A 44646-nucleotide genomic window follows, 5' to 3' on the forward strand; every position below is an offset into this window, starting at 1 on the left:
GTCACAGGTTCAAATCCTGTCCCCGCAACCAACATCACAGACCATCTCCAGGCACCCCATACCCAAAGCCCGCAGCGCACAACGCCGCGGGCTTTGTCGTGTCCGTCACAATAGAAATACTCAGCGCATACGCAGCAAGGGTATTTTGGGTTGCACTGCTCAAAGAGGACAAGATCCGATCATGAGAGTTTCGACCCTACGACGCATCTTTCTCGGAATGTGGCTTCCGTTACTCCTGACCTCGGTGCTGCCCGGATCGGCGCAGACCGCCGGCGATGCGCGCATCACCGGTCTGTGGAAGCTCGTTTCCTACGAGGTTGAGGTTCGCTCCACCGGCAAGACAATTCCGGTCATGGGTGCCCATCCCACAGGTTTCGCGTATTTCACGCCCGAGGGGAGGGTGTTCTTCAACCTCACCGGCGAGGACCGCAAGCCTGCAGTCAGCGACAAGGAGCGCGCCGCTCTTCTCGACACCATGGTTTCCTATACAGGCCGGTTCACCGTCACGGGAAACCAGTGGACTGCCAAGCTCGACGCGGCGTGGAACCCTGCCTGGGTCGGCACGGAACAGACGCGGTCTTTCGAGATCGATGGGGTACGCCTCCGTGTCCTGACTCCGTGGCGCGTCATGCCGAACTGGGCCGAGGAGGGTGAGACCCGCAGCATTGTCACCTTCAAGCGCGCGACCGACAGTTAAAGTCAGCGCTCACGCCGCCTGAACGGCAGTTCTTTCGAGATTCTCTCTGGAGACCTGAGCCACCGCCTCGCGCAGGGTCGAAAGATCGGCGTCTGCGCGGGTGCCGAACGTCGACAGGTGTCGCCGATAGGCACGCGCCCCAGGCCGGCCGTTGAACAGTCCGAGCATATGGCGCGTGAGCGTGTGCAAGCGAATACCTTGTCCCAAAGCCTCAGCGATGGTCGGCGCGAAAGCCTCCACCGCTTCGAAGGCATCGGCGACAGGGGCTGTCTCGCCAAACACCAAGCTGTCCACATCGAGCAGAAGCGCCGGGTCGTTATAGGCCGCGCGCCCCATCATCACGCCGTCGACGGACACCAGTTGTGTCAAAGTGTCTTCGATAGTAGCGATGCCGCCGTTAATGGCGATCGGTAGTGAAGGCCGCTTCTGCTTCAACCGCGCCACGCGCTCATAATCGAGGGGCGGGACATCGCGGTTTTCCTTGGGGGACAGACCCTGCAGCCAAGCCTTGCGGGCATGGACGATGAGCCCGTCGACTCCCGCCGGCTCCAGGGCATCGACCAGTGAATCCAGGGCGAGCTCCGTATCCTGATCGTCGACCCCGATGCGGCACTTCACCGTTACTGGCACCAAGACGGCGGTCTTCATGGCCGCCACGCACTCGCCGACGAGGCTCGGGTCGCGCATGAGGCAGGCACCGAAGCGGCCATCCTGGACCCGGTCCGAGGGACAGCCGACGTTCAGGTTGACCTCGTCGTAGCCGAACCCCTCCGCGATGCGCGCCGCCTCGGCGAGATCGCCCGGCACCGAACCGCCGAGTTGGACTGCAACCGGATGTTCTGCCTCCGAAAACCCAAGCAGACGCGCCCTGTCGCCGTGAAGGACCGCATTGCTGGTCACCATCTCGGTATAGAGCCGTGCACGGCGCGACAGAACGCGATGGAACGACCGGCAATAGCGGTCGGTCCAATCCATCATCGGCGCAACCGAAAAGCGGTACGGACTGAATTCGTTGGATTTTTTAACGGCGTCAGACACTTCGCTGCCATTTCATGCTGTACCCGGTCCCACTGAAACGGGCTCGATACGCCTAAATCGTTGTCCACTTTACAGCATTGCTGTAGGAGTTCGACCCATGCTGTAACCGGCTGTGGGGCGCCATGGGGACCATTCTTGAGCGGAAGCGGCGGAACGGTTCCACCGGATACCACGCGCAGATCGCCGTCCAAAGAGATGGGGTCAGCCACAGGGAGACCAAGACCTTCGACAGGCGCCCGGCCGCCGCTGCCTGGATTACCAAGCGCGAGCATGAGCTATCGCAGCCAGGTGCTCTCGATGCCGCTAAGGGCAACGATCCGACCTTAGGGGAGGTGATTGACCGCTACACCGCCGAGTCGCGACGCGTTCCGGGAAAGACGAAGGTCCAGGTGCTGCGCACCATCAAGACGTTCGACATTGCCGGGATCTCCTGTTCCGCCGTGACGAGCGCCGACGTGGTGAAGTTCGCTCATGATCTGTCAGTGGGGAGGAAGCCACAGACCGTGGGCAACTATCTGGCCCATCTCAGCAGCGTGTTCGCAATCGCCAAGCCCGCGTGGGGCTACCCGCTCGACGCATCGCAGATGGAGGCGGCCCAGAAGGTCGCGAAGCGGCTGGGCCTCACGGCTGGGTCGGAGAAGCGGGATCGCCGACCTACGCTTGCCGAGCTCGATCAGCTCATGAAACATTTCGGCGAGGTGCGGGACCGTCGACCCAGCGCCATGCCGATGCAGCGCGTCATTGCTTTCGCGCTGTTCTCGACGCGCCGGCAGGAAGAGATCACACGGATCACCTGGGCGGACCTTGACGAGGCTGGCTCACGGGTTCTGGTGCGGGACATGAAGAATCCCGGTCAGAAGATCGGGAACGACGTGTGGTGCGAACTGCCGCCGGAAGCCTTGCGCATCGCTCTGGCAATGCCTCGCACCCATTCCAGCATCTTTCCCTATACGACGGATGCGATTTCAGCCGCGTTCACGCGGGCTTGCGCCTTTCTTGGCATTGAGGATCTGCATTTTCACGATCTACGCCACGAGGGCGTCTCTCGGCTGTTCGAGATGGGGCGGACCGTGCCGCTGGCTGCTTCAGTGTCGGGTCACCGGTCTTGGCAAAGCCTACAGCGCTATACTCATATTAGGATAGCAGGTGACAAGTATTCAGGGTGGACGTGGCTTACATCTACAACTATACAAATGTAATTTTTGTTAAACAAGTGCTTTATCGAATTTATTTCGTTTGTAATACTTTTTTTATTTCTTCTACCGATTTTAACGCTCTCAGCACAGAGCTTCTCCTAATAAATCCATTGAGTTGATGCCGAATAACATTGTATGATCCCAATCTTATTGATAGTGCAACTATCAATCTCTCTTTTCCCGGGGGGAACACAAACCTCATGATTTCTGCGATAATAGAGGCAACTTGGAATGCGCCGTCGGAATGATTACGTATCATGCTAGGTTTTTTATTCCGAAGTAAAGCAATTGCCCGATTAGCAAATCCGGACTTGTCTTCGTAGTGATCAATGACATAGCTATAGATATCAGGTTTATTAATGTACATCTCTAAGAGGTATGCAACGCGTCCCTCCTGATTTTTCAAAGAAAGCAGTCTTGCAAGTTCATCGCTGATTTGTGCCTCAAGAGCTAAACGATCGTATTCGTCGTCGATGTTATTATGTCGTCCATATTTGATTGCTACGTTTCGATTAGTTGATAAACGAGCCAGTTCAAGAATATTACGGACATCAACACGGTATTGCTTGCTTCCTACCTGTTCCGGTTTGAACACCTCATCGGAAAAATAGATATCGATATCGTTATGGACGTTAATGATTATTTGTGGAAGGGCGGATAAATCCATTCCGTCTTCAAACGGGTCTGAGTCTATTAAAGCTCTTGCTAATTCACGTGCTATTGGCAGGCAAATGAAAGCTGATATAAACCAGCGTGCAGCCGCATCCTCGTTGCCAAGTTCCTTGGATTTACGCTGGAACAATAATCGACCTTCTTGATATGCCACATCATAATTGCGGCAAAATATAGCTAGATTAAGTTTAAGTGCCGATGCGGTAATTGTATTAAGCCAGCCTGCGATGATAGGTGATAATTCAGTCCTTGTTCCGGCTATTGCTTGACCATCTAGGCCTATCAAGGAGAACACCTCGTTTTGCCCCAATGCTAATTTTCGGGGGGTTCTTAATATTTGCATTCGGCCTACTTCTGCAATTTGTGAGAAGCCATTGATCTTACGCTTGCGGTTGACGGTAGGAGTATACAAAGAATTATAAAGTCGCCCAAATCGAGCGATTGGTATGGCAAATCCCGGCCCACTTGAGTGAACTACAAGGGCCGAGGTGATCTCGGCCGATTTAATAGCATCATAGAGGGCGGAGTTGTTATTGTTCATCACAGCCATCCAAGGTCTTTATATATTGCTGTTACCATGTTTTGTATCATAAAATGATTTTCTCCTGGACGCGAGCAAGACGTCCAGGGATATTCATCTACTCGAATTTTCAAACTACGAAGTTTTCCTCCGATGTCGGACTGCTGCCCTAGGGTTTCTGGCAATATTACTGCTCTAACTGATTTCGCCAGGGAAATTGGATCTGCAAAGACTATTTCTGGAGTCGAGAGGCGATCATCCAACCGGACATTCCCATGCCCTCCACTTTTTATTAATGAAGCATACGATTCGGCTTCAAAATCGCCGGGTGGTACTGTGAAAGTACTACCCGGACGATTTTGGAAGAAATTTTCAGGCGTTGAAAAAACTGCCTCAATGAGGCGGGCGGCTGAGGCCGTGTTGGGCGTAAGTAAAAAATCAAACAATGGCATGTATGGATGCAGATGATCATCCATTACACCGGCGCAAAATGCACCGCTATCAAAGCCAAATACGTATTTAGGCGGCGGTATATCGTGAGGATCGAGTATAAAAACCGTAGGATACAAGCTTGTCAAATTGGCTGGAACAAATGACTCTTTATGCCTGTAGGCTGCTCGTCCGTAAAATGCATAAATAACCTCTTCCTCCAGCACATCGCATTTATCTTGAGACTTAATCACCCCGTTTTCGATTATATCTCTCAGGGTGTAAGCGCTCGTAATATGCGTCAACCCAAGTGTTTTTTTTGCAACTGGTAAGCGGTCAACATACTCGGCGAAGTTTGTCCGGTCCGGCCGGCTGACCCGCGTGCGTAAATCTCTTGCCACAGTCCGCCTACTCGACGTTCATGTTGAGACACACCATCACAGGCGCGAACTTTGAAGGCGCTGATAGCACTGGTCGGCTGTGAGTTCTACACCAGCGGTTGAACGCGTCCGTTTGACGTTGGCTAGCGCTTAGACGGCGGGATGATGCTACCGGCAGAGTTGGGAACACTCCTTCCTTGCCGCCTCGGCGCGATCATCGATCCAACGCGCCAAGTCGTTGAGGTGGACGCCCTTCGCGCAGCGCTCGCTTGATTCCATTCGGACGAGGGGCAAGGCGATGGCGCCGGCTGAGATCTTCCGGACCAGTTTCTCTGGCGTCAGGTGCGAGAAGTAGTCCTTGCACACCTTATCGATCGGGATCACGGCAGCGCCGCTGTACTGCGCCATGAGGAGGAAAGCGGTGTTCATGTCGCGTGGTCCTTTTTGCTGGCCCAAGCCGGGTGCTCCCCCGTTGGCCCGAATAGGTCCGGCAGCGCGGCCGTGACGGCGCGATGGATCTCGTTGAGGCGATCGTTCTCGCGGTCGCCGGCCGCATCTCGTTCGTCCTGGTCCGCCAGAACCTGATCCTCTTCAGGGACCAGGTCGCCGTAGAGGTATCCCTGAAAGGCAAGGTCCACGGCGAGCAGGCCGATCTCGTCGCGCTGGCTCGCCGGCAGTCGCATCCACGCAGTGCGGACGTCGTCGATGGTCGGGACCCTCATGGCACGCCTCCGTCGAGGAGCATCGTGAGTTCAGCCGCTCGGGCCTGCGCGATGGCGTATGCGGGCTGATAGTCCGCCTCGAACTCGGCCTCGTCGGCGAGCCACCATTGCAGGTGCGACCGGAGCGCAAGGGCATCGAGGCGGCTGACGCACGGAGTGGTCAGCATCTCATTCAGCGCGGTCTGCATTGCGGATTGAGCGTCGAGGACCGCATTGAGGTCGACGTTCTCGTCTGGCGCGACCTGGAAGGCGTCATATGCTGCTCGGTGCGCCGAAACAGCCTCGGAAACAGTCGGTCGATTCGCGCTGACAACTTGTTCGTGTAGCTCGGCTTTTCCGCGCTGAAGGGCCGAAAAACGCAATGTGGATTCACACCCCTCCAGGGCGGCCCCGATACGCTCGAAGCCATCGGTGTATTCCTCATATCGGACGTAGTGCGCGACAAGGGCCTGCAGGCCGCCCATCGTCACTGGCACTATGCCGTTCATGGCCCGGCGGGCGTCGAGGCACCGATCCGCTGCGAGATTGTGGGCTCGCATCGCCTCCTCGTCGTCCTCATCCAGGGTTTCGAGGATGAGGGTCAGGGCATCGTCGGCGGCGCGGTGATCCGCGATCACCGCTAGGATCGGATCGGGAGCCGTCATGGCTTTGCCCTTTCCCGCTTCGTGAAATCCCGCGCTTGATGGAGGCGAGCGACAATGGTCTCCAGCCATGAGGCGTCCTGGTTGGTCGGCCAGAACTCGTGCGCCTCGATGCGCTTCAGCAGCACGAATTCGTCGGGCCGCAGGAATTTGCCGCCGACCTTCCTCGGCAGGGCCTTGCTCTCGGTGATGCAGTGCTTGGCCACCTCCCACCACGGGATCACCTGCTCTGGGTGCCAGACGGTGAGCCCGAACCGTCGGGAGGGTGATCGCGGATGGGTGTCATCGCGACCGTCGAAGGCCGCCTCTCGGTAGGTATCGGCGTAGTTGAAGCCCTCGGCCGAGGAGAGCGGCTTGTTGACCACCTTCGCCCTTACCAGGGAGTCGGTCAGGTCGTGGAAGTCGGTGCCGGCCGAGGCGAGCGTCCGCCCAATCGCTCGAACCGTTGACACCACCTCCCCGTCGTTTTCGCTGCCGAGGAGCGGGAGAAGCTTGATCAGCTTCGGCTGAATGGAATGGGGGATCATGACGCTCCCCCTTCCGTGAACAGCACGGGCTGCTTTTCCTGAGCCAAGGCCCAGACCTCGACGCAGGTTTCGTGGCCGAGGAGTTCGTAGGCCGCATGGACGAAGGCCTGCCGCTTGGCATCGACCTTCGTGGTCGCGTTGGCGTGGGTGTCCCGGATCGCCAACGCCTTCTCGGCGCGCCGTAGCTCGCCGATGCGGGCCTGAAGCGCCGGCCGGCTCCGGCGCTTCCTTTTGAGTGCGATCTCGGCCCGGACCTTCCACGACGGATCGTCGCTCTGAAAGCCGAGGGAGATCTGATCCTCGATGGCGAGGATGGCGCCATCGATCTCGTCGAGGATCGCTCGTCCCTGCTCCGAGGACTGGATGTCTTCGAGCCGGATCTCGGAGCCGTCGCGAAGGAGGAGGGTGTTCACACCGCGGATGTCGACGGTTGGAAGGAAGCGGGCGTCGCTCATGCCCCGCCACCTATTGCCACGCGTCCCACATCGCGGCGAATGCCGATCACCCTGCCGATGATCATAGATTGCAGCTGTTTCTCAGAGAAGGGTCCCTCGCTGGCGTAGATGATGCCGCCAGCCTTCTGGCGCCTTTCGAGCATGCCCGGACCTTGCGGCCGGTTGATCGGATCGGCGGACCACGTCGTGCTCGCAGTGTCGATCCTGCAACTGTTCGTCTGCATGATGCTGCAGCGCTCGCCGCTTGGATCGTGTTTAATAAGGAACAGGATACCCCGTTCCAGGGCCGTCTTATTGATGTCGACCAATGCGATATCACCGGCTCGCAGGACCGGATAATTGAAGGCATCCCCGACGACGTATTCGATGCATCCCTCTGGCGCTTCGTCATAGAGACGGAGGTCTCCCGGAGCGTAGCCGAACGCATCGCGGACTTCGGTGGGCGTGTAGATACCCTGAATGCGATGAAGCTTCTCGATTTGCCGGGCATCCTTGAACCCACGACGCCCCGTCACCGGGTCGAATAGCTCGATTTGAGGAATGAGCTCGCTGTCTGGATGCGGGTCGAGAAATACCGGATTGAAGCTGTTTCCGATGTGCCAGACGCTGGGATTTCCGCCGGGCTTGAAATAGGCCACAGCGAAATCCCGTGGTGCCGGCGATATGGGCTCGACAACGATCGCGCTGCCGGGCGGCATATGAACACCGGCGCCGGCATCACCAACTAGCAGTCCGTAGGCGTCAGGGTGCGAGCCCTCAGCGCACTGAACGCGCCCCATTTCCGGGTCGACGTCCTCGGGGGAAACAGGTTCTGGCCCGTCGGCCGGCGGCTCGACATGCGACAAGAGGGGTGACTGGGCGATGAGGCTGGCGACAACGTGCTCGTCGTCGGAAATCGGCACTTCCTGATGCTCATGATACTCGACGGCGAAGCGTGCTAGCTCGCGGCAACCCGCGGCGGTCTGCGGGACCGTCTCAAGCAGAACGCCCCGGCAGTAATCTGCAAGCCGCCGAAGCGCATTCATCCTTGTGTCTTCATCCACGCCGGGGGCGAAGGCCGCATCGGCGAGGGAGAGAAGCCGGCGGCCCTCTTCGATTACAGCGATGATAGGATCGACGCTGTCGGCCGGCGCAGCTTTTTCGGTGAGTTCTGTCGTCAGCAGCTTCGTCGCAGCCGCATCGAGATCACGTTCGTCGAGGGCATCCGTCGTAAACGCCTGGGCTTCAGACACAGGGGTGCGATCAACGCAAAGGCGCTGTTCCATGACTTCATCTCCGTGGGTTGGGTGGAGGCCCTCGACGGCTATTCAGACCTGCGTGGGCCGCTTGAAACGGACGCCTCGGTGAGCGCGTCCGTGACCTCTTAAATCTCGGGTTCTTCAGGCACGCTCTCGTGGTCGTCGTGCATGCACAGCGTGAGCGTGACCGAAGGGGTGAGCAGCGTGTGCGCGGCCAGGATAATGGTGCCGGTCTCCACGTCATGCGTGTTCGACGTGTAGAGGCCGCTTCGGACCATCAGGAAGAGGGTGGTGTTGATCTCGCCGCCGCACTCCTCCTCCGACAGGCCAAGCCAGTCCTGCAGGTGCTTGAACAGGGCGAAGGGGCTGATCGGGCCGGCGAGATGCGCCGTGTGCCGGATCGCCTCTGCCAGCAGTGCGCTACGCCCCTCGGGCTCGCCGATCTGGGAACGGGGGAAGGTGACCATGTTCGTCATGGTCAGGCCTCGCCAAAGGTGGCGGCGTTGCCGATCGCCCAGGCAATGGCGAGCCTGCAAATCGGAAGGAAAGGGTAGGCGTTCGCGAGCATGGTTCGGCTCCACCGCTATAGGCGATGAAGCAATCTAGCGCTAAACGCTATGCATTGGCAAGCGGTTCTAGCGAGAAAAGCTATTTGCCTGGATCGGCCATCTGTTTCCGCATAGCGGGATTGTTCATAATGGCGACGGTCACCTGCGCCAGGTTGAAGGGTTTTAAGCCTTCAAGCGGAGGAAAATGAGCATTGTGAAGATCAACCGCACCAGGAGTTTTACTTGGTGCAACAACGCCCATGAATTGATCCTCTTCCTTAGTGCTAACTAAACAGAAGCGCCCATAAAATCCAGAATAATCCATTTCTCCCTTGTCGTTAAGGCACTCCTCCTCTGTGGCCCAAGTTAGCCCCAACAAATCGTTATCTTTGAAGTATGGATAGAGGGCATTTCCTCTCACCTCTACCCAAATCATGTCCAAATCCTCGAATACATTGCTGTTTAGATGCCAAGTTCTGACCTTGTTATCATCAAATGGATCAACCTCGCCACCTAAGTGGATCTCTCCGGAAACCGATATAGTGGTTACACGCCGGACTTGCGGTAGGAGATCCCACTCATCTACGCCTAGAGCTTGAGAAAGCTTGTCCGTCCAGGTGAAGTCGAGCCTCGTGACGCCACGCTCTAGCTTGGAAATCGTCGTCCAATGAACGCCAATGGCGTCCGCCAGCTGTTGCTGGGAAAGCCCCTTCGCGCGGCGTTGTTCGGCGATACGGTTCGGTCTGGTCGTGCGCATATAGCTAAATTCTCATACCTGCAGCGCCGCCTCTATCCCCAGAGGCGCTAAGACTGGCTTGGCAATCCTAGCGAGAAACGCTATGTAGCTAGCGATTCAGGTTGGGAACGCAGATGGTTCAGCCCATTTCGCCTCGGGATTGGCGGCAAAGTCAGAGCCTCTCGCTAGAGGCAGCTGCGGTGCGCCTTGGAGTTTCCGGGAAAAACCCGGCTCGTACTTGGCAGCGCTGGGAAACCGGCCAGTACGCAGCGCCACTTGGCGTTATCATCGCCGTTGAGCAGATGAGTGGTGGCCGGGTAACCCCGACCTCATGGGCGGAGACTAGGCGTCGGTACTCTGAGGGCCGAACCTGATGCCCTCCTCACAAGCTCATACGCATCAGGGACAGGCTTACCTGCCCCAGCAGGGCCACGGCCGGTGTCCCGTTTGCTATCTTGCAGCGACCGAAGCCGCAGTTGTCCAAGCTTTCCGTCGTGCTCGACCGATCAACGACCGTAAATTGATGGTCACTCCGCGCATCGGGATGGGAGCCCTTCACGACCACACCCGCAAGATGATCAGTAGCCCCACCGGCACCACGAACATCAGTCCAATCGCCCACTGGATCTCGCTCCGGGCGCGCTTCAGTTCGCCTTCCAAGGTGGCGATACGCGCTTCCAGGGCACGAAACCTTGCTTCGTCCATTCGTCGCTCCCTCGCTTCGGCTCGTACTCCGCTGGTGGCGCCAGGCCGGCCGGTTGTTTATGCAGATGCTTGGTCTCCAAGAACTCATTCTGTCTCAGCATCCCATTCGCATCAGAGCGTCGCCCACGCTGTGGAGCAGGCGCGCCGCGCCGGTGCCGTCTGGTGCTCGTCCTCGGTCGTCGAGACGGTTCGCCAACCGCTCCAGCACCTCCCGTCTATCCATTCCGGGCAGAGCGCTGGCCAAGTCAACCATCAGTACCGCCAGGGCATCCACGACGGTCTCGGCCGTCACGCTGTCGGCACCGGCGTCACCCGTTCCAGGATCTCCGGTGCGATAGGCAGCGGGCCGTTCGCTCAAAGCGTCCATGGTGTCAGCGTGCTGGCGGAGGGAGTGGGATTTGGAACGCAACAACACAAGCGTTCGCCCGGATTAGCCACGCGTGATCGGTTCGATCCGCCACGCCTTCGTCTGTTCCGCCAGGGCAGCGAAGGCCAGATGCAGGTCGCTCATGCCGAACGGGACAATCTCGGTGGTGGTCACCGAATCCGCCTCGATGCTGACCCTCGCATGCCCCCGGCAGCCAGTACGGCTGAAGGCGAACTCGATCTCCAGTGTCTCCCCACCGAGATCGACGTCCAACTCCCTCTCGATGCTGTCCAACTGGATATCGAACAGGTCTTCTTCCGACGTGCCCATCGGGGCGTTCCTTCCTCGTCGCTTGGACGTCCGTATCGATTGCCTCCTCCCTCTGCAGGGAGGCTTGCTGCCTGATGCTGCTCAAGGACTTCATGCGGTTCGAAGACTTGTCCGACGCGGAGATGGCCGAGAAGATCGGCGACATCACCGAGTACGGCGTGAGGAAGCTGCGCTTCCGGACCCGTGGTCCCTCGGTGCGGGTTGCCGCCCGTATCGAGGAGGTCACCGGCGGCAGGGTTAGATCCGCTGACCTGCAGCCGCTGACGAACCGCCGCGCTCCCGCGGAGGCCGTGTCGTGATTGTTTCCGCTCGTTCCATCCTGTTCCTGCCGTCCGCGCTCTCCCGCCAAGGCGCCGCGTCCGTCAGCCTGTCCTTCGTTCCGACCCCCAACGTCGCTTCTCATCCTCTGGTCTCCCGTCGTGGTCGAACACCACAAGACCAGAGGAGCCACCCGAGATGTTGGGCAAGTCACCCGAGAACGCGGGTAAATCACCCAAGGCCCGCGAGGCTGTCGCCATGAGCTCTCAGGCCGAGGCCCGGTATCTGGTGGAGTTGATCGCGGGCCCCATGCGGCTCGGCGAGAACGTGAAGGCTGCGCTCTCCCGTGTGGCCCGCACCACGGGACTGAACGACCGCCGGGTGCGGGGCATCTGGCACAATGAAGCCCGCTCGATCCGCTCCGAAGAGATGGATCGCCTCAGACAAGCAGCGCGAGACGCTCGTGCAACGGAGCAGGCGCGCAATGAGCACAGGTCCGTCCTTTCCCTCCTCGCCACCGCCGACGCGGCCCTGGGCCTTCCGGGCCCGGACGTGGATCGCTCGGATGATCCTGCGCTGGGCTTCGGGCCTGGCGATCATGATCGCCCCCTGGATCAGGGACACTGAGCGGTGATCCCACTGACCCACGCCCAGCCGCCGCCGGCCTGACCCGCTCGTAGCGCTTCGCCGTCCTCATCCCTCACGCCCGAACACGGCGCTCCCGAACCTTGGAGCTTTGGCCGATGCCCCTTGCTGTCTCGTCACACCCCATACCCGAGCGCGTGAAGGCGTATCGGAGCGCCCTTTTCGATCGCTGGGTCGACGCCAAGCGGCGCGCTCATCAGAGCGAGGACATCGCCGACCATCGCGCGGCGGTCGACGCCTACACCGTTTTCATGCGGGCGCATCTGGCATCAGACGAACGGACGCAGCTCGACCTCGAGGATGAGATTGCGCGGCTCACCGTCGAGAATGGCAGACTGCGAGCCCGCGTTCGCGGAGGAGGACCATCATGACATTCACGTTCGATGATTCGGATCCAGATTTTACGCCGGGCTTGGACGACATCTTTCTGCACAGCGCGATGCTGCGGGATTTTGAAGTGCAGATTCTGGATGATCGCTCGTTTCGCTGCTTGATGAACCTTGTTCGGCTCTGTGCCGCCGCGCGAGCCTGGACATACACCGCCCCTGAACCTGGAGGGTGGGTCCATGCCGGCGATGAAGGGCTAGCTCGCGCGGTAGGAGTGAGCCGCAGCCTGTGGCTCTCGAAGATTAAACCAGCGCTCTTGCCCTTCCTCGAAATCAAAGATGATCAGCTCCGCGTAGCTCGCGACTGGTTCCTGACGCGGACGGAGCGGGAGAGACAACTTTCCATGCGCCGCAGCCAATTGATCCACCCGGGCATTTTCTCAAACGAAGCCTTCGTGTCGGTCTCTACCTCCGCACGTGTTCTGCTTCTTGGGCTCGGTACCCTAGCGGACGAAGCGAAGCGGTTCCCGTGGAACGAGGACGTCATCGTAAGCGCATTGGCGATGCCGAACGCCGCTGCAGAATTGGCTGAGCTGGAAACGGCGTCTTTAATCGCTCGGGAAGGGCGGCAGGGGGTGATCCTCTTCGATTATGGCTTTGGTAGCGGCAACGACGGCAACTCTGGCGACAGTGAGGACACGCTATGAGCCGCTGGTTTCGCCATTACGCGGGCCTCACCACTGATCCAAAGTTCGGAGGTGTTGCGCGCCGCTCAAAGGCTTCCCGAGAACGTGTTGTCTTCGTGTGGTGCTGTTTGCTGGAGAGCGCTGCGGAGGTGAACGAGGGCGGACGGTTCGCGATCGATGCAGATAGCATTGCCGACGTGCTGTCCTGCGAGACGGCCGAGGTTCAAGCGATTCTCGACCAGATGGAAGCAAGCGGACTTCTCGCCGACTCGAGGGTAGGAAAATGGGCGGACCGCCAGTTTGAGAGCGATACGTCCGCGTCACGGACACGTCGCTATCGAGAGAAGAAGCGTCACGGAGACGATACTGTGACGTCACGCGACGGCGGTGTGACGCCCCCAGAGACAGAGACAGAGACAGATACAGAATTAGCTCTGGTAGAACCACCTGAGCCTCTTCCTGAAAAACCTGAGACTGACACTCGCACCGCCGCTTCGCGATCGGTGCCGGGAGCGAGCCGATATTTTTTCGAGAGCGGCGTCATCCGGCTGACTCAGCCCGATTTCCTGAAATGGGAAGCGGCGTTCCCAAACATCAGCCTCCGGTCCGAGCTCACCGGGCTGACCGGTTGGGCCGGCGAGCAGGCCAACTGGTTCTTTGCCGTGCCCGGTGCCCTGGCCAAGCGAGAACGGGAGGCGCGGCTCGCGGCAGAGCAGTTCAGACTTGAGGCTAAGGCGAAGGCCGAGGCGCCGCGACCAAAGCCCTATGGCTACGTGCCGTGAGATCGGTCGATGAGATCCTTCGCGAATTCGGGATCCTCCTGCGATCGACATCCCCCGGCCGACACTACGCGATCTGCCCTCGATGCTCGGTCACCGCCAAGCACGCAGCCAACCGCCGACGCCGATCCCTTGGCGTCACGATCGACGCCGGTGGCGTCGGGTTTCGATGCCTCAACTGCGATCTGAGCGGCGGGAAGTATTTCAGCGATGACCCTCAACCCAACGGCAATCGCCTGGCTCGAAAGCCGGGCCCTCGACAGCGAGACCGCCTCACGTTTGGGGATCTACAGCGCCAAGCGCGCTCAGGGTGGCGATCCGGTTCCTGATGCCGCCGGCAACATCCTGGTCTTCCCGTACCTCGACGGTGGCGAGGAGGTGAACGCCAAGTACCGGGGGCGGGATTCGGCCGGCAAGAAACGGTTCTGGCAGCGTGCCGGTGCCCGCAAGACGTTCTTCAATGTCGCCGTCCTCGACGACCCGGCCGTTCAGAACGGTCAGGCACCGGTGGTCATTACCGAGGGCGAACTGGATACGGTCGCCGCCGTCCAGTCCGGCCATCCCTTCACCGTCTCGGTGCCGGATGGCGCCCCGCCAGCTCGTGACGAGCAGGGCAACATCGTCGTGGTGCCAGACAATGCCGACGACGTGGTGCCCGAACACGACGACAAGTACCGCTACGTCTTCAACAACTGGGACCGCCTGAAGCGGGTGAAGCGGTTCGTCCTTGCCGTCGACAACGATGAGCCGGGCCGCCGCCTCGGACAGGAGCTCGCCCGCAGGCTTGGCCGCTCCCGGTGCTGCCTCGTCAGCTATCCGGCAGAGCCCTGCGTGGCGGATACAGACGGCGTGCTCCGGCCGGTGAAGGATCTGAACGAGGTGCTCCAGCATTTCGGGGCGGACGCGGTCATGGCCTGCATCGAACAGGCGAAGCCCTTCCCGGTGAAAGGCCTCTACAAGCTCTCCGACTTTCCGGAGCGTCCGCCACTCCTTGCCCTAACCACAGGATTCCGCGAACTCGATCTCCACATGCGGCTTTACCGCGGGGCGTTCGTCGTCGTTAGCGGCCTACCTGGTGGCGGCAAGACCGCCCTAATGACCCAGATCGCGATGAACATGGCGACGGGGCACAACTGGCGGATCGCCATTGCCTCCTTCGAGATGCATGTCCGTCCGATCCTGGAGAACATGCTGCTCGGCTTCATGCTCCAGAAGCCGCGCAACCTCTGGACCAAACCGGAATGCGACGGATGCCGGCAGTTCATCGACGAGCATTTCGTTTTCATTGCCCTCGCTCCGGACGACGAGGACACCGAGGCTGACGTCCAGTGGGTGATCGACAGGGCCGCCGACGCCGTGGTCCGCGAGGGCATCTCCATGCTCCTCCTCGATCCCTGGAACGAGGTCGAGCACAAGCGCCGGCCCGGCGAGAACGTCGCCGATTACACCAACAGGGCCATCCGTCTGCTGAAGCGGTTCGCGCACAGCTACGACGTTTGCACGGTCGTCGTGGCTCACCCGACGAAGTCTTCCGGCCTCTCGGTCCGGAATGGCGAGCCGATGTCCCTCTACGACATCGCCGACGGTGCGACCTGGGCGAACAAGGCCGAGATCGGTGTGGTGATCCACCGAGCCTCTCCGCACGACCGCATCGCCAACGTCGGCATCCGCAAGGTCAAGTTTCACGAGACCGGTAAGATCGGGGACGTGTCCCTGATGTTCGACGACGAGCTCCGCCAGTTCGTGGCCTGAGCCGCGGATGCACCCAATTCGATTCCAAGGGAGAACTCCATGGCTCGCAGCAAGGGCAAGCGACAGCGCGAGCGGGAGCGCCGGCAGCGTCGCGACGAGCGAAGGGCGGAGCGCCGCGCCTCCTCGGGCACCGGTGCAAGCTTCGGCATGGGGCAATCCGCACCGAGCGCTCGTAGCGCGGCCGATCCCATCTGCGGTGTGGCCTCGCCCACGATCGATCCGACCCTGTGCTGGTACATTGCCAAGACCACGCCTCGCATGGGCGTGCGGGCCCTAGAGGCGTTGCAGGCAGCGGATGTGGTGACCTATCAGCCTCGCGCTTCGGAAGTCGTCGTACGCCGCGGCCGCCGTGTCGTCCGCCGCACGCCGATGCTCATCCGCACGGTCTTCATCGGCGTGAAGGATGCGGGCCACCTTGCCATGGCCAAGGATCGGCCGGGCGTCGCTGAGATTGTCTGCTATCCGGTCGAGGATAAGTCGCTGGAGGGCAATGTCTCCGGACCGGTGCTCAAGCCTGCCCAACTCGATGCCGTGGGCCTGCAGCGGTTCGTAGACCGCATCGCCAAGGGCGAGATCGTAGAGCCGGTCGGGATCAAGATCGGTCAGGGCGTGATGGTAATCGACGGGCCGTTCGCCTCGTTCCCTGCCACTGTGGAGCGGATCCTGCCGGATGATCGAATTGCCGTGTCCGTTTCTCTGTTTGGGCGGCCCTCTTCCATCGAATTGAACATTGCGCAAGTCCAGCTGTTGTAGTAGTCCGAATCACTGAACGGTCGCCGCTGTACTCTCCCGCCAGGGGATCGATGTTAAGCCGCGACGGAGATGGGTCAGACCGCTTCTCCACTTTGTAGGCTGGTTCCATAGCCCTGACCCCATTGGGGTACTGCTTCGAAAAGGCGTCGCCATTGATTTTTTAGTCTGTGTCTTCGCCCGGAAAACTCACTTATCGCGGTCGACCGACGTCGGCGAACGCCATTTCGCGAAGATATAAATGGCGGCCATGATGAGCAGAATTGGCACGGTAAACCACAGCCATCCCATATCTACGTCGGTCGAACCTGCAGGGCTCGGGGCAGGCTGAGTTTTGCCCGTCGCAGTATGAGGCTGGTCAACCGACTGCGCGAATGCGCCAGTTCCAGACAGCGACCAATAAAGCAGAGTCAGTCCCTGGCGTTTTGACATCTTTGGATCCATCCGTTTGGTGTTGCACTGAAAGTGAGAGCCGCATGCGTCGTATGGTCCGCGGCTCTGCCCTGCGGCCCTTGCTGATTGCATATGGCGGATGTCCCAGACCTAACGCGCCCTACCTTCCTGATCTCGCAGCGGAAGGGACGGCACGGATGTCCTATTGGATCGAGTTCTATGACCAGGGAAACAAGATCGGTGAGACGCCGGCGCCGGGCTCGGAGGAAGAGGCCCGGGAGCATGCCAAACAGGGCCTCGTCACGCACAAGGCCGATTTTGCTCGCATCGTAGACGTAGGCGCCGAGCGTGCCGAAGTGTGGTCCGTCCATGCCGATACGGACGAAGCTCGTATTTCTAAGCCCTGATCCCGACGTTGAAACCGCGTTGGCTGGGACGGGCGCACCGCCCCGGTAGCCTCTGCAACTCGCTAGACGATCACCGCCAGGATCAGGTCGATTGCAATCGCGCCGGCCACTGCCATCCCGAGAAGGGTTATGCTGCTAACCTGATCGACCTTGTCGATGGTGTTGCCGACCAGATGCTCGGGATTATTCGCGGCGCCACCGCGCTGGGTCTGGTTAGGGTTTGACGTTATGGGGGCGTTCATGGGTCGGCTCCTGTGCGAGGGCAGAGGCAGCCCATTGGCGAACCTGAGCACCTGGGTGTCCTAGCCAAGGCCCCGAGACCGGACCCTGTTCCGCCCAGCAGCGACGCAGGTTGCCCTCACCAACAGCGATCTCACACCTGCCGGTCATCACTCCGCTGGCGCTTCATCCTGATTCAAAGCAGCCATCAGTTCGTCACCCGTCATCCAATGAACCCCGGCTGGCGAGTGTATGGCATGGGCAACCAGGCCCATTCCGACCTTCATCCGAGCAGCTTCGAGCGCCATCTCAGAGCTTTCATGCTCCTCGTGGTTCCACTGGCCGCTCGCTCGGTTGGTGTTGTCGCCCCATTGCAAGATCCACATCGCGTGCTCCTTCTTCGAGGATCAATCCTGCAATACCCCTGGCTAGTTCCGCGTACGGTGTCGGACAGTGATGGGTCGTCAACCAGACTTGCCTTCGGCCCCCTCAGCTATCCTTCAAGTTCGAACCCGATGCGTCCTTGCGAATAGCGCGGCCAGAACCGCGAGGCAGGCCGTCAATCCAGCGGGGAAGACCAAGGCGAAGATGCCGATCGCGCTGTAGACGGCGGCTCCCCCAACAGCTCCGATCAGCAGGGCCAACCAAACCGCGGCATCACCAATCCAGCCCAGCGGCGGTCCCGTCCTCGTAAAGGCAGCGGCGATCTTCTGACCGAGACTGAATAGCGCCCCAGTGACGAACGTCGTTCCTGCGCGGAAGCCTTGCACCGAGCCGAGAACCGCGTTCTGCGCACCCATGGCCAAAGCCAGGAAGAACGACACCAGGCCTAGATCAGGCAGTTGCAGCCCAAGGGCGAACGCTCCGAAGACCAGGATGGCTTCGTAGGTCAGAACGATCGTCGTCTTCCAAGGCGCGGGCGTGACGATCGACAAGCCACTGGCAATCGTCGAGCCGAGCAGGAACGTGGCGATTAAGACGGCCGGCCTTACGATGCCGTCCACCGCACCGTGAGAGATGGACACCCCCATCTGCGTGGTGTTGCCGCTCATGAACGATGTGTAGAGCCCGGTCAGCTGGATGAATCCTATCGCGTCGATGTAGCCGGCCAGCCCGGTGAGCAGCAGGCCGAAGGTAAGTTGCGACGGTCGGTTCATGTTGCGGGCCTTAGCGGGGGCACAGGGGATCAGGTCCTCTCTACCACCCGGTAGCGCGCGAGGCTCATAACCTGGAGGTCCTCGGTTCGAATCCGAGCGCCGCAACCATCACCCCACCAAGTCGTCGATGGTTAGCGATAGCGCATCGGCAATCTTCCGAAGGGTGTCCACGGTCCCCTCGCGCTTTCCCGTTTCGATCTGAGAGAGGAACGGCTTCGCGATGCCGGCTTTCTCGGCAAGCTGTTTCGCCGACAGGCCGCGATGCTCACGCCAAACGCGGACGCGGTTCTCGCCATCGAGAAGGCGGTCTACGACATCGGAGGGGATAAGCTCCTCTTCCCCGGAGGCGAGACGCTTCTCGATGCGATCGAATGCAGCGTTGTCGGCGGCATCCTCGGCTGCTTCGATAAGGGCGGCATACTCGGCCTCGGGGATGAGCACGAGACGTTCCCCCGCAGGGGTGATGATGGTCTGGGCGTTCATGGCGTCTCTCCTGTCCAAGGTAGGCTATTCGTAGGCTCCCCCTCTCGGGGCAACCTTCAGAACGGCGACGACTTCACCGGTTTCGTTGAAGAGGACGCGCCAGTCGCCGACACGAAGGCGAAGGCGGTTCTCGTGGCCCTGCAAGGTCTTGACGTTGTTCGCCAGTGAGGACGGGTCCTCGGCATACTGTTTCACCTTCGCGCGGATCAGCTTGGAGACGTTGGCCGGCATCCGGCTCAGCGTCTTGGTCGCTTCCTTGGTGTAGGTGATCTGGCGCATGATGATTGTGTAGCATATTGCTACCGTCTGAACAATAGCAAAGTGCTAATGCAGGCTGCGGGGTCGATGCGATGGCGCGCCTCTCCACCCTCAGACCTTTCCTAGGAACCAACCCCTGGTGTTGTCAGCAGTGAGCAGGTGGGACGCCCGTCCTAACCCGCCGGGGACCCTGGGGCCTCCAACCCTATACGGGTGGTCGGGGCCCCAGTTGTTTCTAGCGCCAGGGTCCGAAAACCCGGTAACAGGGTAACAGGTAACAGCCGGGATGAGCGACGACAGGCACCTTAGCCAAGCCGATTTCGCCCGTCGGCGTGGGGTATCCCGAAAAGCCGTAACTGCGTGGAAACAGAAGGGCTTGCTGGTATTTTCTGATGCAGGTTTGATCGACGTCGAGGCGTCGGAATGGAACCTGGATCAGCGCCCTGCGAGCTACCGAGGCGGTGTTACCCATCGGCCGATCCGGGCCGTTACCGGTAACACTCCGGCGCGTGAGCCGACGGCGCCAGCGAAGCCCAAGCCCAACACTTGGCAGAAGCTCGGCGAGGCGATGCCGAGACCGGCGGAGCTTCCGGACGGCGACGACGAGGCCGTGGACATCGGCCCGCTCGACCCGACGAACCTACCGCTGCCGGACGCGATCCGGCGCAAGGAGAATTTCCTGGGCCTCCAGCGCAAGCAGGAGGTCGAGAAGAACGACAAGAAGCTCGTCGATCGCGAGGCGGCCGAGAAGCTGTTCTTCGACACCGCCCGTGATTACCGCGACGCCTGGCAGTCCTGGCCGGCGCGGGTCGCGGTGGTGATGGCAGACGAGCTGAAGGTCGACCCCCGTGCGCTGACGACGATCCTGAACGCGCATGTCAAACAGCATCTCTCCGAGCTCGGAGAACCCTCGGCCGAGTTCGCTTGATACCGACAGCCTCGCGAAGGCTTGGCGGAAGGGGGCGACCCCGACCCCGAACCTCGATGTCGTTCAGTGGGCCGAGCGCTACCGCAGGCTGAGCAAGGAATCGTCGAACGGCGGTCGCTTCATCGTCTCTCGGGTCGAAGTGGCCCGCGGCCCGATGCTCGCGGCGACCGAGCCGGGTGTCAGCGTCATCACTCTGATGGCGTGCACGCAGCTGCTCAAGACGACCGTGATCGAGAATATCCTCGGCCGGTTCATGCACATCGATCCGTGCCCAATCCTGGTGGTTCAGCCGAAGGACGACGCGGCCGAGACCTTCTCGAAGGACCGGCTGGCGCCCATGATCCGAGACACGGCGGTCCTGCGGGAGATCTTCGGGGATTCGAAGTCGCGAGATGCCGGCGCGACCCTGACGCACAAGCAGTTCCCGGGTGGACACATCACCCTCGTCGGCTCGAACAGCCCGACCAACCTCGCGATGCGGCCGATCCGGCTGCTTACCTGTGATGAGATCGACAAGTATCCACTCTCCGCCGGCGGCGAGGGCTCGCCCATCGACCTTGCCGAGGAGCGCCAGGCCGAGTTCAAGGCCAACAGCCTGTCGGTGAGGGCCTGTTCGCCCACGGTAGCGGGCCGCAGCGCCATCGAAGCCTCCTATGAGGAGAGCGATCAGCGCAAAGCCTTCGTCGAATGCCCTGGCTGCCACGGCTGGCACCCCTTGGAATGGGAGCAGGTCCGCTTCGACAAGGATGCGGACGGCAAGATCCGGGCGGAAACAGCCCGCTACGAGTGCGTGGCCTGCGAACATCCAATGACCGAGCCTCAGCGGCTCGTGGCGTTGCGCAAGATCGAGTGGCGGCAGACCCGTTCGTTCACATGCTGTGGCGAAAACCAGTCTCCGGAGCGTTGGGCGCCCGAAGCATACGGCGTCCGCAGGGCCCTGTGCATCCATTGCGGCACCGAGGCGGTGCCGAACGACCATGCAGGGTTCCAGGCGTCGAAGCTCTACGCCCCGAAGCAGACCATTCGCGAGACGGTGGCGAAATTCGCCCGCGCGCTACGGCGGGGACCGGAGGCCTTGCGGACCTTCTTCAACACGCAGCTCGCCAGGACGTGGAAGGAAGGCGCCGACGCACCCGACTGGCAGGATGTCTACACCCGCAAGGGTCGATACCGCAGCGGGACGGTGCCTTTCGGCGGCCTGATCCTGTTCGGCGGTGTCGACGTCCAGAAAGACCGCCTCGAGGCGAGCATCTGGGCCTTCGGCCGCAACCGCGAGCGCTGGCTCATCGAGCACCGGGTGCTTCCGGGCGACACGAACCGCGCTGAGGTCTGGACCGAACTCGAAGCCCTGTTCTCGGAGACGTGGCCGCACGAGGGCGGCGCGGAAATGACGGTTCGGGACTGGGGCGTGGATTCCAGCGGCTTCACTGCCGAGGTCTATGCTTTCGTGCGGCGTCAGGCAGGCCGTCCGGTCCATGCCGTCGACGGTCAGGACAGCTACGCGGCAGCCTTCCTCGGTGTCGGCGCGAAGGATGCGACCCCGGCGGGGAAAAAGCTGCGCCGCGGCCTGAAAACGATCCGAGTCGGGGCTTCGTTCGCCAAGCAAGAGCTGATGGGGTGCCTGTCCCTGCAGCGCCCGCCGGACGGGCGGCCCTTCCCGGCCGGCTTCGTCCACCTGCCCGAGGATGTGACCGAAGATCAGGTGAAGCAGCTGACGGCCGAGGAGCTCGTCACGCATGTCACCCGGGGCCGGACGCGGCGCGAATGGGTGCCGATCGGCGGAAGGCGCAACGAGGTGCTCGACTGCGCCAACTATGCCCGCGGGCTCGCCGCCATGCGCGGCTGGGATCGTTGGCGCGAAGTGCATTGGCGGGATCTGGAGGCTTCGCTCGGCGTCGAGCGGGGCGGGGTCATCGTCCCGACCGAGATTGAGCAACCGACAGTCGCCGCCGGCTCGCTAGCGGCCCGGAACCTTCAGCGCGCCGCCGGCCGCCGCAGCAAGGTCCGAAGCAGAACGACGAGGTAGCGAATGGCCGACGACCTCGAGAAGCAGATCGCCGCTCTGCGCAAGCAGATCACGGACATCGATCGGACAATGGCGAGCGGCGTTGAGCGCGTGGAAAGCGCCGATACCGGGAGCGTGGGCTATCGCGACTACAGCGACATGCGCCTCATTCGGTCGGACCTGCTGGCGCGTCTCCAGGCTCTGACAAGCTCTACCGTTGGCGCCCCTCGCCGCACCCGGCAGATCGTCACGACGAGCCGTAGCGGGTGGTAGCGTGAACAGCTACGGCAACATCACAATCCGCGCGAAAGGCGGCGGTCAGCTTCAGTCGGTGGCGATGGATCTGCCTGCTGGCTTTGTCGGCGCGTCTGACGCGACGCCCTACGACGTTGCCGGTGGCACCGGGCGCCGGTCGCGAGCATGGCGGGTCGGTAGCTACGGCCCGAACGCGGCCATCGTCTACGCACTCGACGAGCTACGCCGGAAGTCGCGCGATCAGGCCAGAAAGAACCCCTATGCCGGCGCGGCCGTGGATCGGCTCGTTACGAACATCATCGGAACGGGCATCGTGCCGCGCTCTATGGCGGCCCGGCCCGTCGAGGGACTGTCCAAGCCCGCCGCCAAGAAGCGGAAAGCCGAGGACGCAGCCCTCAGGGCGCAGATACAGAAGCTGTTCCTGGCCTGGACGGACGAGGCCGATAGCATCGGCGCGCACGACTTCTACGGGCTGCAGGCCTTGGCGGTCCGCGGCACGATTGAGGGGGGCGAGACCTTCACCCGTCTACGCACTCGCCGGATCGCCGATGGCCTCACTGTGCCGCTGCAGCTGCAGCTTCTTGAGGGCGACCACTGCCCGCACACCAAGAACGAGCCGGCGAACCGCGTCCGCAGCGGCATCCAGTACGATGCCATAGGCAAGCGCACCGGATATCACCTCTACCGTGAGCATCCCGGCGACGGCGGGGTCCTGACAGGGGTAGCCGATACGACGCTCGTTCCAGCGGCAGATATCTGCCATCTCTACCGGGCGATGCGGCCGGGCCAGGATCGCGGAGAGCCTTGGCTCGCCCGCGCATTGCGCACACTCTACGACCTCGACGGCTACCTTGACGCCGAGCTGATCCGTAAGAAGAACGCCGCTCGCCTCGTCGGCTTCGTGAAGCGTATTCTTGCCGACGGTACTGAAGGACCGCTCGGTACGGATCCTGGCGATGAGGAGGGCGTGGCCACTCTCGATTTCGAGCCTGGCACCATTCAGGTGCTGGCCGACGGCGAGGATATGACCTTCAGCGACCCGAAAGACGTCGGGCCGAACTTCGAGATGTTCGTCCGCGAGTCGAAGCGGAGCGTCGCGGCCGCCTGCGGGCTGCTCTACGAGATCCTGAGCGGTGACTACAGTCAGCTCAACGACCGCACGCTGCGCGCCGCGCTGAACGACTTCCGCCGCGCCGTTGAGCAGTGGCAGCACCACCTCGTCGTATTTCAGCTGTGCCGACCGATCTGGATCCGCTGGATCGACCTCGCACTCCTCTCCGGTGCGCTTCGGCTGCCGGAGGGGATGACCCGACAGGATGCCTACGCCGTAAACTGGATCCCGCAGGCCTGGCCGTACATCCACCCTGTCCAAGACGTTCAGGGCAAGACCATGGAGATCCAGGCCGGTCTCTCGACGCGCACCCGCAAGGTCGCCGAGGGCGGCTACGACGCCGAAACGGTCGACGCCGAGCAGGCCAGCGACAACGAGCGCGCTGACAGCCTGAGCCTGACCTACACCAGCGACGGTCGCCAGAAGGCTGTCGCCGCGAAGGGCGAGCCCACCGAGGCATCGGCCGAAGAGCCCCCGGCCGCCGCCGGAGACTGACCCACCATCACGGAGGCACCATGGCCACTCTGGTCAATGGGAACGAGATCATCCTCACGGGGACGGTCGGCGATCTCTATTGGGACGACTGCTTCACCTCGGCAGACGTCATCTTCGCCCTGGCCCAGGTCGGTCGCGATCAGGATGTCACGATCCGACTGAACAGCGGCGGCGGCATCGCCACCGAGGGCGCGGCCATCCATGCGGCCATCGCTGGGCACAAGGGCCGCAAGGTCATCGTGATCGAGGGGATCGCGGCCTCAGCCGCTTCCGTCATCGCCATGGCCGGCGACGAAATCGTCATGTCGCTCGGCGCGCTGATGATGGTGCACGACCCCTCGGGCTTCACCTTCGGCACCATCGAAGACCACCAGCTCCAGATCCGGGCTCTGACGGCGCTCGCGACCGCCATGGCCGGGATCTACTCCGAGCGCACTGGCAAGACTGTCGCCGAGGCGCGGGCCGACATGCAGGCCGAGATCTGGATGACGCCCGAGGAGGCTGTCGCCGCCGGCTACGCCGACCGGACGCTGGCGCGCGCCGCCAACGACGACGTCGAGCCTGAGCCGACTGCCTTCGATTACCGCCTCTTCAGCCACTCGCCGGAGCGCCTCGTCGCCCTGGCCGATCAACGCGCCTGGACGAGGCGCGTCCGTCCCACCGCCGCGACCCCTACCGCCCCTGCCCGCCAGAAGGAGACTTCCATGACCACCGAGAAGCAGAACGCCGATTCCGCGACGAAGCCCGACACCGCTCCGACTCCCCCGGCTCCCACGCCCGTGGCAACTGTGGCGCGCTCCGATGCTTCGGAGATCGCGAAGTTCTGCGTCGATGGCGGCGTTCCGGCGATGGCCGCGACCCTCCTCGCCGAAGGCGTCACCGTCGCCCAGGCGAAGGAGCGCATCGGTGCCGCTGGCGAGGTGAAGAACCTTGTGGCGCTGGCTCGCCGCAAGGACCCGACCATCCCCGAAGACCTCGCCGCCACGATGCTGGCCGACGGCAAGACCGTCGAGCAAGCGCGTGCGGCCCTCTTCGACAAGCTCGTGGCAGGCGAGGAGCGCACCGCCGTCTCGTCGCACGTCCCTGCGGATGGAGCCGCCGATCCCGCCTCGCGCATCGTCGCGAACTACCGCGCCGCCACCGGCACCAAGACCAAGGCGGCCTGACCTGGCCGCTCCCCTCAACCCCTGATTCAGGAGGCCCGTGATGGCCATCACCAATATCCCCTATTCCAACGTCGGCATCGCGGGCTTCGAGACCAATGACGGCTTCGGCCAGGTCGAGCTGTTCAACTCGGCGATCCCGCTTCCCGTCACCGAGGACTTCCCTGTCGGTGAAAGCACGACGCTCCCCGCCTTCTCGGTGGTCGGCCTGAACGCCACCGGCAATCTCGTGCTGGCGCAGACCAGCGGCACGGCCGTCGCGCCGATAGGCGTCACCACCGCACCGGCCGTGACCGGCGCCGGACAGACCGAGCGCATCGCGATCTACCGCGCCGGCAACTTCAATCCGGACGCGCTGACCTGGCATTCGGACTTCAACACCGACGCCAAGCGTGCCGCCGCGTTCCGCGGCGCGCCGTCCCCCACCAACATCGTCATCCGCAAGCGTCTCTGACGCCAGGACCCAGGAAAGGAACTCGTCATGGCGTTCGACCGCTACGAAATCTGGAACACGCACACGCTTCTCGGGGTGTACCGGGAGACCGATTCTCCGGCCAATTACTGGCTTGATCTCCTCTTCCCGAACGAGATCTCGTCCACCGACGAGTACATCGACTTCGAGAAGATCCCGCGGGCCGGGCGCAAGCTCGCTCCCTTCATCGCGCCGCTGGCCCAGGGCCGGCCGATCTACGAGGAGGGCGGCCGCGTCGCTCGCTTCAAGCCGGCCTACGTGAAGCCGTCCGATCCCGTGACGCCGTCGCGTGCCCTCACGCGCCGCCCTGGCGCGCTGCTTTCCCCCGGCGATGTCGGCCCCCAGGCGCGGTACGATGCCATCAAAGCGGACATCCTCGCCTACCATCGGAATGCCATCGAGCGCCGTTGGGAATGGCTGGCCGCCAAGGCTGCAATCGACGGCGCCGTGACCATCGACGGGGACGACTACCCCTCGGTCAGCATCAACTTCGGCCGCGCCGCCGGTCATACCATCGTGCTCGGCGCCGGAACCCGCTGGGGTGATGCAGGTGTGTCGGTCCTGGATTCCGTCCAGGGCTGGATGGACCTGATGCATGGCGCCGAGTTCGGTGGCGCGCCGAACCGCATCACCGTGGGGACCGCGGCCTGGGCAGTCGCCCGCAAGGACGAGGCCCTCATGAAGGAGATGGACACCACGCGCCGCGGCAACGACGTGGATATCCGCACCGGCCTCTACGGCACGGGCGAGGCGCGCTACGTCGGCACGCTCGGTGCGGGCCTCGAGGTGTGGGTCTACAACGACTATTATAGCCTCGGCGGAACGGTGACGCCCTTCATGTCGCCCAAGGACATCGTCCTCACCGGCCCCAACGTTCAGGGCTACCGGTGCTTCGGCGCGATCGTCGACGTGAACGCTCAGTTCCAGGCGCTGCCGATCTTCCCCCGCAACTACATCATCCCGGGTGACGTCGCGATCGAGCAGATCGTTACCCAGTCGGCGCCCCTCATGGTGCCGGTGAACCCGAACGCTACCCTGAAGGCGACCGTCGTCGCCTGATCCCCCATACCATTCGAGAGAGGACACGACGATGGCACAGGCCTTCGCAATCGCGACCCTTCATGTCTGCCGCAAGCGGGCGGAGATGAAGGACGGCAAGGTGGTGACCCCCGCCGATATCGAGGTGGTCCCGGCTGGCAAGATCGCGGACATCTCGGACGAGGACTTCAAGGTCTTCGAGAAGGCCGGCGCCGCCCGCCGTCCGACCAGGATGGACCGCGCCATGTCCGAAGGCGAGGAGGAGCCGGAGGCGGTCGAGACCGCTGCCGGTCGCGTGACGGCGGCCAAGCCGGCACGGTGATGGACGCGTTCGCAATGGGCGTCGATGCCATCTTCGACGACCCGAACCTTGCGATCGATGCGATCTGGCGCGCGGGCGGCGGCTCCGATGGGGTCCCCGTCCGCGTGATCAGGAAGTCGCCAGAGGCCATCGTCGGTCTCGGAGACAATCGGTACGACCTCAACGCCATGCTGATCGACATCCGCCTCTCCGAGGTCGCTGCGCCGGCTAAGGGCGATGCTGTCGACCTCCTCGACGACGATGGCGAACTCACCGAGACGCTGCTCGTCATCGGCATGGGCAAGATCGACACCCGGCGGCTCGTACGCACCTGCGAGGTGTCGGCCGTCCAGCCCGACGACCCGGACGAGGATCCGGACGAGCCGTGAGATACCGCGCCACCGTCCCCGACATCCGGCAGGCGCTGTTCGGCGCGGAGGTCCAGATCGCCAAGTCGGTCACGACGGCGATGAAGCAGGTCACCGACGGCCTGAAGCAGGATCTGCGCGCCGACGTCACCGAATCCGGCCTCGGCCAGCGCCTCGCGAACACCTGGCGCGGTCAGACTTTCCCGAAGACCGGTGAGAGCGTCGACGCTGCCGCCTACGTCAGCACGAACGCCCCGAAACTCATCGACGCCTTCGACCGCGGCGCGACCATCGTCGCGAACGGCCGGAAGTACCTCGCCATTCCAACGCCTGACGCCGGTGTCCGTCAGGTCTCGAAGCGCCGCGCGAAGGGTTCGACCGACAACACCCTCAGCCCAGCATCTTGGGAGCGAGAGACCGGCATCAAGCTCCGCTTCGTCCCGAGCCGTTCCGGCGGCGTGCTCGTCGCCGACGCCTTCTACCGGCGTCAGGCGCGACGCTACCAGGGCCGGAAGTCGTTCCGCCCGATCAAGGAGACCGGCCCCGAGAAGGGCCGCAAGTTCGTCGTGATCTTTATCCTGGTCAAGCAGGTGAAGCTGCGGAAGCGCTTCGACATCGATGCCACCGCCAAACGCTGGGCCGACCGCATCCCGGGCGCCATCGCAGCCAACTGGACGCCCTGATGCCGAGCAAGCGCGAACAGGTGATCCAGGCCGTCGCGGCGCTGGTGAAGGCCGCTCTCCCGAAGGCGTCTCACTTTCGCAACGAGGTGAAACAGCAAACGATTCCGGCCGGCGGTTACGCCAACGTCGATGACGGCGACCCGGGCGAGCCCGATGTGACGCTGAACCCGACCACTTGGATCTACGAGCACGAGATCCCGCTCGAGTTCGCGGCCAACGCCACCAAGACCGTCTCCGCCGAGGTCCGCCTCGACCGAATGCTGCAGGCGGTCGGTGCTGCCGTCGCCGCAGATCGGACGCTCGGCGGCCTCTGCGATTACGTGATGGTTCAAGCGGCCGTCACCGAACCCCTTACCGCAGACGGTGCGCCCGTCTCCCGGTCCGCCCTGGTCGGCCTCGTCGCCGTCTACGGCACCACTGATCCCCTGAACTGAACCGAGGAGACGACCATGGCCCGCGCCAGAGGTGCGAACGCGATCATGACCGCCGCGTTCGAAACGACATACGGAACCCCGCCCACCACCGGCTACCGCAAGCTGCCGTTCGTCTCGTCGAACCTCGGCGAGGAGCAGGGTCTGATCGCGGACGACCTCCTCGGCTACGGCCGGGAATCGCTGCCGCCGACGCGCGACGTCATCAACAACGATGGCGATGTCGTCGTGCCGATCGACCTGCGCAACTTCGGCAACTGGCTCCGCTTGTTCATGGGCGCGCCCGTCACCACGACCGCCGGCGCGGTCAACACGCACGTCTTCTCCTCGGGTGCCCGTGACCTACCCTCGGCGACGGTCGAGGTCGGGCTTCCGGAGGTGCCGAGCTACGGTCAGAACTTCGGCGTTCGCGGAAATACGATGCGCGTCCAGATGCAGCGTTCCGGCCTGCTGACGGCAACGCTCGGCCTCATCGCTCAGGGCGAGAACAAGCTCCTTGCCACCGGAGCCGGTACGCCGTCGGAAGCCTCAGTGGAGCGCTTCTCGCCGTTCCAGGGCAGCATCACCCGCGGCGGTGTGGCCCTGGCCGCCGTCGTCTCGGCCGAGTTCACCTACTCGAACAACCTCGACAAGGTGGAGGTCATCCGGAACGACGGCCGCATCGAGGATGCTGATCCCGGCATGGTCACCATGACCGGCTCCATCGTGACCCGGTTCGCGAACACTGTCCTCCTCGACCAGGCCACGTCCGGCGCACCGGTGGAGCTGACCTTCGGCTGGGTCACAGACGCCGCCCGGTCGCTCGTGTTCAAGGCGCACGCCGTCTACCTGCCGCGAGCCAAGACGCCCGTCACCGGTCCGGCCGGCGTCCAGGCCACCTTCGCCTTCCAGGCGGCAAAAGACATGACGCTCGGCAAGTCCGTCACCGCGACGCTGGTCAACAATGTCACCGCCTACACGGGTTAAGGGGTTCTTCGACAAGACCGAGGCCAAACAGATCGCATCGGGGTTGGACGAAGCGCCGGGTTGGGCGGGGTAGGGCTCAAATTTTGTATGCAGTAACGAGCAACTTCCATATGTCGCCGTCGCGCACTCGCCAGACCGATCGGATGAACGGGTTCACTCCATCGGGTGTCTGCAACGGCCCCTCATGGACGTACTTCGTCGCCCCGTCCGTCCTGACCGTCTTCACCAGGGTCTCTTTCTCACCATGATGAAACAGGGCCTCGATGAAAGGCCTCGGATCGTCCAGCGTAAAGCCACGCGCTAGGAAATAGTGCGCCTTCGGACCACCGTCCGTGTGATCGACGTTCAGCAGGTATTCGGTAATTTTTGCGTCAGGGATGCCCGGCGCGGGGACTTGCTCAACGGGTTCGGACATGAACCTTAGAGAGCCCGGAGAGCCTGGGCCCGTACCGTGGCATTGCCGACAACCGGCTTTGCGAACTCGACCTCATAGGACGTTCCGTCGCCATAGACGTCCACAATGGTGCCGCGCGAGCCGGCCGGCACCGCAATGCCATCGTCCGTCTCCACCTCGTTGAGAAGCACAACGACGCTCAGCTCGCGAAACAGCGGCGAGGCCATGGGCGCTTTGCGCAGTGTGTGCATGGTCTCGAACGACATACCTATCAGGATAGGCGCGGCCTGATTTTTGACAAGAGGATTCACAGCCACACTGGAAGCCAGGGTCTTAGCGGACCTAACAGGGATGGCTAACAGCGCCCCCTGGCGTTGTCTCGCCGCTCCTACTCCTCAGGATCTAGGGCTGTCTCATCCTGAATGGCGGCATCGATGGCGGCAAGCTGGGCCTGGATCGCAGGCATCTCTTCCGCATATTTGGCACCGCTTTCTGGCAACAGGTTGCCCTCTTGGCCCATGTTGTATCTGGCTCTTGCGAAGTCGGACACGAGAATGCGTCGCTTTTCAACCACGGCCTCTCGCAGCTTTCGAAGTCCCTCGCGATACTGAAAACCCTCAGGCATCCCACAATCCTTTCGGAGGCCACACGCCTCCTTGTCTTTGAAGCTGCAGACTCAGAGCTCGGCCTCACCGTCTCCAACTCGCACACCGCCCATTCGCCAGTCGGTAGCCTGGACCGCCACGCGAGCCGCAACCGCCGCGGCCACGGCGCCGATACACCGTGCGTAATTTAGGTTCGGCGACACGGACGATTGGAGGAGGCGGGGCAACGGGCTCGGAGACTCGCCGGATCTCGACAGGCTTCGGCTTCGGAGCAGGTGGCGTCGTTAACTTCGGGATGTCTGCCACGGACGGTGGCGGCATCAACACCACAGGCCGGATGGTTGGCGGCGAGGCTGGCGCTTCCGCGACTGTCTGAAGGGGCGGGGGAGCACTCGGGGCTTTGCTGGACCATGGCTTGGCCAGGGCGATCATCACGACCACGGTCATACCGATGAGGACGAGCCCAACGCGTCCGATTCGATCCGTACCTTGCGGGCCAACATACGGTGGCGACTCTTCGGTAGTGGACAGCCTTTGAGGGGGCGGAGGCGGGGGCACTTGTGGAGGTGGAGCAGCCTTCGGCATCCGCCGCTGTTTATTGATGATCCACTGATTATAGGCATCCTCCTGCGAGATGCCTTTCTGCCGGCTGGTTCTACGGATGCGCGCGAGGGCCTTCCGAGAGGGGGCAGGTACGCCATGGTCCTGAATGTGCTGCTTATTGAGGGCAGCCATTATCCACCAGACGAGAACAAGGCCTAAGAGCCCAAAGAAGGTACCCACATCCGGACCTCAACCGCGCTGATTCGCGTGGGATCGTTATCCCGCAGAAGTTGATGGCGGCGGAAGGGCAGCTTGGCAGACCGATCTAGAGGTTCGGCTCCGCACGCGGGTAGGAGCTAACTCTATCTTCATGCGGCGGCGGTGACCCATGTGATGATGCGACCGAGCACGTCGCCAATCAATTCGAAAACTAAGCTCGCGATCGCGAATAACAGACCGGCGACCACAACCGCATAAACGGTGCCCACTTGAGTGGGTTCGGTCAGCCCAAACTTCGAGCTCCACCAGGTCACGAAGTTCTTGAGCATGGTCGGTGGGCCTTCCGAGGTGGCTGCACTTGCACCGTTTGCGGATTGCGCGATATCGCGCAAGCGGTCAGTCAAAAAGGAATATCGTCGTCAAGGTCGTAGCTTGGCTTTGGGTCTTTAACAACGGATGCAGCTTCTTTATCACGGTCAGCAATTCGCGTGGAGGATGCTCAAGCATATCTCCGCCGAAACTAACATGCCGCCCATTGACGTGTTCGACGCGAACTACGGGACGGTGAAGGCCTATCACGCTGCAGTATGGCGAGAGGCCTACGCAATGGAAATACCGGAGCCGGCTGACGCCTAAACCGAAGCGGGCCGGAGCGGGGCTGCATTCCCGAACTGGCCCAACGCCCAGAGCTTCGCGGACTCACCGCCAGTAGCGCCCGATACTCATAAGGACAGAGATGCTCAAGCTCAAACCTGCCGCCACCGACCTCACGTGGCTCGACCTGCTCCCTGGCGTTCGCGTCCAGGTTAAGCCGATCTCAATCGCCGACATGCTCCTCACTCGCGACGAGGTGATCAAGGTCTACCGCGAGGAAGAGACCGAGGACACCTCGGCGCTGGCGGATATTGCGATCACGCGCACGCTCGGCCGTCGCGGGATCAAGGCATGGGAGGGCGTCGGCGACGACGCCGGCGAGCCTGCCCCGGTCACACCCGAAAACGTCGACCTGCTACTGCAGAACTTCGACGCCTACGACTCTCTCCACCGCCTCTACGTCGTCCCCGCCATGCAGAGGGACCAGGAAAAAAACGTCTCATCGAGCGCGCCCGGTGGCACTTCGGAGGAGGTGCCGCCTATTGCGCCGCCTGCGTCGGAACCTGCGCCGAATGCGAGTACCTGACCCACGCACCTCAGACCGATGAAGGCGTGATCGCCTGGGCGGTCATCGAGCGGTGTGGCGGGCAGGTCCGTGCCGGGTTCGGAGCTCCTTACGCGCTCGATTTCACCGCGATCCTGATGATGGCCGGCGCAATGGGTGCCGACAATCCGCTCCTCGCGGACGTCCTGCCCTTCGTCGAACCCGTGATCGTCCAAGCGTACAGGGAGGCGGCTGACAATGGCGAATAGCGTAGCAATCCGCCTCGGCGTCGAGGGACAGGCCGACGTCAAGCGGGCTTTCGACGATGCGGGGCGCGCCGGGCAGGATGCATTCCGGGGCGTTGCGACGGCACTGGACGCCGCAGGTGCGGCCAGCGACCGGCAGATCGCCAAGTTCAGGACCCTCGCGCAGGCGGGCCGGGATGCTGCCGCCAAGGAGCAGGCTCAGGCGAACGTCAATTCCATCCTCGGCGTCCGCCCGGCCCCAACCGGGGCCGCGCGGGATTCGGCCAGCGTCTTCGAGATGCAGGCCCGTGCCAGCGAGGAGGCCGCGCGACGCGCCGAGGTGCTTGGCCGCGAGATGGAGACGCTTCGAGCCCGGTTCGATCCGCTGGGCGCGGCGGCGGCACGCTACCAGCAGGCTCTCGCCGACGTCGCTCGAGCCGAGGAGATCGGCGCTATCTCTTCCCAGACGGCGACGACCGCCCGCCTTAAGGAGATGCGCTCCTACGAGGATGCCACCTCCAAAATTCAGAACATGGCCGCCGCGCAGAAGGCAGCCGCGCAGGTCGCCGTCAACCGGCAGACCGTCATTCCCGACCGCGGCGCCGACATCGCGGCCTACGGCACAGAGATGGACCGCCTGCGGGCCAAGTATTCGCCTCTGTTCGCCGTCCAGCGCGAGTACGTGGCGCAGCTGACCGAGATCCGGAACGCCGTGAAGACCGGAGCCCTGACGCAGGTCGAGGGTTCGTCGGCGCTTCAGCGGACCAAGGACACCTTCGCCAAGCAGGTTACGGATCTCCGAGCGAAGAATGGCGGCGGTCTGACGGGCTCCCAGGCGCAGAACCTCGGGTATCAGGTTAGCGACGTCGTTTCTTCACTCGGGAGCGGCTCCAGCGTCACACAGGTGGCGTTCCAGCAGGTGCCGCAGATCGCCCAGATTTTCTCCGGCCCGGGCGGCGCCAGCATCAAGGGGGCGGTGACCCAGGCGAGAGAAGCCGTCACAGGTTTCATCTCGCGCATCGGCGTCCTCGGTGGTGCGGTCGGAGGTGTTTCCGCCGTCGCGCTCCTGGGCGTCGCCGCCTTCTTCTCCTACGAGAGCAGCGCGAAGGCTCTCGATAAGGCGCTTTCGGGCGTCGGCCGCGCATCCGGCGCGACGGCTACGCAGATTGCGGCCCTCGCGCCTGCAGCTGCCGCGGCCGGGAACGTCTCGGTGCGGACCGCCCGTGAACTGGCCGGCGAATACGCCGCCACGGGCAAAATTGGCGTGGCGATGTACGCCTCCCTCATCGGGACGGCGAAGGATTACGCTGCGTCGACGGGGCAGGACCTCGCTGACGCTAACAAGACCCTAGCTGCCGCGTTTGCCGACCCATCGAAGGGCGCCGAGACGCTTAATGCGCAGCTCGGCTTCCTCAACAGCATCACGAAGGAGAACATCGAGCGCCTTCAGGCGCAGGGTGATCGCCTCGGCGCGCAGCGGGCTCTGTTTGACGCCTACAAGGGCAGCCTGAGCAGCGCGACCGAACTCACGTCCGGCTGGGGGCGGATGATGTCGGCCACCGGTACCGTGATCTCGGACATCTGGGACCGGGTTGGCCAGGCCATCGACCGTAGCATCACCGGCGGGACGCTCGAAGACCAGATCGCGACCGCGCAGCGGAACCTGGATCTGGCTCGAACGGCTCAGACCAGCCGCGTGGGCGCATTCCGCAGCGGGATCTCCGGTCGTGGCGTCCCGGACGCCGAGGCTGACCTCAAACGCCTGAACGACCTCCTTGGCGAGCGCACCAAGCGATTGGAGCGAGCGCAAGTCGCCCAGCGCAATCTTGAAACCGGTGTGCTTGTTCGTTCGCTGCTTCCAGAGCAGCAGAACCTGCAGCAACTCGAAGACAAGGTGATCCGCCTCCGGGCGGCCATCACGCAGCCCGCCAAGTTCGGCCTCGACCAGCGAGCGCTCGCGGAAGCCGAGGGGGCGTTCGAGCGCTTGCGCGTCTTGGCTCGGAACACTCGTGAGGACATTGAGAAGTTCGGCGATCCGGCGATTGCAGCGGCAAACCGGCAGGCCGAGTTCCGGAACAAGCTCGCGACCGACAACATCAACCCGGTGGACCGGCAAGTTGCCGAGCTTCGCTCTCAGTTCGAGATCGAGCTGCGCAAGCGGAACATCGACCCAGCAGCAACCCGCGAGAGCATCTCCAAGCCCTTCAATGATCGCCTCAACGATCCGAACCTCGATCCGCGGGAGCTTTCAGCGATCGCTGCGGCGCGCGATGTGGCGCTACGCGCGATCACCGAGCGGGAGGGGCTGACCAAGACCCTCAACACCGAGATCGACACGATCAAGAAGGAGGCGGAGACCCGCGCCACCCGCTCGCAGAGCGTCAACTCGTACATGGACCGCGTGATTGGAGTGGAGAGCGGCGGGAAGACCGACGCGAAGAATACCATGTCAACGGCGACTGGCCTCGGCCAGTTTCTTGAGGGGACGTGGATCCCGCTATTCAAGGAGCAGTTCCCCGACCGCGCCGCAGGCATGTCGGATCGCGAGATCCTGGCGCGTCGGACGGATCGCGACGACAGCGTGGCGGTGCTGCGCCTCTTCACCGAGCAGAACTCCCGCTTCCTCGAAAAGCAGCAGATCGCGACCACCGACCGCAATCTCTACCTCGCGCATTTCGCTGGTGCTCAGGGCGCGGTGGACCTTCTGAAGGCCGATCGAGGCGCGAGCGCAGAATCCATTCTCGGTCGGAAGGCAGCGATCGCTAATCCGACGATCATCGGTGGCGGCCGCACGGCCGGCGATGTCATCGACTACGCCGGGCGCGTGATAACCAAGGGCGCGCCGTCCGTCCGTGCCGCGGACCGCGAGGTGGCGAGCCTTCGCACCCAGATCACCCTGACGGATCAGACCACCGAGGCGGAAGCGCGTCGGCAGAAGATCCAGGAGCTTCTGAACGACGATCTGCAGCGCGGCGGTGCTCTCGGGCGCACCTTCGCAACGGCTCAGGATCTCATCAAGGCGTCGGCATCCCAGGTGACGCCCGAAATGGAGGCCCAGCGCAAGGTCTTCATTGAGACGGCTGACGCCTACGCCAAGGCGCTGGCCGGGTTGGACAACAGCAAGCTCGGACGGGACATCCTTTTCGACCGCTCGCAGATCGACCGCAGTCCCCAGGAGCAAGCCATCGCCTCCCGCCTGCGCGGGACGGGGCTCGGCATGGATTCGGCCGAGGCGGATGCGCTACGCCTGAACGACAATCTCCGGCAGACGAAAGAGCTCGCCGGCGGGGTCTTCAGCGGCATGCTGTCCGATCTGCGCCAAGGCGTCAGCGCGGCAACCCTGCTGGGCAACGTCACCAACCGGATCGCCGACAAGTTCCTCAGCATGGGCTCCGAGTGGGCCATCTCGAAGATGTTCGCCGGCAGCGGCAAGGAGGGGGCAGGCGGCTTCCTGGCCTCCATCATGGCGATGGTCGGTGGAAAGGCAGCGGGCTACGTGCCCGGCTACGCCACCGGCAAGGTGCCTTTCCTCTCCCGTGAGGGCGTGGTGAACGGCCCTGGCACGCCAACCTCGGACAGCATGCTCGTTCGGATCTCCGACAAGGAGGCGATCATTCGGGCGGCATCCGTTCAGCGGTACGGCACTGAGTTCATCCGCTCCATCAACGAGGGGACCTTCGGCGCCACCTCGAACCAGAACGTTCCGCGCCATGCTGAGGGACGGACCCCATTCACGGTGCCAAGCGCTGGAGCGATGGGCCCGGCCGGCTCGAACGCGCCGCAGCCCGTCGACCTCAGGATCATCAACCAGTTCGAGGACGCTCGGGTCGAGAAGCGCCAGGTGCCCGATGGCCGCGGCGGCAAGCGGGAGGAGATCCTCATCCGTGAGGCATTCGTCCAGGGCGCGAGCACCCGTCAGGGGCAGCAGGCCATGAACCAGCCGAGGGTCGCTACACGATGATCCCCGTCTGGCCCGCCAGCCTGCCTCAGCGCGTCCTCGCTGAGGGCTTCAACGAGGGATTCCGCGAAGGCCGGTTGCAGACCGCGCCCGAGCGGGGCCCGGTGAAGCTGCGTCGCGGCTCGTCCTCGGTCGGCAAGCCGATCCAGCAGTCGATCAAGATCGACGCCGAGCAGTTCACCACTCTTGAGCGCTTCTGGGAGGTCGATACCGGCGGCGGTGTTCGCCCGTTCTGGTTCCCCGACCAGACCCGCGGCGGCATCCCGATCCTGACGGCCGCCGGCGAGCCGATTGTGACTCCCTACGGTGCGGCGCTGCTGAACGCGAAGTGGTGGCTCGTCCAGTTCGGCGGCACCGCTCCCAGCGCCGGGACCCGCAGCCGCGGCATGTCCTTCGTCGTCCCTGTCCCCATGACGGTGCTGTACTCATGGGCCGCCTAATCTCGCTGAACGCCCGCCAGGCGATGAACGCCTCGGCGACCGACGACGGGCCGGTGATGCTGATCAAGATCACGCACGCCACCCTGCCGGCGCCGGTCTACCTGTCGAGCGATCCGACCATGCGGTTCTCTATGGACCCGCTGCGCTACGGCACCCGCCACCAGGGGCAGGACTACGACTTCGTCATCATGGGCGCGATCATGCCCGACGATGAGAAGGACACGCCGCCGAAGACGACGCTGGCGTTCGAGAACGTGGCGCCGGACATGGCGGCGCCGCTGCGGGCGATCTCGTCGCCGGCACGCATCGACCTGACGGTGGTCATGGCCCTATCGCCGGACGTCGTCGAAGCCCGCTACACCAACCTGCGCGGCGTGAAGGCGTCCTACGATGCCGACGCCGTGTCGCTCGATATCTCGCGCGAACCCTACACCTCCGAACCCTGGCCCTCCGGCCGGTTCTCGCCGGCCCGGTTCCCCGGCCTCTTTCCGTAGGCTGCCCATGCATTGGTCTGCCGAATACATCGGCCTGCCCTGGCAGGTCGGCGGGCTCACGCGTGACGGTATCGCGTGCTGGGGCCTCGCCCGCCTTGTCTACGCCGAGCAGCTTGACATCGACGTCCCGGATTATGCCGCGTCTGTGTCGTCCTTGACGGAACGGGCCGAAATCGCCTCGGTGTTCGCCGATGGCACGTCCGCTGCCGGCCCATGGACTGAGGTCTCCGTCAGCGAAGCTTCCGAGTTCGACATCGTCACCTTCCATCGGGCCGGCATGACCTATCACGCTGGCATCGTCGTTGCGCCCGGCCGGATGCTGCATATCAGCGGCAAGGACGAGGACAGCTGCCTCGTCGACTACACGAACGGACGATGGGCGCCGCGCTTGGTCGGGGCATACCGGCATAAGGCGCGGATCCTCGACACGGTCATGCAGGCCGCCTGATGAACGCACCGGTCCGCGTTCTCGCACAGCCGCATCTGCTCGACGCCACCCGCGACCGGGTCGCGTTCACGGTCGCGCCCGGTCAATCCATCGCCCAGATGGTTGCCGAGGCGATGCCGACGGGGCGCAGGCTGGGTGGCGCCTACTTCCGGGTGACGCTCAATGGGCATCCGATCGCGGAAGCGCTCTGGCATGCGGTGAAGCCGAAGCCGGGCACGCAGGTTCTGATCCGCGTCGTTCCTCAGGGCGACATCCTGAAGAACGTCCTGACCATCGCCCTGACGGTGGCGGCCATCGCCGCCGGCCAGTTCTACGGCCCCATGCTGGCGGGCGAGCTGCTGTTCGGCGGGCTCGGCGGCGTCGGCACGGGCTCGCTCGGCACGGCGCTGGCGGGCGTCATCACCGCGACGACGCTGCTCGCCGGTACGCTCCTCATCAACGCGCTGATCCCGGTCCGCAGCGACAAGAAGGACACCGCCACCTACGGCATCCAGGGCCTCCGCAACCAGGCGCAGCCCGACGGGGTGGTGCCGGCCATTCTCGGCTTCCACCGCTCGACGCCACCCTATGGCATGCTGCCCTACACGGAATCAGTCGGTGACGACCGCTTCGTCATCGCGAACTTCATCCACGGCTACGGCCCGATCGCCCTGCGCAACCACCGCATCGGTGAGACGCCGATCGAAAAGTACCAGGAGGTCACGGCGGAGTACCGCGAGGGCCGAGTCGGCGACGCAGCGCTGACGTTGACCCCGCAGCAGGTCGTCGAGCGCGCGTTGTCGATCGAGCTTCTCAGCGGCGGCCCGGGCGCAGGCCCGCAAACGCGTTACACCAAGGCGGACATCTCCTCGTTCTCGATCGACATCGGCTTTCCGGGAGGGCTTGGCGGCGTCGACAAGGATGGGAAGAAGGTCGGCGTCGAGGCGACGTTCACCCTGCGCTATCGCAAGGTCGGCACCGAGACGTGGACCTCTCGGCCGATCTCGGTCTACGCCAAGCTGTCTGGCAAGGCGTTCACGCGCACCTTCTCCTACGAGGTGACCGATCGCGGTCTCTACGAGGTCGAGCTCACCCGTACCAGCAGCGACTTCGACCGTCCGGACCAGGATCTGTCGAAGAAGGAAATCCAGCGCACCGGACGCTCGCAGTGGTCGGTTCTGCGCTCGTTCCGGCTCGAATACCCGCTGAACTTCGACAAGCCCTTGGCGGTGACCGCCATCCGCATCCGTGCGACGGGTCAGCTGAACGGCACGCTCGACGAGTACAACTGCGACGCCTTCTGCATCTGCTCGGATTGGGACGCGGCGTCCAATGCCTGGATCGAGCGCGAGACGCAGAACCCGGCCTCGCTCTTCCGGCACGTGCTGACGGGGCCGGCCGGCGCCTATCCACTAACCGTGGACGAGGTCGACGCGTTGGGCGCCTGGCACGCCTACTGTGTCGCGAACGGGCTGACCTACAACCGGGTCCACGATTACGAGGCATCCGTCCTCGACGTGCTATCGGACATCGCCGCCGCCGGCCGGGCGAGCCCGCATGACAAGGGCGACCGCTGGGGCGTCGTCATCGACCGCGCTATCGATACGATCGCCGCGCATATCACGCCGCGCAACTCCTGGGGCTTCAAGGGTGAGCGGTCCTACCTGACCTTTCCCGACGCCTTCCGCGTCAGCTTCCTCGACGAGACCAACAGCTACACCAAGGCCGACCGCATCGTGCCGTGGCCCGGCTTCATCGGCCAGCCGAAGGTCATCGAGAAGCTGCAGCTGCCCGGCATCACCAACCCGGCCCAGGTCTGGAAGGAGGCTCGGAAGCGCCAGTACGAGATCATGCTCCGGCTCGATACCTTCACGGTCAACCAGGACTTCGAGAGCCTTGTGCCGACGCGCGGCGACCGGGTCGAGCTTTCGCACGACGTCCTCGACCGCGACCAGATCGCCGCCCGTATCATCCTGCAGCCGGAAAGCCTGTCGGCCCTCGTGCTCGACGAGATGCTGACCATGGAGGCGGGGCAGGCTTACGCCGCCCGGGTCCGCTATTCCGACGGCACTTCGAACGTGTTCCCCGTCCGCACGGTGGCCGGCACCTCGAACGTCCTCATCCTCGACGGGCCCGGTCGGTTGCCGGCGATGGACGACCTCGTCATGTTCGGAAAGGCGACGCGGATCTCGCAGGCCTGCACCGTGAAGGGCATCCAGCCGCAGAAGGACTTCACCGCGGCGCTCACCCTGATCCCGCACGCGCCGGAGATCGAGACGTTGGTCGCCGCCGATGTGCCGCCGGCCTGGAGCGGCCGCGCCGGCGCCCCCGTGGACCAGCCCGTCAGCATCCCCGTCGCTCCGATCATCGTCAGCGTCGATTCCGGCACGTCCGCCTCGGGGCTCGCGACGACCGAAAACCCCTATCCGGTGGTAGTCAATCTCCGCCCGAACCCGTCCGGCACGACACCGCTCGCGACTTTCCAGGTGCTCAGCCGCAAGGTCGGCACCACGACGTGGCTCACGAGCTCGGCTCTGGCCGGCGCCGGCAGCGTGCTCCTCGCCGGGTACGCGAAGGGCGATGTGATCGAGTATCAGGCTCGCGGCGTCTCTACGCGCGGCACGGCCGGCGATCTGACGACGCTCGCCACCCACACCGTCGGCGCCACCGATGCGCCGTCTCCGGCCAACCTCGTCGTCATGATCGAGCGCGCCACGGTGAACGGCGGGACCTCCGTCGCCTTCCTGCGGCTCACCTGCTCGGCCCCTACCCGAACCGACCTGTCCCTCGTTGGTCGCTACCGCCCGGTGGGCTCGACCACTTGGACTGCGATCCCTCTCAACACGTCCAGCCGGACGTCCATCGCATCCGGCACGCTCGCCGACAGCACGGACTACGAGGTCCAGGCCGCACTCTCGACCGATGCCGGCGGCGACATCAGCGCCTACGTGCCGGCCACCGGCTCGCCGATCCGCGCCGTCTCCGATCCCACGGCGCCGAGCGCGCCGACCTACACCTCGGCAACGCTCAGCGGCACGACGGTCTCCCACGCCATCAAGCAGTCCGGCGGCAACGCCCGCACCGTTCAACTCTTCCGTGCCAACGGCTTCGGCAGCACCTTTGCCGGCGCCAATCTCAGCGTCACTAAGGCCGTTGATCCGAACCAGACCGACACGCTCACCGACACGATCTCGCTCGGCTACATCACCTGGTGGCTGACCGCGCAGAACGGGTCGGGTGTCACGAGCGTGCCGAGCGCGTCGCAGGCGCTCCTGTACGTAGCCCAGCCCAACGCGAAGAACTCGTTCCCGAACGATCTCACCAACGCGGAATGGATAAAGACCGGCATCGGGCCGCCGGTGGCGCAAGGTACGGGGCCGGACGGGGCACAGGCCACCTTCCTGCCGGAGACGGCCACCACCGGCACGCATACGGTCGCCTACAAGGCCACGGGTCTCGTCTCTGGCGCGAAGGTGCGGGCCATCTGGGGATTGAAGGCCTCGGGCCGATCAGCTGGGCGCATCGATTTGATCAACAGCGGCGGCACGGGCAACGGCGACTATGCCCGCATCGCGTTCGATATCACCGCCGGCACGATCACTGTCGGCGTGGTGAGCGGCACGACCTTTAGCGGTGTCACGGCGACCATCCAGAAGGTCTCGGCCGACTTCTGGCTGATCGTCATCACCGCCAACACGTCGGCCTCGGCCGGCACGTCGGGCGCTTTGGCCGCCGAGAACCGCCTCAACCTGGGCACGGGCGGCACGACCATCTCCTACGCGGGCGACACCACCAAGGGCCTGCTGGCCTGGGCCTGCTCCCTCGCGCCGGTGACTTGAGCGCAACCGCGCACCTCATCCGACCCCAACCCCTCCGAGCAACCTGACGCCGCCTCGCCTCAAGCGAGCGATGGCGCGCGGGAGACCTTTGCATGCCGCTTTCGACTGAACTGCCAGTCGGCGATCTCTACGAGGTCGTCGGCAACTTCCGGCTGAATGGAGATGGACCGCCGACCACCGGGCGGATGGGGCTCGCGCGGCTCCAGGAGATCCTTCTCAACTCGACGAGCCTCGTGGGGGCCCGCCTTGTAGATATCGAGACCCGACTTGCCTCCCGTATCACCACCCTGGAAGGCTTGGCCGGTATCCCCGGCGGTGCCAATCTCAGTCAGAAGGTAGACGACCTAAATATTCGGGTCGGGAATGCCGAGACGGCGGTCGGCAGCCTAGCCAGCGACAGCGCCACCCTGCGCGGCACCCGCTATTTCGGCCGCCCGGCCAAGGATCTGCGGGCTTGGACGGCCCGGCACGACCTGCCCGCCAAGGATGCCCCGCCGCTGACGACGGGCGGCGTTTACACGATCACGACAAACGGCCCAGGTGGCTCTGCGCTGTGCATTACGGGCAACGGCTACGCCAGTTCCATCGCGAAGATCCCGATCGATGACGGCGAGATCATCGAGCTGACTTTCAAACAGGCTCGGCGGACCGACAACACCGGCGCCAACGCGGCAGCGAACAACGTCCCCGTCAACGACGTGGGCTGCTACCGCGCCGATGGGTCCTTCATCACCACCGTGCCACTCCCTGCCACGGCGCTTCTGAAGGCGGATCTCGTCCGCTCCGTCACCTATCGCGTGTCCCTTACGGCTGCTCTCAGCCAAGCATCCCTCCCTGCCGGCACGCGAGAAATCTGCCCGGTTGTCGGTGAGCGTGGCGCGACCGGCGCAATGGAGTTCTACGCGGTCGAGCGCAATTCCCAGAGCCTGACCAGCGCACCGGAGATGACCGACGCCATCGCGTCTGAAGATCGTCTCTTCATCTTCGATGACAGCGCCAAGCTCATCAAGAAATACACCTTCGCACAATTGGAGGCTTACTTGGCTCCCCCAAGACTGTATCAATTCGAAATCAGAGGCGTCGTTGTCAGCAACGAGTCTTCCGTTGTCCTTTCGGCTGACGATCTGCGGCGGGACGTAATTGAGATCCAGGCCGCCAGCCAGTGTCAGCTTGCTGTCCGCTGGGGCGGTGGCGCCGCTTCCTTCGTGGATGGGGGAAGCTGGATCCAATCGAGCGATTGGCTCAACCACAACGGCGGCCAGGGCTCTTGCAGCATCGCAGTCCGCGCCAAAGAGGGCGATGGCCCAACGGTCCCTTTCAGCACGACGCTCATTATCCGCGTCAATCGGACGGTCAACGTTCCGCCGAACGCCCTTACGAAGGGCGATATCGTCCTGGGTCGCATGAAGGACCCGATGGACCCCCGCTATGCGGCCATCATCAAGAAGGAGGTCGACGACTCCGTTGCCATTGGTGATTTCCCCAAATGGCCGCTGTGGTGCCTTATCAACTCGTCCAAGGAAAATGTCCGCGTCAACATCGGCAACCCGACCGGCAGGCTTTTCACCTTCCGCGAAGGCACGAGCGGAACGCCCATCCAGATCAACCCCTACGTCAATCTCGTTGGCAACGGTCAGGATCAGAATATCGATACGACCTATATGCCGGCGGAAGTTGGCTGGCTCGACGCGTCGCATGCGCTTGCCGCCAGGGCGGGCTCTACCGCTGTCGGCGGAGCCAATCCTCAGATCGCGTCCAACCTCATCAACGTTCAGCCTAACCGCACCACCACAGACCACGGCTTCAGCTCTGGATCGCAAACCGACCGGACGTCCGCGCTTGGAACGCAGGGGAAGTGGGTCGGGCTGAGCCGCATTTCGACCGGGTCGTTCCGCACGTTCATCGACGAGGCGTTCTCGGCCGAGTTCGTGCGCGCCAATCCGGCAGTCGTGCCCCGCACCATCAAGCTCATGTCGGGCGCGGGCGTCGCCGGGAACTCGGATTATAGCGCAGCGCCGTTTGCCGGAGCGTTTGCCGGCCCAGGAGTTACGGACGCCGAGTTCATCCGCCAGGTCCAGCGCGTCAAGCGCATCGAGGCCGTCGGCGCCCTCATCGCTTCGGGAGCTTGATCCATGGCGAACCCGACAGCGTTCCTGTGGAGCCTAAGCTCCTCCACCTGCGTCGCCGCGATCCGCCTTGCCGAGATGGGTATGGATGTCGTTGCGTGCGGTGCCTACGACAAGATCGGCGAGATGGCAGGCACCGGCCTCAGCCAGACCGACCGCGAAATCGGTGGGACGTCGTTCTGGGGCTACCAGAACGAGTTCTACCTTCGAGCCGGTGACCTCTGCGGATACAACGACAACCCCAACAACGCCCGGCGGGTCCAGATCTTCCCATCTCCCCAGGCTGCGGACACGATCTTCCGCGAGTGGCTCAACAAGTACCCCGAGCGCACGGTTGTGAGCGGTCAGCAGAAGGGGAAGATCATCTGGCGAACCAACGCCGAACTGACCGGCGTGAAGATGAACGGCAACGTTCTGGAGCAGGTGACGGCCGGCGGCACGACTTACGACGTCTGGGACTCGTTCGACGGCTCCGACGAGAACGACCTTGTGAAAGCGATGGGCCTGCCTCTCCGCCTGGGCCGCGAGAGCGCCTTCATCACTGGCGAAAAGGCCGGCGGCGTCACCCCGATCCAGTTGCAGTCAGGCACGCGCGCCTACGACTTCGCGACCGGTAACCGTCTGCCGTGGCTCAAGCCGAGACCTCGACGCTCGGCCAGGGGCGAGGGCGACTCGTCGGTCATGGCGT

General features: G+C 63.4%; 54 protein-coding genes. 30 read left to right on the forward strand and 24 right to left on the reverse strand.

From position 1 onward, the window contains the following. The first annotated feature begins 217 nt into the window (after positions 1–217). Positions 218–697 carry a lipocalin-like domain-containing protein gene (locus tag FPV16_RS20440; protein WP_227440247.1) on the forward strand — a complete coding sequence of 160 codons (480 nt, stop codon included), beginning with the start codon at positions 218–220 and terminating at the stop codon, positions 695–697. A gap of 9 nt (positions 698–706) precedes the next feature. Here the strand turns inward: FPV16_RS20440 and dusA are convergent, their stop codons facing one another. Further along, positions 707–1735 carry a tRNA dihydrouridine(20/20a) synthase DusA gene (dusA, locus tag FPV16_RS20445; RefSeq protein ID WP_227440195.1) on the reverse strand — a complete coding sequence of 343 codons (1029 nt, stop codon included), beginning with the start codon at positions 1733–1735 and terminating at the stop codon, positions 707–709. 122 nt (positions 1736–1857) lie between these two features. On the opposite strand from dusA, the gene FPV16_RS20450 reads away from it, so the two are divergent. Beyond that, positions 1858–2934: a site-specific integrase gene (locus FPV16_RS20450; RefSeq protein ID WP_227440196.1), complete on the forward strand. Its 1077-nt coding sequence runs from the start codon at positions 1858–1860 to the stop codon at positions 2932–2934. A gap of 28 nt (positions 2935–2962) precedes the next feature. Here FPV16_RS20450 and FPV16_RS20455 read toward each other — a convergent pair whose 3' ends face one another. The 13 genes from FPV16_RS20455 to FPV16_RS20515 all read right to left on the reverse strand — a co-directional run bounded on the left by FPV16_RS20455 (position 2963) and on the right by FPV16_RS20515 (position 11201). After that, positions 2963–4144, reverse strand: coding sequence for a hypothetical protein (locus tag FPV16_RS20455; protein ID WP_227440197.1), 1182 nt, complete (start codon positions 4142–4144; stop codon positions 2963–2965). Beyond that, positions 4144–4953 carry a hypothetical protein gene (locus FPV16_RS20460; protein WP_227440198.1) on the reverse strand — a complete coding sequence of 270 codons (810 nt, stop codon included), beginning with the start codon at positions 4951–4953 and terminating at the stop codon, positions 4144–4146. The genes FPV16_RS20455 and FPV16_RS20460 overlap by 1 nt, the downstream gene beginning before the upstream one ends. Positions 4954–5100: 147 nt before the next feature. Next, positions 5101–5361 carry a pyocin activator PrtN family protein gene (locus tag FPV16_RS20465; protein ID WP_227440199.1) on the reverse strand — a complete coding sequence of 87 codons (261 nt, stop codon included), beginning with the start codon at positions 5359–5361 and terminating at the stop codon, positions 5101–5103. Then, on the reverse strand, positions 5358–5654 hold the full coding sequence (locus FPV16_RS20470) for a hypothetical protein (RefSeq protein ID WP_227440200.1): 297 nt from the start codon (positions 5652–5654) through the stop codon (positions 5358–5360). The genes FPV16_RS20465 and FPV16_RS20470 overlap by 4 nt, the downstream gene beginning before the upstream one ends. Then, complete coding sequence (locus FPV16_RS20475) at positions 5651–6298, reverse strand: hypothetical protein (RefSeq protein ID WP_227440201.1); 648 nt, start codon at positions 6296–6298, stop codon at positions 5651–5653. Before FPV16_RS20475 ends, FPV16_RS20470 begins: the two co-directional genes overlap by 4 nt. Beyond that, complete coding sequence (locus FPV16_RS20480; RefSeq protein ID WP_227440202.1) at positions 6295–6822, reverse strand: hypothetical protein; 528 nt, start codon at positions 6820–6822, stop codon at positions 6295–6297. Before FPV16_RS20480 ends, FPV16_RS20475 begins: the two co-directional genes overlap by 4 nt. Then, a complete protein-coding gene (locus FPV16_RS20485) occupies positions 6819–7277 on the reverse strand; it encodes a hypothetical protein (protein WP_227440203.1) in 459 nt (152 codons plus the stop codon). The genes FPV16_RS20480 and FPV16_RS20485 overlap by 4 nt, the downstream gene beginning before the upstream one ends. Further along, a complete protein-coding gene (locus tag FPV16_RS20490) occupies positions 7274–8542 on the reverse strand; it encodes a hypothetical protein (protein ID WP_227440204.1) in 1269 nt (422 codons plus the stop codon). Before FPV16_RS20490 ends, FPV16_RS20485 begins: the two co-directional genes overlap by 4 nt. Positions 8543–8640: 98 nt before the next feature. After that, positions 8641–8991 (reverse strand): hypothetical protein, encoded by a 351-nt coding sequence (locus tag FPV16_RS20495; RefSeq protein ID WP_227440205.1) that lies wholly within the window; start codon positions 8989–8991, stop codon positions 8641–8643. A 172-nt stretch (positions 8992–9163) separates the two neighbouring features. Next, positions 9164–9820 (reverse strand): helix-turn-helix domain-containing protein, encoded by a 657-nt coding sequence (locus FPV16_RS20500; protein WP_227440206.1) that lies wholly within the window; start codon positions 9818–9820, stop codon positions 9164–9166. A 534-nt stretch (positions 9821–10354) separates the two neighbouring features. Continuing rightward, positions 10355–10504 (reverse strand): hypothetical protein, encoded by a 150-nt coding sequence (locus tag FPV16_RS20505; RefSeq protein ID WP_227440207.1) that lies wholly within the window; start codon positions 10502–10504, stop codon positions 10355–10357. A gap of 94 nt (positions 10505–10598) precedes the next feature. Then, the gene (locus tag FPV16_RS20510; RefSeq protein WP_227440208.1) at positions 10599–10871 is read right to left on the reverse strand and encodes a hypothetical protein; all 273 of its coding nucleotides are present in this window, start codon (positions 10869–10871) and stop codon (positions 10599–10601) included. Positions 10872–10934: 63 nt separating this feature from the next. Next, positions 10935–11201 carry a hypothetical protein gene (locus FPV16_RS20515; protein WP_227440209.1) on the reverse strand — a complete coding sequence of 89 codons (267 nt, stop codon included), beginning with the start codon at positions 11199–11201 and terminating at the stop codon, positions 10935–10937. Between the two features lie 74 nt (positions 11202–11275). On the opposite strand from FPV16_RS20515, the gene FPV16_RS20520 reads away from it, so the two are divergent. The 6 genes from FPV16_RS20520 (at position 11276) to FPV16_RS20545 (ending at position 16400) form a co-directional block, all read left to right on the forward strand. Then, positions 11276–11500: a helix-turn-helix domain-containing protein gene (locus FPV16_RS20520; protein WP_227440210.1), complete on the forward strand. Its 225-nt coding sequence runs from the start codon at positions 11276–11278 to the stop codon at positions 11498–11500. A gap of 157 nt (positions 11501–11657) precedes the next feature. Continuing rightward, positions 11658–12086 (forward strand): hypothetical protein, encoded by a 429-nt coding sequence (locus FPV16_RS20525; RefSeq protein WP_227440211.1) that lies wholly within the window; start codon positions 11658–11660, stop codon positions 12084–12086. Between the two features lie 385 nt (positions 12087–12471). Continuing rightward, positions 12472–13137 carry a hypothetical protein gene (locus tag FPV16_RS20530; protein ID WP_227440212.1) on the forward strand — a complete coding sequence of 222 codons (666 nt, stop codon included), beginning with the start codon at positions 12472–12474 and terminating at the stop codon, positions 13135–13137. Further along, a complete protein-coding gene (locus FPV16_RS20535) occupies positions 13134–13898 on the forward strand; it encodes a hypothetical protein (RefSeq protein WP_227440213.1) in 765 nt (254 codons plus the stop codon). Before FPV16_RS20530 ends, FPV16_RS20535 begins: the two co-directional genes overlap by 4 nt. Before the next feature lie 207 nt (positions 13899–14105). Beyond that, positions 14106–15647: a DnaB-like helicase C-terminal domain-containing protein gene (locus tag FPV16_RS20540; RefSeq protein ID WP_227440214.1), complete on the forward strand. Its 1542-nt coding sequence runs from the start codon at positions 14106–14108 to the stop codon at positions 15645–15647. Positions 15648–15686: 39 nt separating this feature from the next. Further along, positions 15687–16400 carry a transcription termination/antitermination NusG family protein gene (locus FPV16_RS20545; protein ID WP_227440215.1) on the forward strand — a complete coding sequence of 238 codons (714 nt, stop codon included), beginning with the start codon at positions 15687–15689 and terminating at the stop codon, positions 16398–16400. A gap of 186 nt (positions 16401–16586) precedes the next feature. On the opposite strand, the gene FPV16_RS20550 is transcribed toward FPV16_RS20545, so the two are convergent. Next, complete coding sequence (locus FPV16_RS20550; protein ID WP_227440216.1) at positions 16587–16829, reverse strand: hypothetical protein; 243 nt, start codon at positions 16827–16829, stop codon at positions 16587–16589. Between the two features lie 158 nt (positions 16830–16987). Here FPV16_RS20550 and FPV16_RS20555 point away from each other — a divergent pair, with 158 nt between their 5' ends. Continuing rightward, positions 16988–17197, forward strand: a complete 210-nt coding sequence (locus FPV16_RS20555; protein WP_227440217.1) for a hypothetical protein — start codon at positions 16988–16990, stop codon at positions 17195–17197. A 62-nt stretch (positions 17198–17259) separates the two neighbouring features. Here FPV16_RS20555 and FPV16_RS20560 read toward each other — a convergent pair whose 3' ends face one another. From FPV16_RS20560 to FPV16_RS20580, 5 genes are all read right to left on the reverse strand, one after another. Continuing rightward, positions 17260–17439, reverse strand: a complete 180-nt coding sequence (locus tag FPV16_RS20560) for a hypothetical protein (RefSeq protein ID WP_227440218.1) — start codon at positions 17437–17439, stop codon at positions 17260–17262. 147 nt (positions 17440–17586) lie between these two features. Continuing rightward, positions 17587–17802 carry a hypothetical protein gene (locus tag FPV16_RS20565; protein ID WP_227440219.1) on the reverse strand — a complete coding sequence of 72 codons (216 nt, stop codon included), beginning with the start codon at positions 17800–17802 and terminating at the stop codon, positions 17587–17589. Between the two features lie 114 nt (positions 17803–17916). Then, entirely contained in the window at positions 17917–18573 is a 657-nt protein-coding gene (locus tag FPV16_RS20570) for a YoaK family protein (protein WP_227440220.1), read from the reverse strand. A 108-nt stretch (positions 18574–18681) separates the two neighbouring features. Further along, the gene (locus tag FPV16_RS20575; protein WP_227440221.1) at positions 18682–19056 is read right to left on the reverse strand and encodes a helix-turn-helix domain-containing protein; all 375 of its coding nucleotides are present in this window, start codon (positions 19054–19056) and stop codon (positions 18682–18684) included. A 24-nt stretch (positions 19057–19080) separates the two neighbouring features. Next, positions 19081–19335, reverse strand: coding sequence for a type II toxin-antitoxin system RelE family toxin (locus tag FPV16_RS20580; protein ID WP_227440222.1), 255 nt, complete (start codon positions 19333–19335; stop codon positions 19081–19083). Between the two features lie 265 nt (positions 19336–19600). On the opposite strand from FPV16_RS20580, the gene FPV16_RS20585 reads away from it, so the two are divergent. From FPV16_RS20585 to FPV16_RS20640, 12 genes are read left to right on the forward strand one after another with little or no spacing between them, the layout of a single operon-like run. Continuing rightward, on the forward strand, positions 19601–20242 hold the full coding sequence (locus FPV16_RS20585) for a hypothetical protein (RefSeq protein ID WP_227440223.1): 642 nt from the start codon (positions 19601–19603) through the stop codon (positions 20240–20242). After that, positions 20190–22268, forward strand: a complete 2079-nt coding sequence (locus FPV16_RS20590) for a phage terminase large subunit family protein (RefSeq protein WP_227440224.1) — start codon at positions 20190–20192, stop codon at positions 22266–22268. Before FPV16_RS20585 ends, FPV16_RS20590 begins: the two co-directional genes overlap by 53 nt. A 3-nt stretch (positions 22269–22271) precedes the next feature. After that, entirely contained in the window at positions 22272–22520 is a 249-nt protein-coding gene (locus tag FPV16_RS20595) for a phage head-tail joining protein (protein WP_227440225.1), read from the forward strand. Position 22521: 1 nt separating this feature from the next. Further along, positions 22522–24108, forward strand: coding sequence for a phage portal protein (locus tag FPV16_RS20600; protein ID WP_413629328.1), 1587 nt, complete (start codon positions 22522–22524; stop codon positions 24106–24108). Positions 24109–24128: 20 nt separating this feature from the next. After that, entirely contained in the window at positions 24129–25274 is a 1146-nt protein-coding gene (locus tag FPV16_RS20605) for a head maturation protease, ClpP-related (RefSeq protein WP_227440226.1), read from the forward strand. Positions 25275–25314: 40 nt separating this feature from the next. Further along, on the forward strand, positions 25315–25725 hold the full coding sequence (locus tag FPV16_RS20610) for a head decoration protein (protein ID WP_227440227.1): 411 nt from the start codon (positions 25315–25317) through the stop codon (positions 25723–25725). 27 nt (positions 25726–25752) lie between these two features. Next, on the forward strand, positions 25753–26802 hold the full coding sequence (locus tag FPV16_RS20615; RefSeq protein ID WP_227440228.1) for a major capsid protein: 1050 nt from the start codon (positions 25753–25755) through the stop codon (positions 26800–26802). Between the two features lie 31 nt (positions 26803–26833). Further along, the gene (locus FPV16_RS20620) at positions 26834–27103 is read left to right on the forward strand and encodes a hypothetical protein (RefSeq protein ID WP_227440229.1); all 270 of its coding nucleotides are present in this window, start codon (positions 26834–26836) and stop codon (positions 27101–27103) included. After that, positions 27103–27471: a hypothetical protein gene (locus FPV16_RS20625; protein ID WP_227440230.1), complete on the forward strand. Its 369-nt coding sequence runs from the start codon at positions 27103–27105 to the stop codon at positions 27469–27471. Before FPV16_RS20620 ends, FPV16_RS20625 begins: the two co-directional genes overlap by 1 nt. Continuing rightward, complete coding sequence (locus FPV16_RS20630) at positions 27468–28133, forward strand: DUF6441 family protein (RefSeq protein ID WP_227440231.1); 666 nt, start codon at positions 27468–27470, stop codon at positions 28131–28133. The genes FPV16_RS20625 and FPV16_RS20630 overlap by 4 nt, the downstream gene beginning before the upstream one ends. Then, on the forward strand, positions 28133–28567 hold the full coding sequence (locus FPV16_RS20635) for a hypothetical protein (RefSeq protein ID WP_227440232.1): 435 nt from the start codon (positions 28133–28135) through the stop codon (positions 28565–28567). Before FPV16_RS20630 ends, FPV16_RS20635 begins: the two co-directional genes overlap by 1 nt. Before the next feature lie 15 nt (positions 28568–28582). After that, complete coding sequence (locus tag FPV16_RS20640; protein ID WP_227440233.1) at positions 28583–29530, forward strand: phage tail tube protein; 948 nt, start codon at positions 28583–28585, stop codon at positions 29528–29530. Between the two features lie 76 nt (positions 29531–29606). On the opposite strand, the gene FPV16_RS20645 is transcribed toward FPV16_RS20640, so the two are convergent. The 4 genes from FPV16_RS20645 to FPV16_RS20660 all read right to left on the reverse strand — a co-directional run bounded on the left by FPV16_RS20645 (position 29607) and on the right by FPV16_RS20660 (position 31620). Then, positions 29607–29945: a DUF6883 domain-containing protein gene (locus FPV16_RS20645; protein WP_227440234.1), complete on the reverse strand. Its 339-nt coding sequence runs from the start codon at positions 29943–29945 to the stop codon at positions 29607–29609. 5 nt (positions 29946–29950) lie between these two features. Next, positions 29951–30175 carry a DUF4926 domain-containing protein gene (locus FPV16_RS20650; RefSeq protein WP_227440235.1) on the reverse strand — a complete coding sequence of 75 codons (225 nt, stop codon included), beginning with the start codon at positions 30173–30175 and terminating at the stop codon, positions 29951–29953. Positions 30176–30312: 137 nt separating this feature from the next. Then, complete coding sequence (locus FPV16_RS20655) at positions 30313–30549, reverse strand: hypothetical protein (protein ID WP_227440236.1); 237 nt, start codon at positions 30547–30549, stop codon at positions 30313–30315. An 891-nt stretch (positions 30550–31440) separates the two neighbouring features. After that, a complete protein-coding gene (locus FPV16_RS20660; RefSeq protein WP_227440237.1) occupies positions 31441–31620 on the reverse strand; it encodes a hypothetical protein in 180 nt (59 codons plus the stop codon). A gap of 407 nt (positions 31621–32027) precedes the next feature. On the opposite strand from FPV16_RS20660, the gene FPV16_RS20665 reads away from it, so the two are divergent. From FPV16_RS20665 to FPV16_RS20705, 9 genes are all read left to right on the forward strand, one after another. Beyond that, positions 32028–32471 carry a hypothetical protein gene (locus FPV16_RS20665; RefSeq protein WP_227440238.1) on the forward strand — a complete coding sequence of 148 codons (444 nt, stop codon included), beginning with the start codon at positions 32028–32030 and terminating at the stop codon, positions 32469–32471. Positions 32472–32497: 26 nt separating this feature from the next. After that, complete coding sequence (locus FPV16_RS20670) at positions 32498–32698, forward strand: hypothetical protein (protein WP_227440239.1); 201 nt, start codon at positions 32498–32500, stop codon at positions 32696–32698. Further along, positions 32688–36635, forward strand: coding sequence for a phage tail length tape measure family protein (locus FPV16_RS20675; protein ID WP_227440240.1), 3948 nt, complete (start codon positions 32688–32690; stop codon positions 36633–36635). The genes FPV16_RS20670 and FPV16_RS20675 overlap by 11 nt, the downstream gene beginning before the upstream one ends. Beyond that, positions 36632–37072 (forward strand): hypothetical protein, encoded by a 441-nt coding sequence (locus FPV16_RS20680; RefSeq protein ID WP_227440241.1) that lies wholly within the window; start codon positions 36632–36634, stop codon positions 37070–37072. The genes FPV16_RS20675 and FPV16_RS20680 overlap by 4 nt, the downstream gene beginning before the upstream one ends. Further along, positions 37060–37566 (forward strand): DUF1833 domain-containing protein, encoded by a 507-nt coding sequence (locus FPV16_RS20685; RefSeq protein WP_227440242.1) that lies wholly within the window; start codon positions 37060–37062, stop codon positions 37564–37566. The genes FPV16_RS20680 and FPV16_RS20685 overlap by 13 nt, the downstream gene beginning before the upstream one ends. 7 nt (positions 37567–37573) lie before the next feature. Beyond that, positions 37574–38014 (forward strand): C40 family peptidase, encoded by a 441-nt coding sequence (locus tag FPV16_RS20690; protein ID WP_227440243.1) that lies wholly within the window; start codon positions 37574–37576, stop codon positions 38012–38014. After that, the gene (locus FPV16_RS20695; RefSeq protein ID WP_227440244.1) at positions 38014–41832 is read left to right on the forward strand and encodes a host specificity factor TipJ family phage tail protein; all 3819 of its coding nucleotides are present in this window, start codon (positions 38014–38016) and stop codon (positions 41830–41832) included. Before FPV16_RS20690 ends, FPV16_RS20695 begins: the two co-directional genes overlap by 1 nt. Before the next feature lie 92 nt (positions 41833–41924). Beyond that, on the forward strand, positions 41925–43961 hold the full coding sequence (locus FPV16_RS20700; protein ID WP_227440245.1) for a hypothetical protein: 2037 nt from the start codon (positions 41925–41927) through the stop codon (positions 43959–43961). A gap of 3 nt (positions 43962–43964) precedes the next feature. Beyond that, the coding region (locus tag FPV16_RS20705; RefSeq protein WP_227440246.1) for an FAD-dependent oxidoreductase at positions 43965–44646 on the forward strand (682 nt) is incomplete at its 3' end.

The sequence above is a fragment of the Methylobacterium sp. W2 genome (assembly GCF_020662345.1).
Classification (GTDB): Bacteria; Pseudomonadota; Alphaproteobacteria; order Rhizobiales; family Beijerinckiaceae; genus Methylobacterium.

Excerpts from the sequence above, each read along its gene's own strand:
- FPV16_RS20440 (WP_227440247.1), top strand. The coding sequence starts at position 218 with ATGTGGCTTCCGTTACTCCTGACCTCGGTGCTGCCCGGATCGGCGCAG.
- FPV16_RS20450 (WP_227440196.1), top strand. The coding sequence starts at position 1,858 with ATGGGGACCATTCTTGAGCGGAAGCGGCGGAACGGTTCCACCGGATAC.
- FPV16_RS20455 (WP_227440197.1), bottom strand. The coding sequence starts at position 4,144 with ATGAACAATAACAACTCCGCCCTCTATGATGCTATTAAATCGGCCGAG.
- FPV16_RS20465 (WP_227440199.1), bottom strand. The coding sequence starts at position 5,361 with ATGAACACCGCTTTCCTCCTCATGGCGCAGTACAGCGGCGCTGCCGTG.
- FPV16_RS20470 (WP_227440200.1), bottom strand. The coding sequence starts at position 5,654 with ATGAGGGTCCCGACCATCGACGACGTCCGCACTGCGTGGATGCGACTG.
- FPV16_RS20475 (WP_227440201.1), bottom strand. The coding sequence starts at position 6,298 with ATGACGGCTCCCGATCCGATCCTAGCGGTGATCGCGGATCACCGCGCC.
- FPV16_RS20480 (WP_227440202.1), bottom strand. The coding sequence starts at position 6,822 with ATGATCCCCCATTCCATTCAGCCGAAGCTGATCAAGCTTCTCCCGCTC.
- FPV16_RS20485 (WP_227440203.1), bottom strand. The coding sequence starts at position 7,277 with ATGAGCGACGCCCGCTTCCTTCCAACCGTCGACATCCGCGGTGTGAAC.
- FPV16_RS20490 (WP_227440204.1), bottom strand. The coding sequence starts at position 8,542 with ATGGAACAGCGCCTTTGCGTTGATCGCACCCCTGTGTCTGAAGCCCAG.
- FPV16_RS20495 (WP_227440205.1), bottom strand. The coding sequence starts at position 8,991 with ATGACGAACATGGTCACCTTCCCCCGTTCCCAGATCGGCGAGCCCGAG.
- FPV16_RS20500 (WP_227440206.1), bottom strand. The coding sequence starts at position 9,820 with ATGCGCACGACCAGACCGAACCGTATCGCCGAACAACGCCGCGCGAAG.
- FPV16_RS20505 (WP_227440207.1), bottom strand. The coding sequence starts at position 10,504 with ATGGACGAAGCAAGGTTTCGTGCCCTGGAAGCGCGTATCGCCACCTTG.
- FPV16_RS20510 (WP_227440208.1), bottom strand. The coding sequence starts at position 10,871 with ATGGACGCTTTGAGCGAACGGCCCGCTGCCTATCGCACCGGAGATCCT.
- FPV16_RS20515 (WP_227440209.1), bottom strand. The coding sequence starts at position 11,201 with ATGGGCACGTCGGAAGAAGACCTGTTCGATATCCAGTTGGACAGCATC.
- FPV16_RS20520 (WP_227440210.1), top strand. The coding sequence starts at position 11,276 with ATGCTGCTCAAGGACTTCATGCGGTTCGAAGACTTGTCCGACGCGGAG.
- FPV16_RS20525 (WP_227440211.1), top strand. The coding sequence starts at position 11,658 with ATGTTGGGCAAGTCACCCGAGAACGCGGGTAAATCACCCAAGGCCCGC.
- FPV16_RS20530 (WP_227440212.1), top strand. The coding sequence starts at position 12,472 with ATGACATTCACGTTCGATGATTCGGATCCAGATTTTACGCCGGGCTTG.
- FPV16_RS20535 (WP_227440213.1), top strand. The coding sequence starts at position 13,134 with ATGAGCCGCTGGTTTCGCCATTACGCGGGCCTCACCACTGATCCAAAG.
- FPV16_RS20540 (WP_227440214.1), top strand. The coding sequence starts at position 14,106 with ATGACCCTCAACCCAACGGCAATCGCCTGGCTCGAAAGCCGGGCCCTC.
- FPV16_RS20545 (WP_227440215.1), top strand. The coding sequence starts at position 15,687 with ATGGCTCGCAGCAAGGGCAAGCGACAGCGCGAGCGGGAGCGCCGGCAG.
- FPV16_RS20550 (WP_227440216.1), bottom strand. The coding sequence starts at position 16,829 with ATGTCAAAACGCCAGGGACTGACTCTGCTTTATTGGTCGCTGTCTGGA.
- FPV16_RS20555 (WP_227440217.1), top strand. The coding sequence starts at position 16,988 with ATGTCCTATTGGATCGAGTTCTATGACCAGGGAAACAAGATCGGTGAG.
- FPV16_RS20560 (WP_227440218.1), bottom strand. The coding sequence starts at position 17,439 with ATGAACGCCCCCATAACGTCAAACCCTAACCAGACCCAGCGCGGTGGC.
- FPV16_RS20565 (WP_227440219.1), bottom strand. The coding sequence starts at position 17,802 with ATGTGGATCTTGCAATGGGGCGACAACACCAACCGAGCGAGCGGCCAG.
- FPV16_RS20570 (WP_227440220.1), bottom strand. The coding sequence starts at position 18,573 with ATGAACCGACCGTCGCAACTTACCTTCGGCCTGCTGCTCACCGGGCTG.
- FPV16_RS20575 (WP_227440221.1), bottom strand. The coding sequence starts at position 19,056 with ATGAACGCCCAGACCATCATCACCCCTGCGGGGGAACGTCTCGTGCTC.
- FPV16_RS20580 (WP_227440222.1), bottom strand. The coding sequence starts at position 19,335 with ATGCGCCAGATCACCTACACCAAGGAAGCGACCAAGACGCTGAGCCGG.
- FPV16_RS20585 (WP_227440223.1), top strand. The coding sequence starts at position 19,601 with ATGAGCGACGACAGGCACCTTAGCCAAGCCGATTTCGCCCGTCGGCGT.
- FPV16_RS20590 (WP_227440224.1), top strand. The coding sequence starts at position 20,190 with ATGTCAAACAGCATCTCTCCGAGCTCGGAGAACCCTCGGCCGAGTTCG.
- FPV16_RS20595 (WP_227440225.1), top strand. The coding sequence starts at position 22,272 with ATGGCCGACGACCTCGAGAAGCAGATCGCCGCTCTGCGCAAGCAGATC.
- FPV16_RS20605 (WP_227440226.1), top strand. The coding sequence starts at position 24,129 with ATGGCCACTCTGGTCAATGGGAACGAGATCATCCTCACGGGGACGGTC.
- FPV16_RS20610 (WP_227440227.1), top strand. The coding sequence starts at position 25,315 with ATGGCCATCACCAATATCCCCTATTCCAACGTCGGCATCGCGGGCTTC.
- FPV16_RS20615 (WP_227440228.1), top strand. The coding sequence starts at position 25,753 with ATGGCGTTCGACCGCTACGAAATCTGGAACACGCACACGCTTCTCGGG.
- FPV16_RS20620 (WP_227440229.1), top strand. The coding sequence starts at position 26,834 with ATGGCACAGGCCTTCGCAATCGCGACCCTTCATGTCTGCCGCAAGCGG.
- FPV16_RS20625 (WP_227440230.1), top strand. The coding sequence starts at position 27,103 with ATGGACGCGTTCGCAATGGGCGTCGATGCCATCTTCGACGACCCGAAC.
- FPV16_RS20635 (WP_227440232.1), top strand. The coding sequence starts at position 28,133 with ATGCCGAGCAAGCGCGAACAGGTGATCCAGGCCGTCGCGGCGCTGGTG.
- FPV16_RS20640 (WP_227440233.1), top strand. The coding sequence starts at position 28,583 with ATGGCCCGCGCCAGAGGTGCGAACGCGATCATGACCGCCGCGTTCGAA.
- FPV16_RS20645 (WP_227440234.1), bottom strand. The coding sequence starts at position 29,945 with ATGTCCGAACCCGTTGAGCAAGTCCCCGCGCCGGGCATCCCTGACGCA.
- FPV16_RS20650 (WP_227440235.1), bottom strand. The coding sequence starts at position 30,175 with ATGCACACACTGCGCAAAGCGCCCATGGCCTCGCCGCTGTTTCGCGAG.
- FPV16_RS20655 (WP_227440236.1), bottom strand. The coding sequence starts at position 30,549 with ATGCCTGAGGGTTTTCAGTATCGCGAGGGACTTCGAAAGCTGCGAGAG.
- FPV16_RS20660 (WP_227440237.1), bottom strand. The coding sequence starts at position 31,620 with ATGCTCAAGAACTTCGTGACCTGGTGGAGCTCGAAGTTTGGGCTGACC.
- FPV16_RS20665 (WP_227440238.1), top strand. The coding sequence starts at position 32,028 with ATGCTCAAGCTCAAACCTGCCGCCACCGACCTCACGTGGCTCGACCTG.
- FPV16_RS20675 (WP_227440240.1), top strand. The coding sequence starts at position 32,688 with ATGGCGAATAGCGTAGCAATCCGCCTCGGCGTCGAGGGACAGGCCGAC.
- FPV16_RS20680 (WP_227440241.1), top strand. The coding sequence starts at position 36,632 with ATGATCCCCGTCTGGCCCGCCAGCCTGCCTCAGCGCGTCCTCGCTGAG.
- FPV16_RS20685 (WP_227440242.1), top strand. The coding sequence starts at position 37,060 with ATGGGCCGCCTAATCTCGCTGAACGCCCGCCAGGCGATGAACGCCTCG.
- FPV16_RS20690 (WP_227440243.1), top strand. The coding sequence starts at position 37,574 with ATGCATTGGTCTGCCGAATACATCGGCCTGCCCTGGCAGGTCGGCGGG.
- FPV16_RS20695 (WP_227440244.1), top strand. The coding sequence starts at position 38,014 with ATGAACGCACCGGTCCGCGTTCTCGCACAGCCGCATCTGCTCGACGCC.
- FPV16_RS20700 (WP_227440245.1), top strand. The coding sequence starts at position 41,925 with ATGCCGCTTTCGACTGAACTGCCAGTCGGCGATCTCTACGAGGTCGTC.